The organism is Streptomyces sp. NPDC057694 (assembly GCF_042799415.1).
GTDB lineage: Bacteria > Actinomycetota > Actinomycetes > Streptomycetales > Streptomycetaceae > Streptomyces.
The window spans coordinates 1,511-59,181 of the sequence record NZ_JBHVIX010000030.1 but is presented as its reverse complement, the minus strand read 5'-3'; the positions used below and the strand labels follow the sequence as shown (position 1 = coordinate 59,181).

The 57,671-nt window shown below is 70.8% G+C and carries 47 protein-coding genes (1 of these 47 cut by a window edge); 28 read left to right on the top strand and 19 right to left on the bottom strand.

The genetic code is table 11. The annotated features are described in order from the left end of the window. Together ACFVDP_RS38510 and ppgK are read left to right on the top strand one after the other, a co-directional pair. On the top strand, positions 1-24 hold the 3' portion of the coding sequence (locus ACFVDP_RS38510) for a 4-hydroxy-3-methylbut-2-enyl diphosphate reductase (RefSeq protein WP_383500611.1). The gene continues 990 nt to the left of window position 1, outside the view; the window shows 24 of its 1,014 coding nt (coding positions 991-1,014); the start codon falls outside the window, past its left edge; its stop codon occupies positions 22-24. A 30-nt stretch (positions 25-54) separates the two neighbouring features. Then, a complete protein-coding gene (ppgK, locus tag ACFVDP_RS38505; protein ID WP_383500608.1) occupies positions 55-804 on the top strand; it encodes a polyphosphate--glucose phosphotransferase in 750 nt (249 codons plus the stop codon). A gap of 4 nt (positions 805-808) precedes the next feature. Here ppgK and ACFVDP_RS38500 read toward each other — a convergent pair whose 3' ends face one another. After that, on the bottom strand, positions 809-1,447 hold the full coding sequence (locus ACFVDP_RS38500) for a DUF6542 domain-containing protein (RefSeq protein ID WP_383500605.1): 639 nt from the start codon (positions 1,445-1,447) through the stop codon (positions 809-811). 167 nt (positions 1,448-1,614) lie between these two features. On the opposite strand from ACFVDP_RS38500, the gene ychF reads away from it, so the two are divergent. Continuing rightward, positions 1,615-2,703, top strand: a complete 1,089-nt coding sequence (ychF, locus tag ACFVDP_RS38495) for a redox-regulated ATPase YchF (protein ID WP_383500602.1) — start codon at positions 1,615-1,617, stop codon at positions 2,701-2,703. Between the two features lie 61 nt (positions 2,704-2,764). Here ychF and ACFVDP_RS38490 read toward each other — a convergent pair whose 3' ends face one another. Together ACFVDP_RS38490 and ACFVDP_RS38485 are read right to left on the bottom strand one after the other, a co-directional pair. Continuing rightward, the gene (locus ACFVDP_RS38490; RefSeq protein WP_383500599.1) at positions 2,765-3,751 is read right to left on the bottom strand and encodes a transmembrane transport protein; all 987 of its coding nucleotides are present in this window, start codon (positions 3,749-3,751) and stop codon (positions 2,765-2,767) included. Next, complete coding sequence (locus ACFVDP_RS38485) at positions 3,748-4,704, bottom strand: ABC transporter ATP-binding protein (RefSeq protein ID WP_383500597.1); 957 nt, start codon at positions 4,702-4,704, stop codon at positions 3,748-3,750. The genes ACFVDP_RS38490 and ACFVDP_RS38485 overlap by 4 nt, the downstream gene beginning before the upstream one ends. Positions 4,705-4,955: 251 nt before the next feature. On the opposite strand from ACFVDP_RS38485, the gene ACFVDP_RS38480 reads away from it, so the two are divergent. The 6 genes from ACFVDP_RS38480 (at position 4,956) to ACFVDP_RS38455 (ending at position 11,275) form a co-directional block, all read left to right on the top strand. Beyond that, entirely contained in the window at positions 4,956-6,179 is a 1,224-nt protein-coding gene (locus ACFVDP_RS38480) for a sensor histidine kinase (protein WP_383500594.1), read from the top strand. Then, the gene (locus tag ACFVDP_RS38475; RefSeq protein WP_383500591.1) at positions 6,176-6,829 is read left to right on the top strand and encodes a response regulator; all 654 of its coding nucleotides are present in this window, start codon (positions 6,176-6,178) and stop codon (positions 6,827-6,829) included. The genes ACFVDP_RS38480 and ACFVDP_RS38475 overlap by 4 nt, the downstream gene beginning before the upstream one ends. A gap of 119 nt (positions 6,830-6,948) precedes the next feature. Then, positions 6,949-7,995, top strand: a complete 1,047-nt coding sequence (locus ACFVDP_RS38470; RefSeq protein ID WP_383500588.1) for an Lrp/AsnC family transcriptional regulator — start codon at positions 6,949-6,951, stop codon at positions 7,993-7,995. A gap of 123 nt (positions 7,996-8,118) precedes the next feature. Continuing rightward, entirely contained in the window at positions 8,119-9,561 is a 1,443-nt protein-coding gene (locus ACFVDP_RS38465; RefSeq protein ID WP_383500585.1) for an amidase, read from the top strand. A gap of 29 nt (positions 9,562-9,590) precedes the next feature. Next, a complete protein-coding gene (locus ACFVDP_RS38460) occupies positions 9,591-9,842 on the top strand; it encodes a hypothetical protein (protein ID WP_383500583.1) in 252 nt (83 codons plus the stop codon). Further along, a complete protein-coding gene (locus tag ACFVDP_RS38455) occupies positions 9,839-11,275 on the top strand; it encodes a sodium:solute symporter family protein (protein WP_383500581.1) in 1,437 nt (478 codons plus the stop codon). The genes ACFVDP_RS38460 and ACFVDP_RS38455 overlap by 4 nt, the downstream gene beginning before the upstream one ends. Positions 11,276-11,397: 122 nt before the next feature. Here ACFVDP_RS38455 and ACFVDP_RS38450 read toward each other — a convergent pair whose 3' ends face one another. Both ACFVDP_RS38450 and ACFVDP_RS38445 read right to left on the bottom strand, forming a co-directional pair. After that, on the bottom strand, positions 11,398-14,025 hold the full coding sequence (locus ACFVDP_RS38450; protein ID WP_383500578.1) for a discoidin domain-containing protein: 2,628 nt from the start codon (positions 14,023-14,025) through the stop codon (positions 11,398-11,400). Between the two features lie 268 nt (positions 14,026-14,293). Continuing rightward, positions 14,294-15,412, bottom strand: a complete 1,119-nt coding sequence (locus tag ACFVDP_RS38445; RefSeq protein WP_383500575.1) for a pyridoxal-phosphate dependent enzyme — start codon at positions 15,410-15,412, stop codon at positions 14,294-14,296. A 269-nt stretch (positions 15,413-15,681) separates the two neighbouring features. Here ACFVDP_RS38445 and ACFVDP_RS38440 point away from each other — a divergent pair, with 269 nt between their 5' ends. From ACFVDP_RS38440 to ACFVDP_RS38415, 6 genes are all read left to right on the top strand, one after another. Then, positions 15,682-16,434, top strand: coding sequence for a GntR family transcriptional regulator (locus tag ACFVDP_RS38440; RefSeq protein WP_383500572.1), 753 nt, complete (start codon positions 15,682-15,684; stop codon positions 16,432-16,434). A gap of 228 nt (positions 16,435-16,662) precedes the next feature. Next, entirely contained in the window at positions 16,663-18,372 is a 1,710-nt protein-coding gene (locus ACFVDP_RS38435; RefSeq protein WP_383500569.1) for a purine-cytosine permease family protein, read from the top strand. Positions 18,373-18,591: 219 nt separating this feature from the next. Further along, positions 18,592-18,795, top strand: coding sequence for an SPOR domain-containing protein (locus ACFVDP_RS38430; protein ID WP_383500566.1), 204 nt, complete (start codon positions 18,592-18,594; stop codon positions 18,793-18,795). Positions 18,796-18,816: 21 nt separating this feature from the next. After that, the gene (locus ACFVDP_RS38425; RefSeq protein ID WP_383500562.1) at positions 18,817-19,230 is read left to right on the top strand and encodes a (deoxy)nucleoside triphosphate pyrophosphohydrolase; all 414 of its coding nucleotides are present in this window, start codon (positions 18,817-18,819) and stop codon (positions 19,228-19,230) included. Between the two features lie 793 nt (positions 19,231-20,023). Next, entirely contained in the window at positions 20,024-20,440 is a 417-nt protein-coding gene (locus ACFVDP_RS38420; RefSeq protein ID WP_383500559.1) for an ATP-binding protein, read from the top strand. A 217-nt stretch (positions 20,441-20,657) separates the two neighbouring features. Then, complete coding sequence (locus ACFVDP_RS38415) at positions 20,658-23,336, top strand: SpoIIE family protein phosphatase (RefSeq protein ID WP_383500556.1); 2,679 nt, start codon at positions 20,658-20,660, stop codon at positions 23,334-23,336. Positions 23,337-23,414: 78 nt separating this feature from the next. Here ACFVDP_RS38415 and ACFVDP_RS38410 read toward each other — a convergent pair whose 3' ends face one another. From ACFVDP_RS38410 to ACFVDP_RS38380, 7 genes are all read right to left on the bottom strand, one after another. After that, a complete protein-coding gene (locus tag ACFVDP_RS38410) occupies positions 23,415-24,128 on the bottom strand; it encodes a PspA/IM30 family protein (RefSeq protein WP_383500553.1) in 714 nt (237 codons plus the stop codon). An 88-nt stretch (positions 24,129-24,216) separates the two neighbouring features. Beyond that, the gene (locus ACFVDP_RS38405; protein ID WP_383500550.1) at positions 24,217-26,319 is read right to left on the bottom strand and encodes a TPM domain-containing protein; all 2,103 of its coding nucleotides are present in this window, start codon (positions 26,317-26,319) and stop codon (positions 24,217-24,219) included. Between the two features lie 94 nt (positions 26,320-26,413). Beyond that, positions 26,414-27,820: a glucoamylase family protein gene (locus tag ACFVDP_RS38400; protein WP_383500547.1), complete on the bottom strand. Its 1,407-nt coding sequence runs from the start codon at positions 27,818-27,820 to the stop codon at positions 26,414-26,416. A gap of 288 nt (positions 27,821-28,108) precedes the next feature. Continuing rightward, complete coding sequence (locus tag ACFVDP_RS38395; RefSeq protein WP_383500544.1) at positions 28,109-29,320, bottom strand: glycoside hydrolase family 1 protein; 1,212 nt, start codon at positions 29,318-29,320, stop codon at positions 28,109-28,111. A gap of 74 nt (positions 29,321-29,394) precedes the next feature. Further along, entirely contained in the window at positions 29,395-30,252 is an 858-nt protein-coding gene (locus tag ACFVDP_RS38390; RefSeq protein ID WP_383500541.1) for a carbohydrate ABC transporter permease, read from the bottom strand. Further along, positions 30,249-31,223 (bottom strand): carbohydrate ABC transporter permease, encoded by a 975-nt coding sequence (locus tag ACFVDP_RS38385; protein WP_383500538.1) that lies wholly within the window; start codon positions 31,221-31,223, stop codon positions 30,249-30,251. Before ACFVDP_RS38385 ends, ACFVDP_RS38390 begins: the two co-directional genes overlap by 4 nt. A gap of 76 nt (positions 31,224-31,299) precedes the next feature. Next, positions 31,300-32,544 carry a sugar ABC transporter substrate-binding protein gene (locus ACFVDP_RS38380; RefSeq protein ID WP_383500535.1) on the bottom strand — a complete coding sequence of 415 codons (1,245 nt, stop codon included), beginning with the start codon at positions 32,542-32,544 and terminating at the stop codon, positions 31,300-31,302. A 270-nt stretch (positions 32,545-32,814) separates the two neighbouring features. Between ACFVDP_RS38380 and ACFVDP_RS38375 the strand changes: the two genes are divergently transcribed. Then, on the top strand, positions 32,815-33,825 hold the full coding sequence (locus ACFVDP_RS38375) for an acetylxylan esterase (protein ID WP_383500532.1): 1,011 nt from the start codon (positions 32,815-32,817) through the stop codon (positions 33,823-33,825). 611 nt (positions 33,826-34,436) lie between these two features. On the opposite strand, the gene ACFVDP_RS38370 is transcribed toward ACFVDP_RS38375, so the two are convergent. Then, entirely contained in the window at positions 34,437-35,537 is a 1,101-nt protein-coding gene (locus tag ACFVDP_RS38370; protein WP_383500529.1) for a LacI family DNA-binding transcriptional regulator, read from the bottom strand. Positions 35,538-35,654: 117 nt separating this feature from the next. Then, a complete protein-coding gene (locus ACFVDP_RS38365; RefSeq protein ID WP_383500526.1) occupies positions 35,655-36,413 on the bottom strand; it encodes a phosphotransferase in 759 nt (252 codons plus the stop codon). Here ACFVDP_RS38365 and ACFVDP_RS38360 point away from each other — a divergent pair. Then, positions 36,412-37,323, top strand: coding sequence for a hypothetical protein (locus ACFVDP_RS38360; RefSeq protein ID WP_383500523.1), 912 nt, complete (start codon positions 36,412-36,414; stop codon positions 37,321-37,323). The genes ACFVDP_RS38365 and ACFVDP_RS38360 overlap by 2 nt on opposite strands. Before the next feature lie 30 nt (positions 37,324-37,353). Here the strand turns inward: ACFVDP_RS38360 and ACFVDP_RS38355 are convergent, their stop codons facing one another. The 4 genes from ACFVDP_RS38355 to ACFVDP_RS38340 are packed head-to-tail and all read right to left on the bottom strand — an operon-like array spanning position 37,354 to position 41,242. Beyond that, positions 37,354-38,127, bottom strand: a complete 774-nt coding sequence (locus ACFVDP_RS38355; protein WP_383500520.1) for a succinate dehydrogenase/fumarate reductase iron-sulfur subunit — start codon at positions 38,125-38,127, stop codon at positions 37,354-37,356. After that, a complete protein-coding gene (locus ACFVDP_RS38350; RefSeq protein WP_383500517.1) occupies positions 38,124-40,055 on the bottom strand; it encodes a fumarate reductase/succinate dehydrogenase flavoprotein subunit in 1,932 nt (643 codons plus the stop codon). Before ACFVDP_RS38350 ends, ACFVDP_RS38355 begins: the two co-directional genes overlap by 4 nt. A 16-nt stretch (positions 40,056-40,071) precedes the next feature. Beyond that, complete coding sequence (locus ACFVDP_RS38345; RefSeq protein WP_383500514.1) at positions 40,072-40,911, bottom strand: hypothetical protein; 840 nt, start codon at positions 40,909-40,911, stop codon at positions 40,072-40,074. 43 nt (positions 40,912-40,954) lie between these two features. Next, the gene (locus tag ACFVDP_RS38340) at positions 40,955-41,242 is read right to left on the bottom strand and encodes a hypothetical protein (RefSeq protein WP_383500751.1); all 288 of its coding nucleotides are present in this window, start codon (positions 41,240-41,242) and stop codon (positions 40,955-40,957) included. A 558-nt stretch (positions 41,243-41,800) separates the two neighbouring features. Here ACFVDP_RS38340 and ACFVDP_RS38335 point away from each other — a divergent pair. The 9 genes from ACFVDP_RS38335 to ACFVDP_RS38295 all read left to right on the top strand — a co-directional run bounded on the left by ACFVDP_RS38335 (position 41,801) and on the right by ACFVDP_RS38295 (position 54,020). Beyond that, positions 41,801-44,140 (top strand): ABC transporter family substrate-binding protein, encoded by a 2,340-nt coding sequence (locus ACFVDP_RS38335; RefSeq protein ID WP_383500511.1) that lies wholly within the window; start codon positions 41,801-41,803, stop codon positions 44,138-44,140. A 275-nt stretch (positions 44,141-44,415) separates the two neighbouring features. Beyond that, the gene (gene typA, locus ACFVDP_RS38330) at positions 44,416-46,323 is read left to right on the top strand and encodes a translational GTPase TypA (RefSeq protein WP_383500508.1); all 1,908 of its coding nucleotides are present in this window, start codon (positions 44,416-44,418) and stop codon (positions 46,321-46,323) included. A gap of 589 nt (positions 46,324-46,912) precedes the next feature. Then, the gene (locus ACFVDP_RS38325; RefSeq protein ID WP_383500505.1) at positions 46,913-48,538 is read left to right on the top strand and encodes an ABC transporter substrate-binding protein; all 1,626 of its coding nucleotides are present in this window, start codon (positions 46,913-46,915) and stop codon (positions 48,536-48,538) included. Positions 48,539-48,697: 159 nt separating this feature from the next. Then, a complete protein-coding gene (locus ACFVDP_RS38320) occupies positions 48,698-49,630 on the top strand; it encodes an ABC transporter permease (RefSeq protein WP_383500748.1) in 933 nt (310 codons plus the stop codon). Continuing rightward, positions 49,623-50,576, top strand: a complete 954-nt coding sequence (locus ACFVDP_RS38315) for an ABC transporter permease (protein WP_383500502.1) — start codon at positions 49,623-49,625, stop codon at positions 50,574-50,576. The genes ACFVDP_RS38320 and ACFVDP_RS38315 overlap by 8 nt, the downstream gene beginning before the upstream one ends. Before the next feature lie 11 nt (positions 50,577-50,587). Continuing rightward, positions 50,588-51,640, top strand: coding sequence for an ABC transporter ATP-binding protein (locus tag ACFVDP_RS38310; RefSeq protein WP_383500499.1), 1,053 nt, complete (start codon positions 50,588-50,590; stop codon positions 51,638-51,640). A gap of 1 nt (position 51,641) precedes the next feature. Then, positions 51,642-52,790, top strand: coding sequence for an ABC transporter ATP-binding protein (locus tag ACFVDP_RS38305; RefSeq protein ID WP_383500745.1), 1,149 nt, complete (start codon positions 51,642-51,644; stop codon positions 52,788-52,790). An 87-nt stretch (positions 52,791-52,877) separates the two neighbouring features. Continuing rightward, a complete protein-coding gene (locus ACFVDP_RS38300) occupies positions 52,878-53,270 on the top strand; it encodes a VOC family protein (protein ID WP_383500496.1) in 393 nt (130 codons plus the stop codon). A gap of 9 nt (positions 53,271-53,279) precedes the next feature. Then, a complete protein-coding gene (locus ACFVDP_RS38295; RefSeq protein WP_383500492.1) occupies positions 53,280-54,020 on the top strand; it encodes a transporter substrate-binding domain-containing protein in 741 nt (246 codons plus the stop codon). 22 nt (positions 54,021-54,042) lie between these two features. On the opposite strand, the gene ACFVDP_RS38290 is transcribed toward ACFVDP_RS38295, so the two are convergent. Then, entirely contained in the window at positions 54,043-54,483 is a 441-nt protein-coding gene (locus ACFVDP_RS38290; protein WP_383500489.1) for a GNAT family N-acetyltransferase, read from the bottom strand. 217 nt (positions 54,484-54,700) lie between these two features. Here ACFVDP_RS38290 and ACFVDP_RS38285 point away from each other — a divergent pair, with 217 nt between their 5' ends. Together ACFVDP_RS38285 and ACFVDP_RS38280 are read left to right on the top strand one after the other, a co-directional pair. After that, positions 54,701-55,627, top strand: coding sequence for a S41 family peptidase (locus tag ACFVDP_RS38285; RefSeq protein ID WP_383500486.1), 927 nt, complete (start codon positions 54,701-54,703; stop codon positions 55,625-55,627). Between the two features lie 286 nt (positions 55,628-55,913). Continuing rightward, positions 55,914-57,548, top strand: a complete 1,635-nt coding sequence (locus ACFVDP_RS38280) for an ABC transporter substrate-binding protein (protein ID WP_383500483.1) — start codon at positions 55,914-55,916, stop codon at positions 57,546-57,548. Positions 57,549-57,671: the final 123 nt, after the last annotated feature.

The window sequence follows — 57,671 nt, the reverse complement described above, 5'->3', positions numbered from 1 at the left end:
GCGGATTCCACTTCCGGGAAGTGACCGTGGGTCTCCCGTCGTAACGTGGAGCACATGGAGATCTTCGGTGTGGACATCGGCGGATCAGGGATCAAGGGCGCTCCGGTCGACCTGGAGCGCGGCGATCTCGCCGAGGAGCGGTTCAAGGTGCTGACCCCCCAGCCGGCCACCCCCGACGCGGTGGCCGACGGGGTCAAGCAGGTCGTCGAGAACTTCGCGGGCGGCTGCGACCGGGTCGGCATCACCTTCCCGGGCGTCGTCACCGGCGGCTCGACGATCCGGACCGCGGCCAACGTGGACAAGAGCTGGATCGACGTCGACGCGCGGGCCCTGCTGAGCGAGAAGCTCGGCGGGCTGCCCGTCACGATCCTGAACGACGCGGACGCCGCCGGGGTCGCCGAGATGCAGTTCGGCGCCGGCCGCGGCCGCAAGGGCACGGTGCTGCTGCTCACCTTCGGTACGGGCATCGGCAGCGCCCTCTTCGCCGACGGCACCCTGGTGCCCAACACCGAGCTGGGCCATCTGGAGCTGCACGGCCACGACGCCGAGAAGCGGGCCTCCACCAAGGCCCGCGAGGACGAGGACCTGACCTGGGAGCACTGGGCCAGACGCGTCACCAAGTACCTGGCCCACGTGGAGATGCTGTTCTCGCCCGAGCTGTTCATCATCGGCGGCGGCATCAGCCGCAAGGCCGACAAGTTCGTGCCGCTGATCGAGGGAATCAAGGCGGAGATCGTGCCGGCCCAGCTGCAGAACAACGCGGGGATCGTGGGCGCGGCGATGGCGGCGTCGCGCGCTTCCTGAGCGGCTAGGCGCGTCGCGGCTTGGGGGCCTTCTGCGCCTGCCTCTGCTCCGTGGGTTCCTGCTGCCCGTTGCGCCGCTGGGCCGCGGCCTTGCGCGCCATCAGCCGTACTTTGCGTACGGCGACGATGAGACCGGCGACGAGGGTGCCGCCGTAGAGCCAGCCCGCGCTCGTCGCCAGGGTCGTCACCAGGCCCGCGAGGTGCCCGCTGAGCCCGTCACCGCCGTCGCCGACGAAGAAGGCGCCCAGGGCGAACGCGATGGGCACCGCGACCGGCGCCGTCACCAGGTCCGCCTTGCGCACCCAGCCCGCGGTGAGCCCGCTGACCAGCACGAAGAACACGCCGTACACGGCCACGGCGCCGCCGAACAGCAGCCCGTCGAGGAACCCGAGCACCAGCATCGACGCCCCGCAGAACAGCCCGCTGCCCAGGCCCGTCAGCCGCGGGTCGGGGAACCTGCGGAGCGCGCGCAGCAGCGGCGGCAGCCGACGGCCCTGGCCGCCGCCCGCGCGGTAGACGGTGGCGGAATCGACGGACGGGGCGGTGGCACGCCCGTCACCGGGCTCACCCTGCGCCTGCGGGGGCAGCGGGGCCCGGCCGCGGCGCGGGCGGGATTGCGGGGGACGCGTCCTGTGTTGCTCCACAGGCCCAACATAGGTGGGCTTATAGGCGCAATACGCCGCGGGACACGCGCTTAGTTCAAGCTTGACCGTTGTTGGTTCGGGTGTTCGATACGTCGCCGGGGCGGGGGCGGCGGGGCCGTAGACTGGTGGACCGCCCCCACCCCACCTCTCGTACGGGAAGTCGCAACGTGTCGCTCACGATCGGAATCGTCGGTCTGCCCAATGTCGGCAAGTCGACCCTGTTCAACGCCCTGACCAAGAACGACGTGCTCGCGGCCAACTACCCGTTCGCCACGATCGAGCCCAACGTCGGAGTGGTGGGCGTCCCCGACACCCGCCTCACGAAGCTGGCGGAGATCTTCAGCTCCCAGAAGGTCCTCCCGGCCACGGTCGACTTCGTCGACATCGCGGGCATCGTGCGCGGCGCCTCCGAGGGTGAGGGCCTGGGCAACAAGTTCCTGGCGAACATCCGCGAGTCCGACGCGATCTGCCAGGTCATCCGCGCCTTCAAGGACGAGAACGTCGTGCACGTCGACGGCAAGGTCTCGCCCAAGGACGACATCGAGACGATCAACACCGAGCTGATCCTCGCCGACCTCCAGTCCGTCGAGAAGGCGATCCCGCGCCTCCAGAAGGAGATCCGCCTCCACAAGGAGAAGATCCCGGTCCTCGCCGCCGTCGAAGAGGCCCAGAAGCTGCTCGAAGCGGGTACCCCCCTCTTCTCTGTCGGCATCACCAAGGGCACCGAGAAGGGCCGGCTCCTCCACGAGCTGCACCTCCTCACCACCAAGCCCTTCCTCTACGTCTTCAACGTTGACGAGGACGAGCTGGTCGACGAGGAGTTCAAGGACGCCCAGCGCGCCCTGGTCGCCCCCGCCGAGGCCATCTTCCTCAACGCCAAGATCGAGTCCGAGCTCATCGAGCTCGACGACGACGAGGCCCTCGAACTCCTCCAGTCCATGGGCCAGGAGGAGCCCGGCCTCGCCACTCTCGGCCGCGTCGGCTTTGCCACCCTCGGCCTCCAGACCTACCTGACGGCCGGCCCCAAGGAATCCCGCGCCTGGACCATCCCCCAGGGCGCCACCGCCCCGGAGGCTGCCGGCGTCATCCACACCGACTTCCAGAAGGGCTTCATCAAGGCGGAGATCATCTCCTTCGCCGACCTGGTGGAGTGCGGCTCGGTCGCGGAGGCCCGCGCCAAGGGCAAGGCCCGTATGGAGGGCAAGGACTATGTGATGCAGGACGGGGACGTGGTGGAGTTCCGCTTCAACGTCTGAGCCGCATCCGCCACCAGGGCCGCCCCCTTCCGGGGCGGCCCTGACGCGTTTCAGGACCCGCTCACAGCAGGCGCCGCTGCCCCCACTGCACGACGAAGAGAACCGCCGCCGCCGTGCCCGCCAGCATGATGCCCGTGGCCAGCCACTGCATCGTGTGCATCTGGGTGACCGGGAGGTAGTCCATCGCGTAGCCGATGACGTGCTTCGACTCCAGGCAGGCGGTCTGGGCGCGGTCGTCGGACGTTCCTTCGAGGCAGGTCGTCCAGTCCAGGCGGGCGCCGGAGTCTGTGAGGAAAGAGGTGCCCTGGCCCTGTTGGATCGCCTGGGCGGGGAGTTCCGGCTGGGGGGAGTCCGGGCCGATGCCCCGATCCGTGGTGATCGTGAGGACGTGGCCCAGGTTCAGGCGGAAGCGGTCCCAGACCAGGCCGATCGCCACCACCGCGCCGAGCGTGACCGCCATCGAGACCAGGGTGCGGCGCAGGAGCAGGCCGATCGCCGCGCCCAGCGTGAAGGTGAGCAGGGCGTACGCCACCGGTACCGGGCCCGTGCCGTCGAAGAAGACGCCGCTCGTCCATTCCAGGGTGTCGTCACGGCCCCTGACCGGGCTCCACCACCAGGCGAAGGTGACGGACAGCGCCGTCGCGGACAGGGCGATCAGGACGGCCGTCAGTGCCAGCTTCGTGGTCAGCCAGCGCAGGCGGCTGACCGACTGTGAAGTCACCAGCTTCGCGGTGCCGGACTCCAGGTCCCCCGCGAAGAGCGGGGCGCCGAGGAAGACACCGGTGAGGGCGGGCACGTAGGTCAGGTAGCCGCCGATGCTGAACAACCGGCCGGAGTACTTCTCGAAGTCGGGCGGCAGCGCGCCGGACTTCGGCGCCGACGTGTTCAGGTAGTCCGTCATCTGGCCGCGCAGGACGACCATGACCAGTACGCCCACCAGCGTCAGGCCGATGAGGGTCCAGTACGCGGCGCGGTGCTGGCGCCAGACCAGCCAGACCGGGCCGCTCAGGCGGGGGGAGCGGACGTGGTCGGGGGCGAGCGTCGTCATGCCGTCACAGCCTTCTGCCGGTCGCGGGTGAGGATGTCGTGGATGTCGCCGACCCGGGCGCCGGGGGCGATCAGGGCGGGCGCGTCGGGGGAGCTGAGGTAGGCGAGCAGCAGCTGCTCCAGGGTCGGGGTGGTCGTGGAAGGGCCCGCGTGCGCGGCGAGCCGGACCAGGGCGCCCGGACGGTACTCGCCGCGGCGCTCGTCGATCACGGTGTGCGGGCCGGGGGCGTCCAGCAGGGCGTGCGCGGCGCGCAGTTCGTCCACCCCGCCCGCCAGGCGCAGGGAGCCGTGCGCGATGACGAGCAGGAAGTCGCAGACGTGCTCCAGCTCGGCGAGCATGTGTGAGGAGATCAGGACCGTCGTGCCGTTCCGGTCCGCCTCCGCCCGCAGTACGGCCATCAGCTCGCGCCGCACCAGCGGGTCCAGATCGGACATCGGCTCGTCCAGGATCAGCAGATCGGGGCGCTTGCCGAAGGCCAGGGCGAAGGCGACGCGGGTGCGCTGCCCGCCGGACAGCGTGCCGATCCGCGCCGTCATCGGCACCCGGCCCGCGGCCACGATGCCCTCGGCGACCTCCTGGTCCCAGCGCGGGTTCAGCTCCCGGCCCAGCCGCAGGGTCTCGGCCACCGTGAAGCGCCGGAACAGCGGCTTGTCCTGGGTCAGGAACGCGGTGCGCGGGACCGCCTCCGCGGACCCCGGGGCCGCGCCGAACACCCGCAGAGCGCCGTCCGTCGGCCGGATCATGTGCGTGGCCAGGCCCATCAGGGTGCTCTTGCCCGCGCCGTTGGGACCGACCAGGCCGCACACCCGCCCGGCCGGAAGCCGGAAGGAGACGTCGCGCAGCGCCCACCCCCGCCGGTACCGCTTGCCGAGTCCATGGGCCTCGATCGCCGACTCGGCGGCGGAGTGCTCGAACCCCGTACCGCTCCTGTGGTGCATCCGTGCGTGGTCCATGGGGGCGCCGGCTCCTTGTACATGTGGGGGAGGTGGGGGAGAAGCGCATGGAGCCCCGGCGCCCGATCCGGGGGCCACTAAGGTGAAGTCGGCCCGGTCAGGGACGTGGTCCGTGTGCGGGGAGCGGCGGGTGCCGCCCCGGTGGACACCACTTTTCCGCGCCGGCACCGCGCGGCGGATCGGGCGAAAGACAGATCATGCGCGGCCGGCTGTGACTTTCGGCCGGTCGGCCGGAGGGACGGGTGCGAACGATGCCGGAGACGGCGAACCGGGTGACCGGACCGCAGGATCGGCGCGCGCGGCTGCTGCCCGCCACGGCGTGGCTGCTGCCGGCCTGCGTCCTGGTCGGCCTCGTCGTACTGGACTGGGTGGGCGGCTTCTACTGGATCGAGGAGTGCGGGCCCGCCAAGATGACCGGCGCGCTGCTGGCCCTCGCCGTCGCCGTCGTCTCACCGCGGCTCGGCGACCGGGCGCTGCCCGCGGCCGCCTGCGCGGTCGGCTGCGTGTCGCTGGCCGTCTCCTTTTTGCTGTACCTGAAGATGACGGTCGGCTCGCAGGCGCTGGGGTTCGCCGAACCGGCCGCGCTGTCCTGGCTGTTGCTGAACGTCGCCCGGCGCGCGCGGCCGTCCTGGGCGGTGCCGGTCGTGCCCGTGCTGCTCGTGGCGATCGTGCTGCGGCCGGTGTCGGTCCACCTGCGGCAGTCCACCGTCATCATGGCGCTGCTCTTCGCCCTGGGGGCCGTCCTCGCGCTGGGCATCGGGCTCGGCACGCGACTGCTCCTGGTGGACCGGCGACGCCAGGCGGCCGCCCTCCGCCTCGAACAGCGCACGGAGTTCGCCCGGGACCTGCACGACTTCGTCGCCCACCACGTGACCGGCATCGTGGTCCAGGCGCAGGGCGCCCAGGCGATCGCCGGCCGGCGGCCCGAGCTGCTGCCGCCCGCGCTGCGACGGATCGAGCAGGCGGGCTCGGAGGCGCTGACCTCCATGCGGCACATGGTCGGGATGCTGCGCGACGCCGACGGCGAGGTGGCCCTCACCCCGCTGGCCGGCCTCGACGAAGTGCGTACGCTCGTCGAGGAGTTCTCGGCGGTCGGCGGGGCCCGCGCCCGGCTCGATCTGGCCGGGACCTTCGACGACCTGCCGGTGGAGGTGACGACCACCGCGCACCGGGTGGTGATGGAGGCCCTGACCAACGTACGCAAACACGCGCACGGCTGCACCGAGGTGCGGGTGGCCGTGGACCGGTCGGGAGGCCAGCTCACCGTCCGGGTCGACGACGACGGACGGCCCCGCGCGGTCTCCGGCGGCGGCTTCGGGCTGAAGGGGCTCGTCGAGCGGGTGGGCCTGGTCGGCGGCCGGGTCGAGGCGGGGCCGGTGACGGCCGGTGGCTGGGGCGTCGAGGCGACGCTCCCCGTGACGGCGACGGCGACGGCGACCGCGACGGCGGCCGTGGCGCAGGGGGCGACGGTATGACCATCCGGGTGCTGATCGCCGACGACCAGGCCATGGTCCGCGCCGGGTTCGCGATGATCCTCGCGGCGGAGGACGACATCGAGGTGGTCGCGGAGGCCAAGGACGGGGTGGACGCGGTGGAACTCGCCGCGCTGCACCGGCCCGACGTCGTCCTGATGGACATCCGGATGCCCCGCATGGACGGCCTGGAGGCGCTGCGCAGGCTGACCCGGCCGGGCACCGTGAACCCGCCGAAGGTCGTCGTGGTCACGACGTTCGACGACGACGAGTACGTGCAGCGCGCCCTCGGCGAGGGCGCCTCCGGTTTCCTGATCAAGGACTCGGGGCCCGCCCTGCTCGTCGAGGCGATCCGGGCGGCCGACTCCGGCGAGGCGCTGGTCAGCCCGGCCATCACGGTCCGGCTGCTGCGGCGCCTCAACAGCGCGCCCGCTCCCCGCGAGCCGCACGCCGCACTGTCCGCACGCGAGAACGACCTCGTCCGCCTGGTGGCGCGGGGGCTGACCAACGCGGAGATCGCCGCCGATCTCGGCATCTCCGTGGGCACCGTCAAGACCCACCTCACCAACGTCCAGGGCAAGCTGTCAGCGCGGAACCGGGTCGAGATCGCGGCCTGGGCCTGGGAGTCCGGGCTGGTCGACGGTCGCGGCTGACCACCGGGCCCGACCACCGGACCCGGCCGGCCATCGGGCGCGGCTGACCACCAGGCCCGACCATCGCCTCCGGCTGACCATCGGACGCGGCCGGTCACCCGGGTGATTAGGGTCGTCCGGTGACCTCTGAACCGAATCCGGCCGTCGAACCGCAGCAGGCCGTCGATCCGAACCCGGCCGCCCTTGCCGGCCCGCTGGACGCCCTCGACCGCCGGATCGTCGCCGCCCTCCAGATCGACGGCCGCGCCTCCTGGCGACGGATCGCCACTGCGCTCGGGGAGCCCGAGCGGAAGGTGGCGCGGCGCGGGCTGCGGCTCCTGGAGAGCGGGGCCGTGGCGGTGCGCGGGCTCGTGGTGCGGGGCGAGACGGTGATCCTGCGGATGAACTGCCGGCCCGGCGCCGTGCGCGACACCGCCGTCGCCGCGGCCCGCAGGGACGACGCCATCTTCTCGTACGTGCTCGCGGGCGCCGCCGACTGCGTGGCCGAACTCCAGTGTCCGCCGGGCGAGTTGGCGCGGCTGACGCTGGACGACGTACCCGCGCTGCCGGGACTTGTCGCGCAGCAGGTCTCCCCGGTGCTGCGCTACTTCCGCACCGTGCACGAGTGGTCGCCGGGGATCCTCGGCGACGACGAGATCGCCGCGCTCACCGGCGAGGCGGCGCGGCCGGTGGACGGGGTCGAGGTGCCGGACGTGCCGCTCGCGCCCGACGAGGAGGCCATCCTGCGCGCGCTCGCCGAGGACGGCCGCCGCACGCACGACGAACTCGCCGCCGTGGCCGGGGTGTCGGTGGCGACGGCGCGGCGCCGCGTGGAGTCGCTCACCCGGCAGGGAGTCGTCAGCATCCGGGCCGCCGTGGAGCCCGCGCTGCTCGGGCTGCCGGTCGAGGCGATGCTGTGGATCAGGACCAGGCCCGACGAGGTCGAGGAGGTGGGGCGGCTGCTCGTCGAGTCGCCGCTGGTGCGGTACGCGGCCGTGGTGATGGGGGAGCACCAGATCCTGGTCGACGTGACCCAGCCGTCGAAGCGGGCCCTGCACGCGTTCCTCACCGAGGCGGCGTGGGTGCGGCGGGCCGAGGCCGTGCAGTCCCACCTGGTGGTGCAGGCGTGGAAGCGCAGCGGGGTGCCGGCCCGTGGAGTCTCCCTGTTCCCCGTTGCGGGTGAGTGACCAGAAGTTTCAAGTGTGTGAATTGGGTGTCTGAAAAGTTCACAGGTGCAGAACTGTTGACTGAAACGATCAGTTGACCGCAGTGTGGTGGCGCACACAGTCGCCTCCCGCACGAGGATCGCCATGCCCCTGAGCCCCTTGGAAGCCGACGCGCTCTGCGCTCTGGACGCCGTCGAACTCGCCGCCCGCCTTCGGCGCCGAGAGCTGTCCGCGCGCGAGGTCGTCGCCGCCCACCTCGACCGCATCGAGCGGGTGAACCCTGCGCTCAACGCCATCGTCACGCTCGACGCCGAAGGGGCGGCGCGGGCGGCTGCGCGGGCCGACGAACGCGCCGCGTCCGGAGCCGAGTTGGGGCCGCTGCACGGGCTGCCCATCGCCTTCAAGGACACCCACCTCACCCGCGGCATGCGCACCACGCACGGCTCGCCGCTCTTCGCCGACCACGTGCCCGACGAGGACGAACTCCTCGTCCAGCGGATCGAGTCGGCCGGCGCCATCCGCGTCGGCAAGACCAACGTGCCGGAGTTCGCGGCCGGTTCGCACACCTTCAACACCGTCTTCGGCGCGACCCGCAACCCGTACGACACCACGCGCTCGGCCGGCGGCAGCAGCGGCGGCGCCGCGGCCGCGCTCGCCGCCCGGCTCACCCCGATCGCCGACGGCAGCGACATGGGCGGCTCGCTGCGCAACCCCGCCTCCTTCTGCAACGTCGTCGGGCTGCGCCCCACCCCCGGCCGCGTGCCGGCGCTGCCCTCCGGCGACGTGTGGGAGACCCTCGCCGTCGCCGGGCCCATGGGCCGCACCGTCGCCGACACCGCGCTGCTGCTGTCGGTCATGGCCGGCCCCGACCCGCGCAGCCCGCTCTCCCTGGAGGTCCCGGACCCCGCCGCGTACCGCGCCCCGCTGGAGCGCGACCTCACGGGCCTGCGGGTCGCGTACGCGCCCGACCTCGGCGGCCGGGTCCCCGTCGACCCCGAGGTGCGCGCCGTCGTCGACCGGCAGGCCGCCGTGTTCGCGGACCTGGGCTGCCGGGTGGCCGAGGACTGCCCGGACCTCGACGGCGCCGAACACGCCTTCCGTACGCTGCGTGCGCACGCCTTCCACCAGGGGTTCGGGCCGCTCCTCGACGCCCACCGCGACTCCCTCAAGTCCAGCCTCGTGCAGAACATCGAGGAGGGGGTACGGCTCACCGGCGCCGACCTCGCCCGCGCCCGCGGCGAACTGACCCGCCTCCATCTTGCCGCCGTCGACTTCTTCGGGCGGTACGACGTGCTGATCGCGCCGGTCAGCCAGGTCGTCCCGTTCGCCGTCGAGTCGGAGTACCCGGAGATCGTCGACGGGCAGCCGCAGCACACCTACCTCGACTGGATGCGCTCCGCGTACCTCGTCTCCGCCCTGGGCGCACCCGCCCTCTCCGTCCCCGCCGGGTTCACCCCGTCCGGACTTCCCGTGGGCCTTCAGATCGTGGCCGCGCCGCGTGCCGAACGGTTCGTGCTGGAGGTCGGCGCCGCCTACGAGGCCGCCACCGGACACGGCCGTCACGCGCCCGCCCCGGCATCGTCCTGAAGGTTCGACTCCCCTCAGCTGGAGCCCCGATGAGATCACCGCACGCCCTCTGGGCCGCCGTGCCCGTCCTGGCCTTTCTCAGTACGCCGTACCTGCCGTTCGTCAACGGCCCGCACCTGTGGCTCGGCATCCCGTCCGTCCTGTGCTGGTGCCTGATCTGGACGGCCGGCACGACGGCGACCCTCGCGCTGGTCGACCGGCTCAGCCCGGGCGCGGCCGACGAGGACGACGCAGAGGACATCGAGGTCACAGGCGACGCAAAGGACGGGGCGGCCGTATGAACAGCACCATGGTCATCACGGTCGTCGGCATCGTCGCCATCGCGCTGGTCGGCGTCAGCGGGCGCCGCGCACCCAGCACGGAGCTGGGGGAGTGGACCGTCGGCAAGCGCCGCTTCTCCACCTTCACCACCTGGTTCCTGCAAGCCGGTGAGTCGTTCACGACGTTCAGCTTCCTCGGGCTCGCGGGCCTGGCGTTCGGCGCCGGCGTCGCCGCGTCGTACGCCCTGTGCTACCTCGCCATCAACTTCGTCCTGCAGTACTTCACGGCCCCGCGCATGCGCCAACTCGGCCTGCGCGGCGGCTATCTGACCCAGGCGGATTTCTTCGTCGACCGCTACAAAAGCCCGCTGCTCGGCAAGGTCGTGGCCGTCGTGGGCGCGGTCTTCCTCCTGCCGTACCTGCAACTGCAGATCACCGGCCTCGGCATGATCGTGCAGCTCGCCACCGGCAGCCGCGCGGGCGGCAACTGGAGCATGGTCCTGGCCACGGCCCTCACCGTCGGCTTCGTCCTGTGGTCCGGCATCCGCGGCATCGCGCGCGTCGCCTATCTCAAGGACGCGCTGATGATCGTCGGGCTCGTGGTGCTGGTGGTGGGCGTCGCGGTGTCCGTGCACGGCGGCATCACCGGCGTCTTCGAGACCGTCCGGGACGCCCACCCGGAACTGCTGACACTCGATCAGCCCGGCTACGACTCCACATTCTTCGTCACCGCGGTCGTCATCTCCGGGATCGGCGGCGGCCTCGGCACCATGGCGCACCTGTGGCCGCCGGTGCTCGCCGCCGGCAGCGGACGCGCCCTCCGCTCGAACGCGGTCTGGCTGCCGCTCTACCAGATCGCCCTCGGCATCCCGGTGATCGTCGGCTTCGCGGGCGTCCTCCTCCTCTCCAAGGACGCGGCCCCCAACTCCGTCGCCCTCACCCTCGCCGGGCAGACCCTGCCCGGCTGGCTGGTCGGGCTCGTCGCGGTCGCGGCGGCCTCGGCGGCGATGGTGCCGTCCGCCGCCATCGTCGTCGGCATCTCCAGCCTGCTGTCCCGCAACCTGTTCAGCGCCCGCAGCGCCCGCACCCAACTCCGCACGAACCACGTGTGCGTGATCGCCGCGGCGGCCCTGGCCCTCACCCTCGGCCTCCTCCGTCCCGGCCTCCTCGCCGACCTCCTCCTGCTCACCTACGGAGGTCTCACCCAGCTCGCCCCGGCGATCGTGATGGGCCTGGCCAAGCGGGTACGGCTGGGGGCGGTGCCCGCGCTGCTCGGGATCGTGACCGGGGTGGCGGTGCTGGCCTGGCTGACGTTCGGCGGCGTCGACGTCGGCACCGTGGATACGGGGTTGATCGCGCTCGGGGTGAATGTGGTGGTGACCGTGGTCGCTCAGGTTCTGGTGGGGGTTCGGCGGGGCCGGGCCGTTGAAGCGGTGGGGGCTCGATTGGGGTGAGGGGCGGGGTCGGGGCGGGGGTCTGTCGAAGCGCCTGCCCGGCGCTGGGTGCCGCCTTGCCCACCCTGCCGCCCCTGGCGGCAGATTGCCCAAGGCGGCGGCGGGGTGCCCAAGGCGGGGGCTCAGGTGACGGTCAGTTCGGATACCGGGGATGGGGAGCGGCCCGTCTGTGTCAGGCGGACGAATTGGGCGTGTGCGCCCGCACCGAACGGCACCCAGCGCCGCCCGTCCGCCGACAGCTCCGCCCGGTACGCCCGGGTCCCGGTCACGGTGATCCGGTGCAGGGTCTTCCGGGCTCCCAGGTCGACGGTGAGGGCGGCGCCCGGGCGGGTCGGCAGCCAGGTCGTCGCCGGGTTGCCGTCGACGGCGGCGCCCGCGTACTGGCCCGGGTCCTCGGACGTCGCCTTCGCGGGGCGGCAACGGGCCAGGTCGGAGGTGGGGGTGAGGTCGGGGCGGCGGGTCGGGACGGTCAGGCCGTCGGCCGTCACCGTCTTCCGGCCGGCCGGGGTGTCCACGGCGAAGGGGCTGCCGGAGGTGAGCCGCACGGTGGTGCGGCGGGCGCCGAGCGCGATGTCGTACGTCCGGCCCCGCCAGTGCAGCCCCCTGACCGTGACGCCCTTCGCCAGCTGCGGCGGCAGCGTCGGGTCGAGCCGCACGGCTGCGCCGTCCTCCAGACGCAGCCCGGTCAGGCCGTGCGTGAAGACCTGCAGGAACCCGCCCTTGCCGGTCAGGAAGTCCTGCGCGGGCGCGCCGGCGAGCGCGTCGTCCCCGCCCGCCTTGTCGCCGCGCGCCTCCGAGAACGTACCGAACGGCTCCCGGAAGAACGGCCGCGAGGCACGCTCCAGGAACGTGTACGTCGCACAGCCCGGCTCGCCGATCGCCGCCGCGGCGGCCGCGTGCACCGAGTCGGTCATCGCGGGGCCGCCCCGGTCGGTGTGCGCCGCGTAGTAGTCGAGCGTGGCCGCCGCCGCGCCCTTCGGCATCGGCCGCCAGTCCAGCGGATACAGCAGCAGCACGGCGTCGGCCTGCTTGATGTCGCCGGCGTGCGCGAGGTCGTAACCGGCGTACTGGAGAAAGACCTTGCGGCGCGCGTCGTACGGGATCCGCAACCGGTCGGCGATCCTCGTCCAGTCGGCGCCGGGCCGCTCGCCGACGAGCCGGGCGGCCTTGGCGGCGGCGCGCAGGGAGGTCGCGGCGACCGCGTTGGTGTAGACGCCGTCGTCGACGCCGTTGCTGTACTCGTCGGGCCCCGCGACGTCCTTGATGGAGTAGGAGCTGTCCTTCTTGTTCGGCGTGACCCGCGAACTCCAGTATTCGGCAAGCCCTTTGAGCAGCGGCCAGCCCTGTCCGCGCAGCCAGGCGCGGTCCCCGGTGGCCTGGTAGTACTGCCAGGCGGCGATCGCGATGTCGCCCTGGAGGTGGTTTTGGATGACGCAGTGGGGCGGGTACCAGCTCTGGCACTCCTTCCACAGCGAACCCGAACGCGCGCTGGTCCAGGGGTACATGAGTCCCTTCACGGACGTCTTGAGCGCGTTGTCGGCGGCCGCCGTCCGGGTGCGGTAGCGGTACGCGAGGACCGGCTCGGCCAGCTCCGGGCGGGTGGCGAGCAGCGAGGGGAACATCCACGTCTCGGCGTCCCAGAACACCATGCCCGCGTACGCGTCGCTGCTCAGCCCGGCGGGCGGGATGCTGTCGCTCGCGCCCGCGCGGACGGAGGAGAGCAGTCCGTACTGGGCCGCGCGCACCTGCGCCTGAAGGTCGGGGCGGCCCTGGACCTCGATGTCCGACGACCACAACTTCCGCCAGGCGGCGATGTGTTCGTCCTTCAGCGCCTGCCAGCCCGCGGCCGCCGCACGCTGCGAGGCGCTCACCGCGGTGGCGTGCGGGGTGCGCGAGGTGAGCGAGGTGTCCACGCCGACGTACTTGACGACGTCGTAGCGGGTGCCCGCGTGGGCGTCGAAGTCCGCCGAGGTGGTGCCGCTCAGGCCGTCCGAGCGGCGGGGCTCGTGGGTGCGGCCGGGGGAGCGCAGGGTGGAGGCCACCGTGCCGGTCAGGCCGGTCCCGTCGGTACGGAAACCGACCGCGACCGTGCGCTTGCCCGCCGGGCCCGTGCCGGTGGCTTTGAGGCGGCGGGCGCCGCGGCCGTCGATCCGGTCGGTCACGGTGACCCGGCCCGACCAGTGCGGGGTGACGCGCAGCCGGACGGCGCCGACGTGGGCGCGGGCCCGGTCGGCCAGCACCTCGTACGCCAGGTCGGTGCGGCGGCCGTCCTTGTGCACCCAGGTGAGCGAGGTGGTGACGGTGCCGCAGCGCAGGTCGACGCTCTGCCGGTAACCCGTGGTGCGGCTGCCCGGCCCGTACGTCTCGCCCCGCGCGCTCACCTCGAGGGCGGTCCAGTTCGGGAGGGCGGCGAGGGCCTGGCGGTGGGCCGTGTTCTTCGGGCCGCGGGCGTAGAGGCCGGAGACGAAGGCGCCGTCGTAGCGCGGGGTGTAGAGCGGCCAGCCGGTCTTCTCGGCGGGGGTGCCGTGGGCGTAGCCGCTGCCGGTGGAGGGGACGCGGACGCCGAGGTAGCCGTTGCCGGTGTACGCCGTGTAGGGGTTGCCGGGGTCGGCGGTACGGGTGGTCAGGGTCCAGCCGGGGTCGGCGCATTCGGAGGTGTCCGGGGCGCGGGGCGGCAGGAAGGCGGCTGTCGTCAGGGCGAGGGTGAGGGGGAGGGCGGCGGTCAGGGCTCTGCGGGGGGTGGGGGTCACGGGGTCGAGCGTGCGGGGTGATGGGGGGCGGGTGTGGCATGCGCGCCGGGGGTTGGGCGGTACGGGTGGGTGGGGGCGCTCTCGGGTGCGGGTCGCGTCGTGGCTGGTCGCGCAGTTCCCCGCGCCCCTGGGTTGTCGGTCGTGCGCGGGCCGGTGGCCGCTTCTCGCGCAGTTCCCCGCGCCCCTGAGTGCGCACTTCGTGCGCAGTCTCAGGGGCGCCCCGGCGCCGGGCAGGCGCTTCGGGAGGCGCCCGCCCAGGCCCTGCCCTTTACCCGGCCAGGCCCGTTTTCAGGCCCGCTCCGCAGAGGGGGACCACCGCGGTGCGGGAGGACAGGGTCGCGCCCAAGGGGCCGTCCTCCCTGGTCGCGGCCCAGCAGGCGACCCCGGTCGACTCGACGTACAGGCCCCGCGAGGCCAGGTCCAGCTGGGCGTGCCGGAGCTGATCCTCCGTCACCGTGTGGAAGGCGCCGCCTGATTCCCGTACCGCACGCAGGATCTGCCGAGCCCGCGGCGGCCGCGTGATCGCGATGCCCTCGGCGAAGGTGTCGGCCATGGGCGTGACCCCCACCAGATCGTCCGCCCCGGCCCGCCACGCCGCCGCCAGCGGAGCCACCGCCGCGGCCTGCACCGCGTGCAGCGCGGGCCGCCGGTCGATGAGCCCGGCGGTGTGCAGCTCGGCGACGGCGAGCGCGGCGCCGAGCAGCAGCGTCCCGTTCCCGACGGGAACGACCAGCACGTCGGGCAGCCGCCCGCCCAGGTCCTCCCACAGCTCATGGACGTACGTCTTCGTGCCGTGCAGGAAGTACGGGTTGTAGACGTGACTGGCGTAGAAGACGCCGTCCTCGTCGGCGGCGGCCCGCGCAGCGCTCGCCGTCGCCTCCCGGTCGCCGTCGACCACGAGGAGCCGCGCGCCGTGCGCGCCGATCTGCTCCAGCTTCTTCGGCGACGTGCCCCGGGGGACGTAGACCGTGCAGGGCAGCCGCGCGCGGGCGCAGTACGCGGCGATCGCCGTCCCCGCGTTGCCACTGCTGTCCGCGATCACCCGCTCCGGCCGCAGCCGCGCGGCCAGGGCGGCCAGCATGACGGCGCCGCGGTCCTTGAACGACAGCGTCGGCATGAGGAAGTCCAGCTTCGCCGAGACGCCGTCGGTGAGCGGTACGAGCGGCGTGCGGCCCTCTCCGAGGGTGCAGTCCGGCACCGGGAGCGGCAGGCACTCCGCGTAGCGCCACAGCGAACCCGCGCGCCCGCTCAGGGACTTGAGGAAGGCCGGGGTCGGTGAGTAGTCGAGGTCGAGCGGGCCACCGCATGCCGGGCAGCACCAGTTGAGGGATCCGGACGGGACGCGGGTGCCGTCCAGGGGGCAGTAACAGTCGGGCAGGGCGGTCATGAGAAGAGCGTAGGCAGCCTGCCGCCTCCCGAACCGTACGCACGGCCGACTTGGGCGCCGATGTGTGAATGGCTCACTACCTGGAGAAAGTCCCTGCGTAAAGCCCTGCCCACCCGTAAGTCATCACTTCGAGTGATTCCTTGGCCTTTGCTTGCGCGTCTCAACCGACGGTTGCCAGGCTGTCGCTGTCTGTCAATGTGATGGGGGTTCCGCGGACGGCGGTCGGGGGAGACCGCTCGGGGATCCGCGGGGAACGAGGGGAACAATCAGTGTCATTCGGTGAGCAGCCGGCGTACCTGCGCGTCGCGGGTGATCTCCGCGAGAAGATCGTCAATGGCTCACTGCCGCCGCACACCCGGCTCCCTTCCCAGGCCAAGATCCGCGAGGAGTACGGGGTTTCGGACACGGTCGCCCTGGAGGCGCGCAAGGTGCTGATGGCGGAGGGCCTGGTCGAGGGCCGCTCGGGCTCGGGGACCTATGTGCGCGAGCGGCCGGTGCCGCGCCGCGTCGCCCGCTCCGGATACCGCACGGGCGCCGGGTCCACCCCCTTCCGCCAGGAGCAGTCCGACCCGTCGGCGCGCGGCACCTGGGAGTCGCGCAGCGAGCAGGCCGAGGCGGACGCCTCCCTCGCGGAGCGGCTCGCGATCCGGGCCGGCGACCGGGTGATGCGCACGGCGTACGTGTACCGGGACGCGGGGGAGACGGTGATGCTCGCCACCTCCTGGGAGCCCCTCGCGGTCACCGGCCGCACCCCGGTGATGCTGCCCGAGGAGGGCCCGCTCGGCGGCTGCGGAGTCGTCGAGCGCATGGCGGCGATCGACGTGATCGTGGACAACGTGACGGAGGAAGTGGCCGCCCGCCCCGGCCTGGCCGAGGAGCTGAGCGCGCTCGGCGGCGTGCCCGGGCATGTCGTCATCGTCATCCACCGCACCTTCTTCGCCTCGGGCAGGCCGGTCGAGACGGCCGACGTCGTGGTCCCCGCGGACCGGTACCGGATCGCCTACCACCTGCCGGTCAAATGACCCCGCCCCCGGACCTCGGCGTCCCCGTCCGCTGGCCGGACGCGCCGTCCGGGCCGCGATATCCCGAGTTAACCGGGCCCCAAATCCCGTAACCGGCAGGCAATCCCGCGCTGCAACGACTTGTCATGCACGGCTCCTACCGTCCTTCTGCGTACCCGCCGTACCGGTATACCGCTACCACCGCTACGGCCAGGCCCCGCTGACTGACGGACGAACGGGAAGCCGACCATGACCGAGACCGCACTGCCCACCGCCGACCCGGCACCGCCCGAGCCGCCGAACCGGCAGGCTCCCCAGCGCAGTTACGCCAAGCTGGCGGCCGACGAGTCCCGCGAGGACTTCTCGCTGCGCTACGCCCCGCACTCCTACCGGCGCTGGTCGCCGACCATGGTCGCCTCGACCGCGCTCGGCGGCATCGCCTACCTCGCCGACTTCGCGATCGGCGCGTCCATCGTCTTCACCTACGGATTCACCAGCGGCTTCGCCTCGATCCTGTGCGCGGCGACGATCATCTTCCTGACCGGCATCCCGATCGCCCGGGCCTGCGCCAAGTACGGCCTGGACATGGACCTGATCACGCGCGGCGCCGGGTTCGGCTACTTCGGCTCGACGCTCACGTCCCTGATCTACGCCTCGTTCACCTTCATCTTCTTCGCGCTCGAAGGCTCGATCATGGCGCAGGCGATGCACGAGGTGGTCGGCCTGCCGCTGCCCGTCGGTTACTTGCTGACGACGCTCATCGTCATCCCGATCGTGTTCCGCGGCATGGGCGCGCTCGCCAAGGTGCAGGCGTGGACGCAGCCGGTCTGGCTCATCGGTCTCGTCCTGCCCTTCGTGATCCTGGCCTTCCACTCGCCGGGCTCGTTCGGCGACTTCACCCACTTCGGCGGCACCGAGGGCGCGGGCAGCGGCTTCTCCTGGCTCGGCTTCGGGCTCGGCACCGGCGTCGCGCTCTCCCTCATCGCGCAGATCGGCGAACAGGCCGACTACCTGCGCTTCATGCCGGCCAAGACCGAGCAGAACCGCAGGCGCTGGAATCTCGCCGTGCTCGCCGCGGGACCCGGCTGGGTGATCATCGGCGCGGCCAAGCAGATCGGCGGCGCGCTGCTCGCCTTCGTCGCCCTCGAGGCCGTCGGCAAGACCCACGCGCTCGAACCGATCGCCCCGCAGGTCGAGGCACTGAAGCCGTGGCTCGGCTCGGTCGCGCTGCCCGCCGCCGCGCTGTTCGTGATCGTCTCCCAGGTCAAGATCAACGTCACGAACGCCTACAGCGGCTCGCTTTCCTGGTCGAACTTCTTCTCCCGCGTCACCCACCGGCACCCCGGCCGCGTCTGGTACATCTTCCTCAACCTCGCCATCGCGCTGACGCTGATGGAGATGAACATGTTCGCCGCGCTGAACAAACTGCTCGGCTTCTACTCGAACGTGGGCATCGCCTGGATCGCGGCCGTCGCCGCCGACCTCGTCATCAACAAGAGGGTGGGCTGGAGCCCGAAATACATCGAGTTCAAGCGGGCCTACCTCTATGCGGTGAACCCGGCGGGCTTCGGCTCGATGGTGATCGCCTCGACCGTTTCCATCCTGGCCTTCTTCGGCCTCTTCGGGGAGTACGCGGAGGCCTTCTCCACCTTCATCGCCGCAGGGCTCGCCCTGACCCTGTGCCCGCTGATCGCCTGGGCCACGAAGGGGAAGTACTACCTGGCCCGGCCGAACCCGGTGAACGGCCCGGACGTCCCGGTCGCGGACATCACCGCCACCCACACCTGTGGCGTCTGCGAAACGGCGTACGAACTCCCCGACATCGCCGACTGCCCGGTGCAGTCCGGGCCGATCTGCTCGCTGTGCTGCTCGCTGGACGCGGAGTGCGGTGACGTGTGCACGAAGAAGCCGTCGGGGGAGCCCGTTCTGATGCCGATGCCCATGGTGCGGGAGAACTGAACGGTACTGCTGGGATTCAGGGGGCGCATTTATGCAAATGCGCCCCCTTGGCGTGTGTCGGGGATGGCTTGTTGCGTATCTCTTTGTGCCAACACGTATCCGCTCCGTGAAGGTCAGGCGTAGGCTCGGGCATATGCGGATTGTGGTTTCCTCAGGACGCTTAGGGGGCGGAGCACGATGCGAGCCGGGGTCGGGCCGATCAGGGAGGGGCGGCGCACGATGAACGACGGCACGACGACACTTCCGTGGCTCGTGATACGCCAGGACGACAATGGCAACCGCTACCGCGTGGGCCGCTACGCGACGAGGGCGGAGGCCCAGCGCATCGCCGACAGTCTCGATGCCCACGGCCACAAACAGCTCTACTGGGTCGAGCGCCTGGCGGAGAACACCACCTCGGTGCGGAACGGGACGTTGCGCTGACGGGGCCTTAGGCTCCGCCGCATGACTGATCAGATCGAACCGGCCGTCGTGGTGGTCGCCGCCGCTCTGTACGACGCCGATGGCCGGTTGCTGGCCGCGCGGCGCAGTGCGCCTGCTGAGCTTGCCGGGCGGTGGGAGTTGCCCGGCGGCAAGGTCGAGCCGGGGGAGGCCCAGGAGCATGCGCTGGTCCGCGAACTCCGGGAGGAGCTGGGCGTCGAGGCCGTGCCCGTGTCCCGGGTTCCGGGTGAATGGGTGCTGAAGCCCGGCTACGTCCTCCGTGTCTGGCGCTGCGCCCTGGATTCGGGTACGCCGGCCCCTCTTGAGGACCACGACGAACTCCGCTGGCTCGCCCCCGCCGACCTCTGGACCGTGAACTGGCTGGACCAGGACGTCCCCGCCGTAGCGGCGGCCGCCCACGATTTCGCCCGCCGCTAGCGTCGCGGCTGGCCGCGCAGTGGGTTGTCGGTCGGGTGCGGGCCGGTGGCCGCTTCTCGCGCAGTTCCCCGCGCCCCTGAGATGCGCACTTCGTGCGCCATCTCATCAGAGGCGGCGCGCCCGCCGCCTCCACGGGAGAGGCGCACGCCCCTGTCTCGTGGAGGCGCGCGAGTGGAGGCGCGCGCAGCGCAGCCTCCGGGGGGAGGCGGCGCGAAGCGCCTGCCTCAGGGGCGCGGGGAACGGCGCGAGAAGCGGCCACCGGCCGTCAGCCGACGGTCAACCCTTCAGGGGCGCGGGGAACGGCGCGGGAAGAGGCCACCGGCCGTCAGTCGACAACGCTCCCAGGGGCGCGGGGAACGGCGCGAGAAGAGGCCACCGGCCGTCAGCCGACCAACAACCCAGGGGCGCGGGGAACGGCGCGAGAAGCGGCCACCGGCCGTCAGCCGACGGTCAACCCTTCAGGGGCGCGGGGAACTGCGCGGGAAGAGGCCACCGGCCGTCAGTCGACAACGCTCCCAGGGGCGCGGGGAACGGCGCGAGAAGAGGCCACCGGCCGGCAGACGAACCACAACCCATCAGGGGCGCGGGGAACTGCGCGACCAGCCCCCACCGGCCCGCACTCGACCGACAACCCGAGAAGGAGCGCGGGGAACCCACGAAGACCCCCCACCCCGGCGGAGCCCTACGCCGTACGTACCACCTCGCGACCCTTTCCGCGATAACACCCCACCCCGTCCGGGTATATCCCGATTAACCCTATGAAACCGGACAGAACTCCTCGCGGGTCAGGGAAGTGATCGGTGTGCTCCACACCCAGGGCGATGCCGCCGAGTGGGCCTTCCCCGCCGACCCCATGGCCGTCCGCAAAGCCCGCGCAGCAGTCCGTGGGCAACTGTCCGCCTGGAACCTCGACGAGCTGTGCGACATCACGATCCTGCTGGTCAGCGAGCTGGTCACCAACTCGCTGCGGCACGCCTCGGGTCCCATCGGAGTCCGCCTGGTCCGCCCGGAGGGTGCGCACGGCGCCCTGCTGGTCGAGGTCTCGGACCCGCTGCCCGACCCGCCCAGGGCCCGCGCGGCCGCTCCCGACGACGAGGGCGGCCGCGGTCTGCAACTGGTGGCATGCGCCTCCCGGCGCTGGGGTACCAGGCCCGGCGGTGCGGACACCGGCGGCAAGACGGTGTGGTTCGAGCTGGCTCTGCCCGGCTGAACACGTACGGGTGGACGCACCCCGGTTAAGTGGGTCGCACCTGGTTAAGAGACGGGAATGTGGAACTCGAGTGGAGAACGCGGTGTGTGGACGCACCTGCACTCTGGGTACGGAAACAGTCGGTCCCGACGGGCCAAAAAGGGTCGGGACCGTGGTGTGATCGTGAACACCGTGTCGTGCGGCTCCGTAGTGCTGGATACTGCGGGCAGCCGCCCCGGTGACCGGTGCCGGACGCGGTGAGCTGGAGGGGACGGTTCGCGTGAGCGAGATACCAGCGAAGGCCGGGGCGTCTGACGGCGCCTCGGACGCGGCGTCGACGCCGGATGCGGGCCGGACGCCGCTGGAGCGGACGCAAGCGGAAATCGGGCCGATCGCCGACATCTGGCAGACGAGCCCGCCCGGGTCGATCTACGACTACATCAAGGTCGCCTCGTTCTCGATCGGCCCCGACGGGCTGATCGACCAGTGGAGCCTGCGGGCCGCGCAGATCTTCGGCGTATCGGCCGAGGACGCCGTCGGCAAGGACCCCGTCGAGGCGTTCGTCCCGCCCGAGCTGCGCGATCGCGGCCGCCGCAAGATGGCGGAGATCCTGGACGGCCGGGAGTGGACCGGCGTCGTCCCGTTCCGGGCGTCCGGCGAAAGGCCGGGTGATGCCGGAGAGCCGTACGGTACGGCCGAGGTCTATGTGATGCCCTCGACCACCGAGTCCGGCGAGCGTGCCGCGGTCTGCATCGTCGTGGACGTGCAGACCCTGCGGAGCATCGAGACGGACCTCGCCGCCTCGCAGTCGATTTTCGGTCAATCTCCCTTCGGCTTCCTGCTGTTCGACACCGACCTCAAGGTGCAGCGGGCCAACCGCACGTTCACCTCCGTCTTCGGCGGCCGCAGCGACGACCACCGCGGCCGCACCGTCCACGACTATCTGCCGCGCCACGAGGCCGACCGGGTGCAGGGCGCACTGCGCCGGGTCCTGGAGACCGGTGACGCCGTCACCGACATGCAGCTCGTCGGCCCCACCCCGGACTCGTCCGAGCGCCGCCACTGGTCCATCAACCTGTACCGCGTACACACCGGTTCGGGCCGGACCATCGGCATCGCCGGGCTCGCCAGCGACGTCACCCGGCGGCACGCCGCCGCCCGCGAGGCAGCGCACGCCCGGCGCAATCTGGCCCTCCTGAACGAGGCGGGCGCCCGCATAGGCAACTCCCTCGACCTGGAGACGACCTCCCGCGAACTCCTCGACGTGGTCGTGCCCGGCTTCTGCGACCTGGCCTCCGTCGACCTCTACCAAGGCCTGCTCTCCGGCGACGAGACGGCACTGGCCAACCACCGGCTCGCCGACGGCAGCGCCGAGCTGCGCCGGGTCGCCGCCGCGAGCGCCGTGGCCGACGTGCCCTTCCTCGACCTGGGCGGCGAAGAGCCGGTCAGCGTCGGTGCCGTGCATCGCTTCGCGTTCAACTCGGCCTGCGCGGACGCCCTGCGCACCGCCCGCCCGCAGACCCTGCCCGCGCAGCCCGGCGGCCTCGTCCAGTCGACGCTCGCCGTGCCGATGGTCGCGCACGACACCGTCGTCGGCCTCGTGCAGTTCTCCCGCACCAAGGGCAGCGAGCCGTTCAACGAGCGGGACCGGGATCTCGCCATGGAGCTGGCCTCGCGCGCCGCGGTCTGTATCGACAACGCCCGGCTGTACCGGCGCGAGCACGAGCGCGCGCTGATACTGCAACGGTCCCTGCTTCCGCCGGACAACCCGGAGGCGTCCGGGCTCGACATCGCCTGCCGCTATCTGCCGGGCAACGCGGCGACCGAGGTCGGCGGCGACTGGTTCGACGTCATCGAACTCCCCGGCCACCGCACGGCGCTGGTCGTCGGCGACGTGATGGGCCGCGGCCTGCGCGCCGCCGTCGCCATGGGCGAACTGCGCACCGCCGTGCGCACCCTGGCCCTGCTCGACCTCGAACCGGCCGAGGTGCTCAGCGCGCTCGACGAGATCGCCCGCGGCCTCGGCACCCCCGGCGGCGTCCAGCAGGCCACCCGCGCCGCCCGCAGCGCCAACCAGGGCGGCGAGGACCTCTCCGAGGTGTACCTCGCCACCTGCGTCTACGCGGTCTACGACGCCGTCACCCGCCGCTGCACGTTCGCCAACGCCGGCCACCTCCCGCCGGTGCTGGTCGAACCCGGCGAGGGCGCGCTGATGCTCGACGTACCGCCGGGCATGCCGCTCGGTGTCGGCGGCGAGCCGTTCGAGGAGGTGGAGGTCGAACTCCCCGACGGCGGGCTGCTGGCGCTCTACACGGACGGTCTGGTCGAATCGCGTGACCACCCGCTCGACGAGGGCCTGTCCGCGTTCCGGGCCGCCCTGGACGATCCCTCACCGGCGCTGGAGGACGTCTGTGACCACGTCCTCACCACCCTCGACACCCACCACGGCGAGGACGACATCGCCCTGCTGATGGCCCGCATCCAGGGCCTGCCGGCCGAGAACGTCGGCGACTGGACGCTGCCGCGCGAGCCGAAGTCCGTCGGCCGGGCCCGTGAGCTGGCCCGCGCCCAGCTGCTCGCCTGGGATCTCGAGGCCCTCGTCGACACCACCGAGCTGCTGGTCAGCGAGCTGGTCACCAACGCCCTGCGGTACGGCGAGGGCGAGATCAGGCTCCGGCTGCTGCTCGACCGCTCGCTGGTCTGCGAGGTGTGGGACGCCGGTCTCGTGCAGCCGCGCAGGCGGCGCGCCCGGGACACCGACGAGGGCGGCCGCGGCCTCCAGCTCGTCGGCCTGCTGAGCGCGGCCTGGGGTTCGCGGCGCACCCCGCGCGGCAAGACGGTCTGGTTCGAACTCCCGCTCCCGGACGGCAACGCGGGGCTGACCGACCCGACGGAGGCCCTGCTCAGCCTGTTCTGAGCGGCCCGGCTCAGGACCCGCTCGGCTTGTTCCGAGCGCCCGGCTCAGGATCCGCTCGGCTTGTTCCGAGCGCCCGGCTCAGGACCCGCTCTTCAGCGCGGCGAGCCGGGCCTCGATCTCGGCCGCGTCGCCGAGCGTGTCGAGCTGCTCGAACTGGGCGTCGAGGGACGACTCGGCCAGTTCCTGCTTGCCGAGCGCCTTCGCCTCCTCGCGCCGCACCTTGTCCTCGAAGCGGCCCAGCTCGCTGGTGGGGTCGAGGACATCGATGTTCTTCGCCGCGTCCAGCATCTGGTTCTGCGCCTGGGCGGTCTTGGCGCGGGCCACCAACTGGTCGCGCTTCGACTGCAGTTCGGTCAGCTTGGTCTTCATCTGGTCGAGCCCGGCCTTGAGCTTGCCGACCACCTCGGTCTGCGCGGCGATCGTCGGCTCGGCGTCCTTCGCCTCCTTCTCGGACTGCAACTGCCGGCCCAGCGCGACCTTCGCGAGGTTGTCGAACCGGTCGGCGTCCGCCGCGGTCCCGGCCGCCCGCAGCTCGTCCGCCTTCTTGCTGGCCGCGAGCGCCTTGCCGCCCCACTCGGCGGCGGCGTCCACGTCGTCCTTGTGGTCCTGCTCCAGCATCCGCAGATTGCCGATGGTGGTGGCCACCGCCTCCTCGGCCTCCGCGATGTTGTTCGTGTAGTCGCGGATCAGCTGGTCGATCATCTTCTGCGGATCCTCCGCGCCGTCGAGCAGCGCGTTGATGTTCGCCTTCGCGAGCTGCGCGACCCGGCCGAGGATGGTCTGCTTCGTCATGGTCAAGTCCTCACGTACTAGGGGGAGCAGGTGGAACAGGTGGAACAGGGGGGGACAGGGAGGGGAACAGGTGGGTGGGTGAACGGGGTCAGAAACGCCCGCCGCCGCCCCGGCGACCGCGCGTCCCCCCTCCGCCGAAGCTGCCGGGCCCGCCCGCGCCGCCGAAGCCGCCACCGCCTCCGCCGAACCCGCCACCGCCCCCGCCGCGTCCGCCGTTCAGCAGCCCGCCGAGGATGATCCCGCCGAGCACCGCGCCGCCCATGCCGCTGCCGCCGCGCCCGCCGCCGCCCCCGCCCCCGTAGGGATTGCCGTAGCCGCGCACGTCCTGCTCGGCGAGGGACTGCGCCTGCCGGGCCAGGGCGTCGGCCTGCTGCGCCTCGGTCAGTGCGGCGGCCGGGTCGCTCTCCTGGCCGGCCTGTGCGACTCCCAGGCGCCGCTCGGCCTCCGCGAGCCGGGTGCGGGCCTCGCTGCCGACGGCGCCGCGGTGGGTCGTGATGAAGTCCGCCGCCGCTCCCGTGCTGCTGCGTGCGGCGAGCAGGGCCTGGCCGAGCAGGGAGCGGGCGCGCGCCGTGCCCGCATCCCGCTCGCGGGCCGCCACCAGCGCCTCGTCGAGCGCCGTGTCCGCCTCCTCGACCCGGCGCAGCGCGTCGATCGGGTCGTACGGTCCTGCCGCCAGCTCCGCACGCACCTGGCCGACGACGGACTCGACCCGGGCGATGCGGCCGCGCAGATCGGCGGTGGAGACGCCCTGCCCGGTGCCCTCCAGGAGGCCGCGCGCGTCCGCGAGGTCGGTGTCGGACTCGGTGAGCGCGGCGGGCAGCTTCTCGTCGGCCTCTGCCAGCTCACCGGCGAGGCGGTCGATCGCGGTGACGAACGTGCCCGCCTGGTCGACGGCGCCCTCGGCGGCCCGCAGATGGACGACGCCCTTGCCCGCGTCGCCCGCGTCGACGTTGCCGCGGGCCTGGTTCAGCTGGGTGGTGGCGAACACGAGCCGGTCCTTGGCCTGCTCGACATGGCCCGTGACGCTCTGGAGCGCGGACGCCGCGTACTTGCCGCCGAGGGCGGTCATGGTCTCCTGCGCGCCGGTGGTGCGGGCCGCCAGTTCGCGGAAGGCCCGCTCGGCGTGGGCGAGCGCCTCGGGGGCGTTCTGCTCCAGGGCGCGCAGCCGGTCGAAGTCCGCGGACTGGGCGTCGAGCCCGCGCCCCGCCCCGGTGCACCGGCTGATGATCTCCTCCAGCATCCGCCGCTTCGTCGCGTCGTCCTCGGGGAACGCGTCGTCGAGCTGCTGGCGCAGTTTGAAGGCGGCGGTCAGCTCGGCCTGCGCCGCGGCGAGCGCCGCCTGGAACTCCTTGACCGCGTCCTCGCCGAACTGCGCGGTGGCGAAGCCCAGCTCCTCGGTGCTGGTGCGCACCGCGTCGTCGGTCTCGACCAGCAGCAGCCTGGCCTGCTTGTCCAGCTCGGGCAGCGGCGTCTGCGGCGTCCGTGGCGTCTTGCCCCAACCCTGTGCGCCGCCGCCGGACGGGCGGCCGGTGCTCCCGCGCCGCTTGCGGCGGGTGTACGCGTACGCGACCACGGCGCCGGCCCCGCCGACGGCGATGACGGGCAGCACCAGGTCACCGGCGCCGCTGCCGCCGGAGTCGCCCGCGCCCGGGTCGGCGGCGCCGGGGGTGATCGTCGGGGTGGGCACGGGCCGGCCCGCGACGACGGCGCCGATGCCGTTCGCGGCGCCCACGGCGGCCCCCGCCCAGTCGTTCTTGCGCAGCGCCGGTTCCACGCCCGTCTGCGCGATGTCCTGGATCTGGGCGTCGGTGAGCCGGGAGTCCTGGTCGACGGAGAACGCGTACTGCCGGTCGTGCGTGGCGACGGCCAGCAGGACGTCGTTGAGGCCGAGACCGTTCTTGTCGGCCGTGGTGTCGGCCCAGCTCTGCGCGGAGCGGCCGGAGAAGTCGCGCACGTAGACGACGAAGAGCTGGATGCCGCGCGCGTCGTCGAGGTCGGCGAGCGCGTCGGCGGCCGCGTCCTCGCGGTCCCCGAGGGCGTTCACCTTGTCGGTGAGCTGTCCGGTGCGGGAGAGGGTGACCGGGTCGTCGGCGTGGCCGGGGGACGCGGGCAGCAGCAGCCAGGCCAGACAGAGCAGCACGGCTGCGGCCGTCCGCGCGGCTATCGGGCGCGGGGAAGCGGCGGGCGTCACGTTTGGGAGCGTATGTCCGTGAAGAAGGTGCCGCGACCGGGGCGCCCCCACAGCACCCTCACGGTCGCGGCACCCGTCTGTGGGGCCGGGCGGTTCAGACCGAGAACCGCTCCTTGGCCAGCAGCGGCCGCACCCGCGCCGCGAAGCCGCCGGTGCGGAACGGGCGCTGGAGCAGGCCGGGCCGCAGTTGCTGGGCGAGCGCGGCGGCGATCATGCCCTGGTCGAGCGCGAGCACGAAGTCGCTGATCCGGCCGGTCGTGACGTCCACCGAGTCGCGGAAGCCGTACGTCTCGTCGTACGCGCCGAAGTCCGCGTCCAGCGCCTTCAGGTTCGCGACGGCCTCCCGGCGGGCGTACGGCAGCGCGAGGAAGGAGGCGTGCGGGGTGACGACCCCGAGCGAGTGGTAGCCGTCCTCCTGCATGCCGAGCGCGTCGACGCCGTACTCGCGGTAGCCGCCCTCGGGGATGTTCGCCGGGGAGAACCCCCAGTAGCCGTACCCCGCCTCTTCGAGCCCGTGCTCGATCTGGCCGCGCACATAGCGGCCGTGCGTGACGCCCCAGGAACCCGGCGACCACTCCGGCTCGGGCACGAACAGCGGGACCATCAGCGCCTCGAACATCGAGCCGCCCCAGGTCGGCACGAACGTGCGGCCCCGGTAGGTGTAGTGGCCCTGCCAGACGCGGACGCCGTCCATGGCCACGTACGAACCCTCCGGCTCCTGCTCCTGGCCGCTGCCCGGCAGCAGGGTCCGGAAGAGGTGCCAGTAGTGGTCGGCGGGCAGGCTGCCGTCGGCGATGCCGAGGTAACTGGCCATCCTCGGCTCGGTGTTGAGGGCGCCGTAGTGGTGGCCCGTCGGCTCGCCCTTGCCCGGCTTGTCGGGCCAGAAGCCGCCGCGCAGCTGGCCGGGGCCCGCCACCGGGTCGGCCGGGTCGTACGGCGTGTAGTAGTACGACCAGTCGGCGCCGGCCAGCAGCCTCGCGACGCGCGGGCCGAGCGCGGGGGCGGCGTCGGCCGCGATCCGCAGCCCGGTCACCAGCCAGGCGTTGTCGACCGAGGACAGGAACGGGCGGACCGTCTCGCCGGTCGCCGGCCAGCTCGTCAGCACGCTGCCGTCATGGGCGTCGTACCAGTTGAACCAGAACCCGTGCGCCCGCTCCAGACGTTCGACGGCCGCGACCGTCCGCGTCAGCCGGCGCTCCATCTCGCCCCGGGTGATCACCCCGAGCCCGCCCGCGGCGGCCGTCGCCCACAGCCCGCAGCCGATGTTCGTCGGCGAGGTCTGCACGGACGGCACCGGCCGGCCGGGACCGCTGACGTCGATCTTGTCGGCGGTGAGCCCGAGGTCGGTCGTCATCGCCTCGATCGAGCGGTACGTCGAACGGAACCAGGTGCGCAGGCGTGCCGGGTCGACGGCGGCGGAGGCACTCGCGGCCGGGGCGGCGCCCAGCGTGAGCGCGGCGCCACCGGCGCCGGCGGCCATGAGGAACGTACGGCGATCCATGAAGGTCCTTCTCCCGGGAGATCCGAACGGGCAGCTGTGGAAGGGAAGTTCGTGGTGCTCGTGAAAGGAGGCGGGAGCCGGCGCCGATCAGGTACGGGCCGGCCCCCGCCGTGGTGGACCCGCGAGGTCAGGTTCCGCGGGTCCTCGGGACCGGGACAGCGGGGGTCAGGGTCCGCGGTCCCGTGTGTCACGGGCGGCCCAGGGGGGGGCGGGTCGCCCGTGACGGTTCGGGAGGTGGGCGGCGGCGACGCAGGGGTTCGAGCCGCCGCCCACCGGCAGGGGGGTGTGTCAGACGCGCGGCAGGGCGCGCTCGCGGCCCAGGCCGCCCAGCCAGTGCGCGGCCGGCTTCGGGGTGCGGGCGAAGGTCTCGCCGTCCCAGCCGATGAGGCCGAACGTCGCCTTGTAGGTGCCCCACTCGTAGTTGTCGAGCGCGCTCCAGGCGAGGTAGCCGCGGACGTCGATGCCGTCCTCGATGCAGGCCGCGACCGCGTCCAGCGCGCCCGCGTAGTAGTCGATGCGGCGCTGCTCGTCGCCGGTCGCGATGCCGTTCTCGGTCACGACGATCGGGGTGTCCGGGCCGATCAGCTCGGCCGTGTGCCGGATCGCGTGGCCGACGGCCTCCGGGTAGTACTCCCACGACGTCAGGGTGCGCTCGGCGTCGGCCGGGGCCGGGATCGGGCCGTCCGCGCCGATCTTCGTCCGGGTGTAGGACTGCACGCCGATCCAGTCGTCGCCGCGCGCCGCCTCGATGAAGATGTCCTCACGGGGGTGGCGGTAGGCGGCGGTGACGTCCTCGGCGCCCGGCTCGGCCTGGTAGACCTGGTTGGCGATGGTCCAGCCGACCTTGATCTCCGGCTTGATCGAGCGCACGGCCTTCACCGCGGCGTGGTGCGCGGCGATGACGGCGTGCGTCGTCTCCTCGTCGGGGAAGGGCAGCCCGGCGGGCGGGAAGCCCTGGTCACCGCGCTTGGCGAGACCGGCCATCACGGCGATCATGTTCGGCTCGTTGATGGTGCAGACGTGCTCGACGCCCTCGGCGATGATCGGCGCGCACTCCTCGACGTACCGCGCGAACAGCTCGACGGCGCCCTCGGCGGTGAAGCCGCCCAGGTCCTCGAACCACTGCGGGATCGTGAAGTGGTGCAGCGTGACGTTGGGCCGCAGACCGCGGGCGATCGCGCCGTCCACCATGCGCCGGTAGTGGGCTATCTCGGCGCGCGAGAAGTAGCCGCGGACCGGCTCGATGCGGGCCCACTCGACGCTGAACCGGTAGTCGCTGAAGCCGAGTTCGGCGAGCAGGTCCATGTCCTGCTCCCAGCGGTGGTAGCTGTCGCAGGCGTCCAGGCTCGGTTCCTGGATCCCGGCCGCCGGGTCGTGCTCCTTGCGCCACCAGTCGCTGTTGACGTTGTTGCCCTCGATCTGGTGGGCGGCGGTCGAGGCGCCCCACAGGAACCCGTCGGGGAAGGGGAGCGTGCGCGTCGGGGCAGGGGTGAGCGTCATGGTGATGATGCCTGTCTTTCTACGTGCGTACGTGCGTGTGGGGGCCGGGGCGTACCGGGGCGGGCCCGAGGGGCCTACTTCATGCCGGCGGTGGCGATGCCCTGGGTGAAGTGGCGCTGGAGGACCGCGAAGACGACCAGGACCGGAAGCACGACGAGCAGCGAGCCCGCCATCAGCATTCCGTTGCCGCCGCCGACCGTGCGGTTCGGGTCGTTGGCGAAGGTCGCGAGGGCCACCGGGAGCGTGTACTTGTCGGGGTCGTTGGTCGCGATCAGCGGCCAGATGAAGTTGTTCCACGACCCGAGGAACGTGAAGATCGTCAGCGTCGCGAGGGCGGGCTTGACCAGCGGAAGGACGATCCGCCAGAAGATGTACCACTCGCCGGCGCCGTCCATCCGGGCCGCTTCGAGCAGCTCGTCCGGGATCGACTGCATGAACTGCCGCATCAGGAAGACGCCGAACGCGCCCGCCGCGAAGGGCAGCACCAGGCCCGCGTAGGTGTCCAGCAGGTTCAGCTGGTTGATCAGCACGAACAGCGGCAGGACCATCAGGTTCGCCGGGACCATCAGGGCGGCGAGCACGACGCCGAAGACCTTCGAGCGGCCGCTGAAGTTCAGCTTGGCCAGCGCGTAGCCGAGCATCGAGCAGAACAGCAGGTTGCATACGGTCACGAGCACGGCGACGATCACCGAGTTCAGGAAGTACCGCGGCATGTCGAGCTGGTCGAGCAGGTCGGTGAAGTTCTTCAGCGTCCACTCGGTGGGGATCCAGACCGGCGGGCTCGCGGTCAGGTCCTTCTTGGTCTTGAAGGCGCTCAGCGCCATCCACAGGAACGGCGCGGCCATCACCAGCAGACCGAGCGAGGCGACGACGTAGAGCAGCGGCTTGCGGCCTCGGCCTGCGGGCCGGCGGGCGGGGGTGACGGCGCTCATTTCGTGTTGTCCTTCATCAGTCGCAGCTGCAGCACCGTGATGCCCATGATCACCACGAACAGGACGTACGCCATGGCGCTCGCGTAGCCCATGTTGAAGAACCGGAAGCCCTGGAAGTACATGTCGAGCGACACGGTCATCGTGGAGTCGGAGGGGCCGCCCTGGGTCATCACGAACGGCTCCTCGAACACGTTGAGGTAACCGATCGTCGTGATGACCGTGGCGTACAGGAGCGTCGGGCGCAGCAGCGGCACCGTGATCCTGCGCAGCTCCTGCCAGGCGCTCGCCCCGTCGAGCCGGGCGGCCTCGCGGACCTCGGCCGGGATGGCCTGGAGTCCGGCGATCATGAGGACCATCACCGTGCCGAGGTTGCGCCACACCGCCATCACGATCAGCGACGGCATGGCCCAGGTCTCCGAGCCGAGGAAGTCCGGCGCGGTGAAGCCGAGTTCGTCACCGAGCCCGGCGATCAGCCCGTCCGAAGGGTCGAGCACGAACCGCCACACGATGGCCACGGCGACGATCGTCGTGACCACCGGCGCGTAGAAACCCACCCGGAAGAAGGTGCGGGCCCGGTCGATGCCGTTGTTGAGCAGCACCGCGATCAGCAGCCCGAGCCCGATGGTCAGCGGCACCCCGACGACCACGAAGTACGCGGTGTTGAACATCGCGCGCAGGAACTGGTCGTCGCTGAACAGCTTGGTGTAGTTCTCCAGGCCGACGAAGTTCGCGTCCATCGGCTTGCGGACGTTGCGCTGCCCGAAGTCGGTGAAGCTCATGACGAGCGTCGCCACGATCGGGAAGAGCATGAAGACGCCGAACAGCGCGAGGAACGGGGTGGAGAACAGCCAGCCGGCCAGGTTCTGCTTCCCCATCGGGCGCTTCTTGCGCCGGCCCGCGCCCTGCGGGGGCTCGCCGCCCGGGGCCTTGCCGGCCCCGGAGCGCGCGGGGGTGGGTGTCGTGGTGGACATGGTCCGCCCTTCGGACTTCCTCCGGCGTGCGCCTGCGACCGCCGGAGGGTGGGGGTTTCATTCGTGAGGCGGGTCGTTACTTCTGGACGAGGCTCTCGATCTCGCCCTGCGCCTTGTCGAGGGCGGCCTTCGGGGAGGCCTTGCCCTGGGCGGCGTCCTCGATCGCGGTGTCGATCTTCGAGGTGATCTCGGACCACTTGGGCTGGGCCGGCGAGACCTGCGCCGACTCCATCTGCTTCTTCCAGACCTTCATGTTCGGGTCGGTGGCCAGCTCACCGGAGGACCAGGCGGTCATGTTCGCCGGGAGGTCCTTGGTGCGCTGGTACCAGTCGGCCTGACCCTTGGTGCCGGTCAGGTACTTCACGAGCTCCTTGGCGGCGGCCTTGTGCTCGCTGTCCGCGGAGATCGTCAGGGCCGAGCCGCCGGCCATGGAGGCGGAGGTCTTGTCGGTCGGTACGTTGGCGATGGCCCACTTGCCCTTGAGGTCGGGGTAGTTGTCGTCCAGCAGACCCATGTGCCAGGGGCCGCCGAAGAACATCGCGACGTCGCCGGTGTTGAAGTCCTTGGTCACGTCGTAGCCGGGGCGCACCGACTTCGCCGCGAGGCCCTTCTTGAAGTAACTGGTGTAGTTCTCCAGGGCCTTGACGGCCGCCGGGCTGTTGGCGACGGTCTCGCCGTCCTTGGTGACGATCTCGCCGCCGGCCGAGTACAGGAACTGGTAGAAGCTCTGCACCGAGTCCAGGCCGTTGGGCTGGATCGACAGGCCGTACTTCGAACCGGCCTTCTGGTACTTCTCGGCGGCGGTCTTCAGCTCGGCCATGGTGGCCGGGGCCTTGTCGATCCCGGCCTTCTTCGCGAGGTCGGTGCGGTAGTAGAGCACGCGGGTGTCGACGTACCACGGCACGCCGTAGGTCTTGCCGTCGTACTCGCCCTGCTCCCAGCCCGCCGGGAAGTAGTCCTTCTCCTGGAAGGTCTTGGTGTCGACCGGTTCCAGGGCGCCCATGTCCGCGAACTCGGTCATGTAGCTGCCGCCCATCTGCATCACGTCGGGCAGCTTGTTGGCGGCCGCGGCGGCGACGAGCTTCTGGTGGGCGACGTCCCAGCCGATCGGGGTCACCTTCACCGTGATGTTCGGGTTGGCCTTCTCGTAGACCTTGGCGACGTCGGCGAGCTTCTCGCCCTCGGTGCCCATGGCCCAGACGGTCAGCGTCTGCTTCGCGTCGGCCGCGACCGAGTCGCCGCCGGAGCCGCCGCAGGCGGTGAGGGTGAGCGCGGACGCCAGGCTTACGGCGATCGCGGCAGTGGTTGCGCGGCGGTTCATGGACGGCTCCTCCTTGAGCGGACCGTGGAATGTATGCGCTGTCTGTAAGCGCATACATCACTCTGTGGCAGCCGCCTCGGATGTGGCAAGAGGGGTCTTGGTCACACTCCCGTAACGGGACGGAAAGCCGGGGTCCCGCCGGGCGCTGCCGGACACGGCCGCGGTGCTCGCCGTGCAGGGCGAGCGTAAAACAGACATTCCGTTTTGAGCCGGACCACCTCGGAAGAATTGGCCTGTACCGGGTGTGATCTCTGCCCTAGGGTCGCGGCCATGACAGTCTTCACGCACGATTTCCCGTTCGATCCGACGTACGGCTACACCCTCGCCGACCTGCGCGGTGTCTCCGCTCCCGGCGGTGCCCCGGCCGACTTCGACGCCTTCTGGCGGGGCCGGTACGAGGCTGCTGCCGCGGTGCCGACCCGGCCGGAGATCGGCCCGCTCGTGGAGGAGCGCGACGGCTTCCGCATCTTCGAGGTGACCTACACGTCGGTGGGCGATGTGCGGCTCGGCGGCTGGCTCGCGCTGCCCGCGGAGGGCCCGGCCGAGCACGGCTTCGTCATCGGGCACGGGTACGGGGGCCGCGACGGGGCGGGCCCGGACGTGCCGCTGCCGCTGCCCCGGTCGGCGGCGATCCTGCCGTGCGTGCGCGGGATGGTGGAGCGCGGGCTCGTCGACGGGGTGCCGTCGGTCTCCGCCGAGCATGTATTGCACGGGATCGCTTCGCGGGAGACGTACGTGATCGGGGAGTGCGTCGCCGATCTGTGGTGCGCGGCGTCGGCGCTGCTCGAACTCGTCCCGGAACTGCGGGAGTCGGTGGCCGCGGGCCAGGGCCTCGGCTACCTCGGGGAGAGCTTCGGCGGCGGCCTGGGCGCGCTGGCCCTGCCCTGGGACGACCGGTTCGCGGCGGGGGAGCTGACGGTGCCGACGTTCGGGAACCATCCGCTGCGGCTGACGCTGGACTGCGCGGGCAGCGGGGCGGCGGTCCGCCGATACCACGCCGAGCACCCCGAAGTCGTCGACGTGCTCGGGTACTTCGACGCGGCGACGGCGGCGACCCGCCTGACGAAGCCGGTCCTGGTCGCGGCCGCGCTCTTCGACCCGTCTGTGCCGCCGCCGGGGCAGTTCGCGGTGTACAACGCGCTGGGTGAGGGTGAGGGTGAGGGTGGGGCCGGGGAGCTGCTGGTGCTGGAGGCGGGGCACTTCGAGTGGGAGGGGGAGGCGGCGGCGCGGGTTGAACTGGCTCGCGCCAAGGGGGAGTTCTTCGGGCGGGTGCTCAAGTGAGGTGCGGGGAGATTTAGTTCGGGTGACGTGCTCGTCCGTGGCTCTCGTGGTGGCTGGTGCCGCCGTTCCCCGCGCCCCTGAAGGATCTGCGTCTGCCCCACGGGGTTCGTTGCGATCTGCGGGCCGGTGGCCTCTTCTCGCGCAGTTCCCCGCGCCCCTGAGGCATGCGCTGCGCGCAGCCTCTCCTTGAGGCTGCGCTTCGCGCGCCTCTGATGAGGGCGGGGACGGGCCCCTTGTCGAGGGTGGGTGGCGCGCCTCTGATGGAGAGAGTGCACGAAGTGCGCATCTCCAGGGGCGCGGGGAACGGCGCGAGCAACCACGGCGAGACCGGCACCCGACGTGGGAGCGGGCGGAGCCCGCCTTTGGGGGCGCGGGGAACGGCGCGAGAAGCGGCCACCGGCGGTCAGTCGACCGACAACCCAGGGGCGCGGGGAACGGCGCGAGAAGCGGCCACCGGCGGTCAGTCGACCGACAACCCAGGGGCGCGGGGAACGGCGCGAGAAGCGGCCACCGGCCCGCAGCCGAAGAACGGCGCAGGGGCGCGGGGAACTGCGCGACCGGCCACACGCGACCCGCGCTCGAACGACGACCCTCCGAGCGGCCCCGCCCGACTACACCCCGCCCGGCGTCCTACCCCCACCACACCCGCAACTCTCCCGCCGAGTGGGCGAAACCGGCAGCATCATCGACACGGGCTCCTTGTTCTGCTGCCCGGTGAGCCGGCGCACCAGAAGCTCCACCGCCTCCTCGCCCATCCGCCGCATCGGCTGCCGCACGGTGGTGAGCGTCGGCCGGACCAGGCGGCTCAGCGCGATCCCGTCGAACCCGGTGACAGCGATGTCATCCGGGACGCGCACACCCCGGCGCTCCAGCGTGTGCAGCGCGCCGACCGCCATCTGGTCGTTGGCGAACACCAGCGCCTCGGGCCGCGGCCCCGGCCGGTCCAGGAGGGCGTCGGTGGCCCGCGCTCCCTCGGCCTGCGTCATCATGGCGACCCGCAGGTCGGGGGCGTCGGACACCGGTACTCCGGCGGCCCGGCACGCCTCGGCATGGCCCCGGAAACGCGCGGCGACGTCGGGTGACTCCTCGGCGCCGATGTAGGCGAGGCGGCGCAGGCCGTGGTCCTCGATGAGGTGCCGGGTCAGTTCGCGCTGGCCGTCGGTGTTGGCGGTCTCGATGTGGTCCAGGTGATCGAGGTCGTCCGACTCGCGGGGCCCGGCCAGCATCACCACCGGCTGGCGCCGCGAGATGACGTCCAGGTCCTCGGTCGGCACCGTGCGGGCCAGCACCGCGAACCCGTCCACCCGCCCCGCCACCTTCGCCAGCTGGCTCTCCGGCCCGCCCTTGAGCGACGCGGCGATCAGCAGCGCGTACCCGTGCCGGCGCGCGGCGCGCTCCATGCCGCGGATGATCTGGTCGGAGTAGAGCATCGCGGCGTCGTCGTCCGGCTCGTCACCGGCCCCCGTCTCGGCCTCGGACTCGGCGTCCGGGTCCGAGTAGTCGGGAAAGCACAGGCCGAGAACGCCGGTGGAGCGGCTGGCGAGCCCGCGGGCGTTGCCACTGGGTACGTAGCCGAGCTCGCGGGCGCTGGCCAGGACCCGCTCGCGGGTCTGGGCGCGGACCGAGTCGGGGTTGCGGTAGACCCGGGAGACGGTGGCGATGGAGACCCCGGACCGCTCGGCGACGTCGTACACCGTGGGGGCTGTGTTCATTGGGTAGTCCCCCGAGTGCGTGGAGTGACGGAAAGCGTAAATGAAAGCGCATTCACCCTAGGCCGCGAGTGGCCGACGGGGCAAGACTCGCCGTCGCGCGTGCAGGCCCGGCGCCGCTCAGCGCGCGGTGGCGTCCGCCCGGACCAGATCCACCGCCACCCCGAGCCGCCGCTTCTCCGCCGGGCCCAGCGTCGGGTTCGCGGTGCGCCGGGAGCGGGCCTCGTCGAGGGCGCCGACGAGACCCGGCGGCGGGTCGGTGAGCAGGGCGGCGAGGGCCACCCGGACCGGCGCGGCCTCGGGCCGGCCGGGGTCCACGGCGACCTCCGCGAGGATCAGCGCCGACATCGCCCAGTCCAGAGCGGGCGCCCCCTCCTCGGCATTGGCCCAGTCGATGACGACGGGGCCGCGCGGGGTGCGGATGACGTTCTCCGGGTGCAGGTCGAGATGGAGGACATGCCCGCCGGGGCGCGGCGGCAACGCGTGCAACTGGCGCAGCAGCTGCGCGAGTTCATGCCCACCGTCGACGGGGGAGAGGCCGCCGCGCAGTATCCCCTCCGCCTGGGTCGGCCCGTCGAGACGCTCGATGACCAGGTCGCCCAGGGGCAGGCCGGTGACGGCACGGACATGCGGCGCCGGATAGCCGTGCTCGTGCACGTACGTCATGAACGCGGCCTCGCGCAGGGTGTCCCACCCCTCGCGGTGCCGGCGCAGCACCCACAGGTCGTCGAGCGCGTAGACGTCGGCGGTGCGGCCGGAGCCGAGAAGGGGGAGCCCGGACGGCTTCAACTCGCCTATGCCGGGGGCAATTTCATCGAACGAGTGAACCGCGTTGAACTCCCCGCCCTGCCGTTCACCCTGCCCATAGGTTCCGGTCATGGTCACAGCGTCCCACGAAGCCTCGCACCGGATCTTCCAGGAGCGCCCGGAGATCCTCGCCCCCGTCTTCGGGCTGCTCGGTGTGCCGATACCCGCGAAGGCGAAGGTCGAGGTCCTCACCCCGGACCTCACGGAGGTCCGGCCGATCGAGCGGCGGGTGGACAGCCTGCTGCGGATCGAACCGTCGGAGGGCGCGAGCTTCCTGCTCGCCGTCGAGGCGCAGTCGAAGCGCGACGACCGGAAGGGAGACTCCTGGCCCTACTACATCGCCTATCTGCGGACGAAGTACCGGCTTCCGGTCCTTCTGCTGGTCATCTGCCGGGACCGTCCCACGGCCGCCTGGGCCGCGGGGCCCTTCATCTGCGGCGTCGACGGGTGGACCGCGCAGACCACCCACCCCCTCGTCCTCGGTCCCGACAACGTGCCGGTGATCACCGATGCGTCGGTGGCCGCCAGGGATCTCGCGATGGCGACGTTCTCGGCGCTGACACACGCCCATAGTCGGGACGTTCCGGCCATACTGGATGCACTGGCCCGCGCTCTGAGGGCGACCGACGACAAGACCGCCCAGTACTACATCGAACTGCTGGACATCGGCCTCGGGGACACCTCGGCCGGAGCGACATGGAGAGAGACGATGAGCGTCATCACCTATTTCCCGGGCCGGGGCAGCTTCCGTGAGGAGGCCTATCTCGAGGGCAAGGCTGAGGGCAAGGTCGAAGGCGAGGTCGCCGGGCTGGTCGAAGCCGTAGCCCGGGTTCTCGACCGGCGGGGAGTCGCGCTGACCGACGCCCAGCGTGAGCGCATCCTGGCCTGCGCCGAGCTCGACGTGCTCCACCAGTGGCTGGACCTGGCGGTGTGTGTGACGGACGCGGACGCTCTCTTCGGCGAGGGCGACACCCAGGACTGAGGCCCCGTCCCCGGATCCGGCGACGGCGCGCTACGAAGACCGCCGCCGGATCTTGTTCCCCAGCCACACCACCGGATCGTACTTACGGTCAACTGCCCGCTCCTTCAAGGGAATCAGCGCGTTGTCCGTGATGTGGATGCCCTCGGGGCAGACCTCCGTGCAGCACTTGGTGATGTTGCAGTAGCCGAGGCCGTGTTCGTCCTGGGCGGTGGCCTTGCGGTCGAGGCCGGAGGCGGATGCGGCGTCCAGTGGGTGCATGTCGAGTTCGGCGACGCGCATCAGGAAGCGCGGGCCCGCGAACGCCGCCTTGTTCTCCTCGTGGTCGCGCACCACATGGCAGGTGTCCTGGCACAGGAAGCACTCGATGCACTTGCGGAATTCCTGCGAGCGGTCCACGTCCTCCTGCATCATCCGGTACTCGCCCGGCCCGAGATCCTGCGGCGGCACGAACGCCGGGACCTCGCGTGCCTTCGCGTAGTTGAAGCCGACGTCGGTGACCAGGTCACGCACGACCGGGAAGGCGCGCAGCGGCGTCACCGTGATGGTGTCGGCGGGGTCGAAGACCGACATGCGGGTCATGCACATCAGGCGGGGGCGGCCGTTGACCTCCGCCGAGCACGAACCGCACTTGCCCGCCTTGCAGTTCCAGCGGACCGCCAGGTCGGGGGCCTGGGTCGCCTGGAGCCGGTGGATGATGTCGAGGACGACCTCGCCCTCGTTCACCTCGACCTCGAAGTCCTCCAGGCCGCCGCCACCGGTGTCCCCGCGCCACACCTTGAAGTGCGCGTCATAGGCGTCGCTCACTCGAACAGCTCCTCTTCGGCCAGGTACTTGACCAGCTCCTCCTTCTCGAAGAGGGCCAGCAGGTCGGGGCGGATGGGTTCGGTCTCCTCGCGTACGAGGCTGATCTGGCCGCGCACCGGGTCGGTCGCCGCCAACCCGCCGGTCGGGTCCCGGAGTTGGCAGAGCAGGTTCACCCGGCGCCAGGCCCGGTCCATCGCCCCGTGGTCCTCGCGGGTGTGACCGCCGCGCGACTCCGTGCGTTCCAGCGCGGCGCGCGCCACGCACTCGCTGACCAGGAGCATGTTGCGCAGGTCGAGCGCGAGGTGCCAGCCCGGATTGAACTGCCGGTGCCCCTCGACGCCCGCCCGCCGGGCCCGCAGCCGCAGATCGGCGAGCTTGCGCAGCGCCTGCTCCATCTCGCCCTCGCGGCGGATGATGCCGACCAGGTCGTTCATCGTCCGCTGGAGTTCCTGGTGGAGCGTGTACGGGTTCTCGGGGACCGCGCCGTCCTCGGGACCCTCGGCGGAGAAGGGGCGCAGCGCCTCGGCCGCCGCCGTGTCGATCTGGAGGTCGACGACCGACGGGCGGGCGGTGAGCCCGGTGGCGTACGCGGCCGCGTGCAGTCCGGCCCGTCGGCCGAAGACCAGCAGGTCGGAGAGCGAGTTGCCGCCGAGCCGGTTCGAGCCGTGCATACCGCCCGCGACCTCACCTGCCGCGTACAGACCGGGCACGCCGCGCGCCGCCGCCGTGTCGGAGTCGACGGCGATGCCGCCCATCACGTAGTGGCAGGTCGGGCCGACCTCCATCGGCTCGGCCGTGATGTCGACGTCCGCCAGCTCCTTGAACTGGTGGTACATGGACGGCAGTCGGCGCCGGATGACGTCGGCGGGCATCCGGGTGGAGACGTCGAGGAAGACACCGCCGTGCGGGGAGCTGCGGCCCGCCTTCACCTCCGCGTTGATGGCGCGCGCCACCTCGTCGCGGGGCAGGAGCTCGGGCGGGCGGCGGTTGTGGTCGGGGTCGTCGTACCAGCGGTCGCCCTCGGCCTCGGACTCCGCGTACTTCTCCTTGAAGACGTCCGGGATGTAGTCGAACATGAACCGCTTGCCGTCGGAGTTCCGCAGCACTCCGCCGTCGCCGCGCACCGACTCCGTGACGAGGATGCCCTTCACCGACGGGGGCCAGACCATGCCCGTCGGGTGGAACTGCACGAACTCCATGTTGAGCAGCGGCGCGCCCGCGAGCAGTGCGAGCGCGTGGCCGTCGCCCGTGTACTCCCACGAGTTCGACGTCACCTTGAAGGACTTGCCGATGCCGCCGGTCGCCAGGACCACGCCCGGGGCTTCGAGGACGAAGAAGCGGCCGCTCTCCCGCTCGTAGCAGAAGGTGCCGGACACCCGGCCCCGGTCGTCCTTCAACACCCTGGTGACAGTGCACTCCTGAAAGACCTTCAGGCGCGACTCGTAGTCCCCGGTCTCCTTGTAGTCCTCCTGCTGGAGCTGGACGATCTTCTGCTGGAGGGTGCGGATCAGCTCCAGGCCCGTACGGTCGCCGACGTGGGCCAGGCGCGGGTACTCGTGGCCGCCGAAGTTGCGCTGCGAGATCCGGCCGTCCTTCGTCCGGTCGAAGAGAGCGCCCCAGGTCTCCAGCTCCCAGACGCGGTCGGGGGCCTCCTGCGCGTGCAGCTCCGCCATCCGCCACTGGTTGAGGAACTTGCCGCCGCGCATCGTGTCGCGGAAGTGGACCTTCCAGTCGTCCCCGGAGTTCACATTGCCCATGGCGGCCGCGATGCCGCCCTCCGCCATCACCGTGTGGGCCTTGCCGAACAGGGACTTGCAGATCACGGCCGTACGCGCGCCGCGCTCCCGCGCCTCGATGGCGGCGCGGAGCCCCGCGCCGCCGGCGCCCACCACGACAACATCCCACTGCTGCCGCTCCACAACAGACATCACAGGGCCCCAACCATTAGAAGAACCTCGGATCGTCGAAGGCGCCCGAGGCGACCAGGTACACGTAGAAGTCGGCGAGCGCGACGCTCACCAACGACGCCCAGGCGAGCAGCATGTGACGGGCGTTCAGCTTTCCGACCCAGCCCCACAGGCGGTAGCGCACAGGGTGTTTGGAGAAGTGCTTGAGCCGGCCGCCCACGATGTGCCGGCACGAGTGGCAGGAGATCGTGTACGCCCAGATCAGCGTGATGTTGAGCAGGAAGACCAGGGTGCCCAGACCCATGTGGCCCCATGCGTAGTGCTCGTCGCGGAAGGACAGGACGGTGTCGTACGTCAGGATGCAGGCGACGAGTACGGCCGCGTAGAAGAAGTACCGGTGGATGTTCTGCAGGATCAGGGGGAAGCGCGTCTCGCCGGAGTACTTCTTGTGCGGCTCGGCCACCGCGCAGGCCGGGGGCGACGCCCAGAAGCCGCGGTAGTAGGCCTTGCGGTAGTAGTAGCAGGTCAGCCGGAAACCCAGCGGGAAGATCAGGATGAGCAGGGCCGGTGACAGGCCCCACCAGCCCCCGAAGAGCTCCCAGTTGGGGCCGTGGCGCATCGGCGCGCAGTTCTCCGACAGGCACGGCGAGTAGAACGGGGACACGTACGGGGCCGCGTAGTAGTGCGCGTTCGAGAAGGCGCGCCACGTCGAGTAGACGATGAAGGCGAGCAGGCCCGCGGCGGTCGCCGCCGGGGCCAGCCACCAGCGGTCGGTGCGCAGGTGGGACGCGGCGATCGCGGCACGGGTCCGGCCGCGGACGCCGGTGCCGCTCTCGGTATGGGGTTCGGTACTGGAGGGTTGGGTGCCGGTGGCCAACGAAGCCTCCGCTCGAAGGGTCAAGGACGTGACCGGGGATGCGTCAGGGGGCGTGCCTGTCCCGTGCGCCGAGTCCCTCGTCGTCCGAATCCGTCCACAAAGAGCTGTCGTACGGGGTGTCGGGGATCGGGACGAGGTCCGGGCGGCGGGGTGCGGTGTCCGTGGCCGCCGCCTCGCGCAGCAGGGCCAGGCTCTCGCGCAGATGGTCGGCGTCGGCCCGTACGCGGCGGATGTCCGGACCCCCGCCGAGCTGGGGTTCCAGGCGGCCGACGGCGCGCGTGAGGTCGTCCAGGCAGCGGGTGGCTGCCGCCAGATCGTCGGTCAGGGACATGATGTGCCTCGCTTCCGCTGGTGCGGCGGAGATGCTCATGCGCCTGCGAGTGTCGCGCGTCACATCGCCGTTTGTGAAGGGAGCGGGGCGGATTGGCGGGGCACGGCCCGGTGTGCGCCCCCTTGACGCGCCGGTCCGGCGCCCCTGGGTTGTCGTTCGCCCGCGGCCCGGTGGGGGCTTCTCGCGCAGTTCCCCGCGCCCCTGAGATGCGCACTTCGTGCGCCATCTCATCAGTGGTGCGCCCCCGCCTCCCAGGGGAGGCTGCGCGAAGCGCATGCCTCAGGGGCGCGGGGAACTGCGCGAGAAGCGGCCACCGGCCGGTGGGTGGCGACGGACCCCCCCCGTGGGGCAGACGCGGATCTTTCAGGGGCGCGGGGAACTGCGCGCTCAGCCACGACGAAAGCCGCGCCCGGCCACCGCCCCATTGGTCCGCCCGGGGGGTTCCGGGGGGCCAAACCCGTGTCGCCGCCCCCTAAGAGGTCCCGGCCCGGATAGATGTGATCAACCGCATATACCGCCAAAAGTGATCAACCGGCCCGTACCGGAGGTAGCTCCGAGATGCACCAGACCCCCAGGCGCCCAGGCGCAGCCCTGCGCTCGGCCGCGTTCCTCGTGAGCGGCGCGCTCGCCGTGACCGCCCTCGCCGGGTGCGCCGCGGACGACGAGGCGGGCAAGCCCTCCGCCGGGCAGGACATCGCCCCCGCAGCCCGCGACCAGATCAAGGACGGCGGCACCCTGCACTGGGCCGTCGACAATCTGCCGCAGACCCTGAACTCCTTCCAGGCCGACGCCGACGCCAGCACGTCCCGGGTCACCGGCGCCGTCCTGCCGTCGATGTTCCGCCTCGACGAACAGGGCCGCCCGAAGGCCGACCCCGACTACCTGGAGAAGGCCGAGGTCATCGAGACCGAGCCCAAGCAGGTCGTGCTGTACAAGCTGAACCAGCAGGCGGTCTGGAGCGACGGCCGTGAGATCGGCGCCCCCGACTTCGCCGCCCAGTGGCGCGCCCTGTCCGGCAAGGACTCCGCGTACTGGACGGCGCACAACGCCGGCTACGACCGCATCGAGAAGGTCGAGCGCGGGGCGAACGACCTGGAGGTCCGGGTCACGTTCGCCAAGCCGTACGCGGACTGGAAGGCCCTGTTCTCGCCGCTGTACCCCAAGGACGTCATGGGGACCCCGGACCACTTCAACGACGGGGCGCGGCGCAAGCTGGCCAACACGGCGGGCCCGTTCGCCATCGACTCGATCGACCGCGACGCCAAGACGGTCTCCCTCAAGCGCAACCCGCGCTGGTGGGGCAGCCCCGCCAAGCTCGACAAGCTCGTGCTCAGCGCCGTCCCGCGCGGCAAGCGGGCCGCGGCCCTCGCCGCGGGCGACCTCGACCTCGCCGACCTGGACTCGGGCGGCGCCGACCGCGTCGCCTTCGCCGGCCGCGACAAGGGCACGGCGGGCCCGCTCGCCCACGGCCCCGGCGCCGACCTCACCCCGGGCCGGGCGCTGCGCTCCTGGGCGATCGTGCACGGGGACGACGAGGACGCCGCCGAGGAGGAGATCGCGGCGCGCGCGAAGACCCGTAAGGCCGTGAAGAAGTACGCGAAGGAGCAGCAGAACCTGAGCGGCTTCGTCGTCCGCAAGTCGCTGGAACCGGCCTACACGCAGCTCGCGCTGAACGGCACCGAGGGCCCCCTCGCCGACGAGCGCGTCCGCCGCGCCGTCGCCCGCGCCATCGACCGCACCAAGCTCGCCGAGGCCGTCCTCAAGCCGCTGGGCCTGCCCTCCGGCACCGTCGACAACCACCTCGCGCTGGCCGGCCAGGAGGCGTACGCCGACAACAGCGGCGCCCTCGGCGACCAGGACACCGCCCAGGCCCGGGCGCTGCTCGCGGAGGCGGGCTGGGTGCCCGGCGGGCCGCTGGAGAAGAAGGACAAGGAGGAGAAGGCCAAGGAGAAGACGGCCGGCTCCGAGAACCAGGCCAAGGACTCCGACGCGGACACGGACTCCGAGGACGCCGACGACGGTACGTACATCGTCGGCGAGGACGACCAGAAGCCCGGCGCCGACGCACCCCTGCTCCTGGGCCCCGGCCCGCTCGCCGCCGCCCAGCACACCGCCCTGCTGCACCAGGCCGACGCGGTGAAGGTGCGCAAGGCCGACAAGGAGAAGGGCAAGCACTCCAAGTCCAAGCACGCCAAGCACGCGAAGAAGCACAAGAGCGACCACGCCGCCGAGGGGCTCGGCAAGGACGCGAAGACGTACGTGAACCAGGGCGGCGCCCCCGGCGCGTACGCGCCCAAGGGCACGGCCGCCCCGGCCGGCGCCGCCGCGGGCCCCCTCGCCAAGGACGGCAAGCCGCTCACCCTGCGCTTCGTCCTGCCCTCCGGGGCGGGCTCCGAGCAGCTGCGCACGGTTGCCGACCGGATCACGCAGATGCTGGAGAAGATCGGTGTGCGCACGGACATCATGAAGGTGGACGACGAGAGATACTTCAAGGACCACATCGCGTCCGGCCAGTACGATCTCGCCCTCTACTCGTGGCCCGCGTCCGCCTACCCGGCCACCGACGCCCGCCCCATCTACGCCAAGCCGGTCCCGGCCGCCGACGGATCGCTCACCGTCGAGCAGAACTACACCCGGGTCGGCACCGACCAGATCGACCAGCTCTTCGACGAGGCGATCGGCGAGCTGGACGCGGGGGAGGAGCGCTCCCTGGTGAAGCAGGCCGACGCCCGTATCTGGGCGGCCGCCGGCTCCATCCCGCTCTATCAGCGCCCCGAGCTGGTCGCGGCCCGCACGAACGTGGTCAACGCCGGCGCCTTCGGCTTCCAGGAGCCGCACTACGAGAACATCGGCTACCTGAAGGCGGGCGCGAAGCCGTCGGCGAGCCCGTCCTCCTGACCTGCGGCCTTGCCCGCGACAGCGGGCGAGCCTCAGATCGAGCTCAAGTCCCTTGCCCCCGGGTCCGCCCGCGGGGCAAGGTTCGTTCTAACCCGTTGACCTGCTGTTTTTCCTCACCACAGGGCTCGCCCCCCACACCTCACCGAGCCCCCGCAAGCCCCCTACCCGTCGAGCCACGTACGATGGGGTGAGGCCGTGGCGTGTCCAGCCCGGCAGGGCGCGCGTATCACTGATGTACGCGCAGCCGTCCACTCACTCCGGGAGTACGCCGCAATATGGCCACGCGCCACGACATCCGAAACGTCGCCATCGTCGCCCACGTCGACCACGGCAAGACGACCATCGTCGACGCCATGCTCAAGCAGGCCGGCTCGTTCGCAGCTCACGCCGCCGAGTCCCTCGACGATCGCATGATGGACTCGAATGACCTGGAGCGTGAGAAGGGCATCACGATCCTCGCCAAGAACACGGCGGTCAAGTACCACCCGAAGGATGGCGGCGACGTCATCACGATCAACATCATCGACACCCCGGGCCACGCCGACTTCGGTGGCGAGGTCGAGCGCGGTCTGTCGATGGTCGACGCGGTGGTCCTGCTCGTGGACGCCTCCGAGGGCCCGCTGCCGCAGACCCGCTTCGTGCTGCGCAAGGCGCTCCAGCAGCGCCTCCCCGTCATCCTGTGCATCAACAAGACGGACCGCCCCGACTCGCGGATCGACGAGGTCGTCAACGAGACGTACGACCTCTTCCTCGACCTGGACGCGGACGAGGAGCAGATCGAGTTCCCGATCGTCTACGCGTGTGGCCGTGACGGCATCGCGTCGCTGACCAAGCCGGCCGACGGCACGGTCCCCGCGGACTCCACCAACCTGGAGCCGTTCTTCTCCACGATCCTGGAGTCCGTCCCGGCCCCGACGTACGACGAGTCGGCCCCGCTCCAGGCGCACGTCACGAACCTGGACGCCGACAACTTCCTCGGCCGCATCGCGCTGCTCCGTGTCGAGCAGGGCGAGCTGCGCAAGGGCCAGACGGTCGCGTGGATCAAGCGTGACGGGTCGATCTCGAACGTCCGCATCACCGAGCTGCTGATGACCGAGGCGCTCACCCGCAAGCCCGCCGAGGTCGCCGGTCCCGGCGACATCTGCGCCGTCGCCGGTATCCCCGACATCATGATCGGCGAGACCCTGGCCGACCCGGAGAACCCGATCGCGCTGCCGCTGATCACGGTCGACCAGCCGGCCATCTCCATGACCATCGGTACGAACACCTCGCCGCTCGTCGGCCGCGGTGGCACCGGCAAGGGCGCGCAGGCGAAGTCCGCGGTCAAGGACCGCAAGGTCACCGCCCGCCAGGTCAAGGACCGTCTGGACCGCGAGCTGATCGGTAACGTGTCGCTGCGTGTCCTCGACACCGAGCGTCCCGACGCCTGGGAGGTCCAGGGCCGCGGTGAGCTCGCGCTCGCCATCCTGGTCGAGCAGATGCGCCGCGAGGGCTTCGAGCTGACCATCGGCAAGCCGCAGGTCGTCACCAAGGAGGTCGACGGCAAGACGCACGAGCCCGTCGAGCGCCTCACGGTCGACGTCCCCGAGGAGCACATGGGCGCCGTCACGCAGCTCATGGGCGTCCGCAAGGGCCGCATGGACAACATGTCGAACCACGGCTCCGGCTGGGTCCGCATGGAGTTCGTGGTCCCGTCCCGCGGCCTCATCGGCTTCCGTACGGAGTTCCTGACGAACACCCGAGGTACGGGTATCGCCCACTCCATCCACGAGGGCCACGAGCCCTGGTTCGGCACGCTGACGACCCGTAACAACGGCTCGCTCGTCGCGGACCGCGCCGGCGCCGTCACCGGGTTCGCGATGACGAACCTCCAGGAGCGCGGCGTGCTGTTCACCGACCCCGGCACCGAGGTGTACGAGGGCATGATCGTCGGCGAGAACTCGCGCGCCGACGACATGGACGTGAACATCACCAAGGAGAAGAAGCTCACCAACATGCGCTCCGCCTCCGCCGACTCCTTCGAGGCGATCGTCCCGCCGCGCAAGCTCTCCCTGGAGCAGTCCCTGGAGTTCTGCCGCGACGACGAGTGCGTCGAGGTGACCCCGGAGGCCGTCCGCATCCGCAAGGTCGTCCTGGACCAGAAGGAGCGCGGCCGCTCGGCCTCGCGCGCCAAGCACGGCTGAAACTGACGCTTCGGCGGCTCTGAGGGCCGGTCTCCCGCTTCGGGAGGCCGGCCCTCGGTCTTTGTCCGCGGGGAGCCGGGCAAGTACGGTCTACGGCGCGCCTGTTGGACGCGTCGGCGGGAAGCACTCCCGCGGCCGACGCCTTCCCGCTAATCTGCCGTCTGTCTACGCGCGGTGAGAGTGGCGCGTTCACGCGGGGTAGAGGCACCGTTCGCGATGCGTGACCGGCGAGTGCCAAGTCCGTTTCCGGCGCAAGCCATTAATAGCTGCGCTCTGTCCGCTATGCGGAGACCTTCGGTCGATAGATATGTAACAAGTCCGTTTCGCGGTGCTCTATCTAGGATCAGTTTGTCCGTATTTTAGGAGATGTACGTGACAGGTGTGATCGAACCGAGACCTCAAGACGGTGGTCGCGACCGTCCCGGTGGCTAATAGTTGAGCGCATAGAGCTCGGGTCAATGGGTCACGCGCTGTGGGGAGCGCCGACTCACGAGCACACTGGGGCACTTCATGCGCGTCGTCAGGGGTGGCGACGTCATGTCTTGCGTGCCCCTTCTGATGAACAAGTGGACTCATGAGGAGGAACCCCATGCGTGGTGCCAAGAGCGCCAAGTGGGTGGCGGGCGCGGCGATCATCGCTCTGGCCGCGACCGCGTGCGGTGGCAGCGACAACGACGGCGACAAGGGAAGCGCGGGCGCCGTCGACCCGAACGGCACGTTCTCCGTCGAGACGGGCGAGCCGCAGAACCCTCTGCAGCCCGCCAACACCATGGAGTCCAACGGCAGCATCGTTCTCAGCACGCTGTTCTCGCAGCTGGTGGACTACGACGCCAAGGGCAACATCACCATGGTGAACGCCCAGTCGGTGGACACCAAGGACAACAAGACCTTCACGGTCAAGCTGAAGCAGGGCTGGAAGTTCCACGACGGCACCCCGGTGACCGCCGAGTCCTACGTCAAGGCGTGGAACTGGGCCGCCAAGCCCGAGAACAAGCAGACCAACAGCTTCTGGTTCTCGGACATCAAGGGCTACGACGACGTCGCGCCGGCCAAGGGCAAGGCGAAGGCCGACTCGATGTCCGGCCTGAAGGTCGTCGACGACAACACCTTCACCATCGAGCTGTCGAAGGCGATGCCGTACTTCGTCTACAAGCTCGGCTACGAGGTCTTCTCGCCGCTCCCCGAGTCGTTCTACAAGGACCCGAAGGCGGCCGGTCAGAAGCCGGTCGGCAACGGCCCCTACAAGTTCGTCTCCTGGCAGCACAAGAAGGAGATCAAGGTCACCAAGTTCGACGGCTACACCGGCCCGAACAAGGCGAAGAACGGTGGTGTGACGTTCAAGAACTACACCAACCTGGAAACCGCCTACGACGACCTGAAGTCGGGCAACGTCGACGTCCTGCGTCAGCTCGCCCCGCGTGACCTCCCGGTCTACAAGCAGGACCTGGGCGACCGTGCCGTCGACCAGTCCTACTCGGCGATCCAGACCATAGCCGTGGCCTACTACACCAAGCAGTGGAAGGACATCGACCCCAAGGTCATCCAGGGCCTGTCGATGGCCATCGACCGCGACACCATCACCAAGACGGTCCTCCAGGGCACCCGTGAGCCGGCCACCGGCTGGGTCGCCAAGGGCGTGCTCGGCTACCAGCCGGACGCCGCGGGCGACGTCACCAAGTACGACCCGGCGAAGGCCAAGGCCCTCATCAAGGAGGGTGGCGGCGTCCCGGGCAACAAGATCTCCATCCAGTACAACGCGGACGGTGGTCACAAGGAGTGGGTGGACGCCGTCTGCGGCTCCATCAAGAAGGCTGTCGGCGTGACCTGCGTCGGCGACTCGAAGGCCGACTTCCAGGCGGACACCAACGCGCGTGACGCCCACGAGGTCAAGTCGCTGTACCGCTCCGGCTGGGTGCTCGACTACCCCTTCAACGCCAACTTCATCCGTGACCTGTTCGGCACCAAGTCCGACGGTAACCAGGGTGGGTTCAGCAACAAGAAGGTCGACGAGCTGATCTCCGACGCCGACAGCGCCGCGACGCTGGAGGAGTCCGAGAAGAAGTACCAGGAAGTCGAGAAGCAGCTGGTCAACTACATGCCGACCATCCCGCTCTGGTACTACAAGGTCAACGCGGGCTACTCGGAGCGGGTCTCCGGCGTCAAGTACGCGCAGGACGGCGACCCGATCCTGGACGGCGTCCAGGTCCACAAGTAGTAACCGCTGACAGCGCGCGCATCCGCTGCCCCCGGCACACCTGGGGGCAGCGGTGCGAAGCGGGCCGGACTGGCCGGGGGGCCTTTTTCACCGTACGCACCGTGAGTTCGGTGTGCGTACGGCGAAAAGGGCCCCTGCTGCGATTGACATGGAGGCATGATGGGGCGCTACGTCGCACGACGACTGCTCCAGATGATCCCGGTGTTCATCGGGACGACTCTGCTCATTTTTCTCATGGTGTACGCACTGCCCGGTGACCCGGTCCGTGGTCTCTTCGGCGACAAGGCGGGCAGCCCGCAGGTCATCGCGTCGCTGCGCCATGAATACGGGCTGGACCAGCCCGTGCTGGTCCAGTACTGGCACTACATGCGGGACATGATCCTGCACTTCGACTTCGGCACCCAGATCGCTTCCGGGCGCCCGGTGACCGACGTCCTCGGCGACGCGTTCCCGGTGACCCTCCGGCTCGCGGCGCTGGCCTTCGCCATCGAAGCGGTGCTCGGTATCGTCCTCGGTGTCATCGCGGGCATGCGGGCCGGACGGCTGGCCGACACGGTCGTGCTGTTCCTGACGCTGCTGCTGATCTCGGTGCCCGTGTTCGTGCTCGGGTTCATCGCCAAGACGGTCTTCGCGTTCCAGCTCGGCTGGATGGCGCCGAACGTCAACGACTCGACGAACTGGGGCCAGTTGCTGACCCCGGCCATCGTGCTGGCGGCGGCCTCGCTCGCGTACGTGGCGCGCCTGACCCGTACCTCGGTGGCGGAGAACCTCCGCTCCGACTACATGCGTACCGCGATCGCCAAGGGCCTGCCCAGGCAGCGCGTCATCGGCGTCCACCTGATGCGCAACTCGCTCATCCCCGTCGTCACCTTCCTCGGCACCGACCTCGGTGCCCTCATGGGCGGTGCCGTCGTGACGGAGGGCCTGTTCAACATCAAGGGTGTCGGTGGCACCATTTACGAAGCGCTGCAGCGCCGGGAAGGGACCACGCTGGTCGGACTGGTGACCATCCTGGTCCTCGTCTATCTCGTCACCAGCCTGATCGTCGACCTGCTCTACGCGGTCCTGGACCCGAGGATTCGCTATGTCTGATCTGACCAAGTCCGCGGCCGCACCGGCCGAGGCCGCCGCAGGCGGCCAGCTGCCCGAGCCCCAGGTGAAGGTGGAGAAGCGCGAGAAGTCGCGCAGCCTGTGGAGCGACGCGTGGCGCGACCTGCGCACCAACTGGATCTTCATGGTCTCGGCCGTGCTGATCCTGCTGCTCCTGGTGATATCCGCCTTCCCCGGACTGTTCACCTCGGTGGACCCGGACGCCCGTGACCTGGCCGGCCACTACCTGGCCAAGCCGCAGCTCGGCAAGGTGTTCTCCGAGGGCTGGCTCGGCTACGACGCCCAGGGCCAGAGCGTGTACGCCCGCATGATCTACGGCACCCGGGCCTCCGTCATGGTCGGCCTCGGCACCACGGTCGCGGTCACGGTCTTCGGCGGTCTCGTCGGCCTGCTCGCCGGTTACTTCGGCGGCTGGATGGACGCGCTCCTGTCGCGCCTCACCGACATGTTCATGGGAATCCCCTTCCTGCTCGGCGCGATGGTCATGCTGAACGCCTTCCAGGAGCGCACCATCCTCGTCGTCATCGGCGCCCTGGCCTTCCTCGGCTGGACGCAGACGGCGCGCGTCATGCGCGGTTCCGTGATCACGGTGAAGCAGGCGGACTACGTGCTGGCGGCCAGAGCACTGGGCGCGGGCACCAAGCGCATCCTCTTCAAGCACATCCTCCCGAACGCGATCGCCCCGGTGATCGTCGTCGCGACGATCTCGCTCGGTGTCTACATCGCCGCCGAGGCCACCCTGTCCTTCCTCGGACTCGGCCTCACCAGCGGCGTCTCGTGGGGTGCCGACATCTCGGCGGGCGGCAACTCGATCCGCGTGGCGCAGCACATCATCGTGTTCCCGTCGATCCTGCTCAGCATCGCCGTCCTGTCGTTCATCATGCTCGGCGAAGCGGTCCGCAACGCCCTCGACCCGAAGATGCGCTGAGGGAGGCGTACGTGACCATCATCGACAACCCCTCACTGGTCCCGACCCCGCGTGGCAGCGACGACGCTCCGCTGCTCGAAGTCCGCGACCTGCACGTCGAGTTCCACACCCGCGACGGCATCGTCCGTGCCGTCAACGGCGTCAACTACAGCGTGCAGTCCGGCGAGACGCTCGCCGTCCTCGGCGAGTCCGGCTCCGGCAAGTCCGTGACCGCGCAGGCGATCATGGGCATCCTGGACATGCCGCCCGGCAAGATCCCGCAGGGCGAGATCCTGTACCGCGGCCAGGACATGCTGAAGATGTCCGCCGACGAGCGACGCAAGGTGCGCGGCGCGAAGATCGCCATGATCTTCCAGGACGCGCTCTCGTCCCTCAACCCGGTGCTGACCGTCGGCTACCAGCTCGGCGAGATGTTCCGGGTCCACCAGGGCCTGAGCAAGAAGGACGCCAAGGCGAAGTCCATCGAGCTGATGGACCGGGTGCGCATCCCCGCTGCCAGGGAGCGGGTCAACGACTACCCGCACCAGTTCTCCGGCGGTATGCGCCAGCGCATCATGATCGCCATGGCGCTCGCCCTGGAGCCCGACCTGATCATCGCGGACGAGCCCACCACGGCGCTCGACGTGACGGTCCAGGCCCAGGTCATGGACCTGCTCGCGGAGTTGCAGCGCGAGTACAACATGGGCCTGATCCTCATCACGCACGACCTGGGCGTGGTCGCGGACGTCGCCGACAAGATCGCCGTGATGTACGCGGGCCGCATCGTCGAGCAGGCCCCGGTCCACGAGCTGTACAAGCGCCCCGCGCACCCGTACACCCGTGGCCTCCTGGACTCGATCCCGCGCCTGGACCAGAAGGGCCAGGAGCTCTACGCGATCCAGGGCCTGCCGCCCAACCTCCTGAAGGTGCCGTCGGGTTGCGCGTTCAACCCGCGCTGCCCCAAGGCACAGGACATCTGCCGCACCGACGTCCCGACGCTCGTCGAGGTGACGGAGCGGGACGGCGGCGCGCTGCCCGGTCGGCGCAGCGCCTGCCACTTCTGGAAGGAGACGCTCCATGGCTGACATGAGCAAGGACAACGCCGAGAACGCAGCCGTGGACGCCACCCCGAACGTCACGGACGTCGAGGTCGTCGACGCGGCCAGCGAGGACGCGGCGGTCGCGGCGCTCGACAAGACCGTCGAGCACGGCGAGCCGATTCTCCAGGTGCGCAACCTGAAGAAGCACTTCCCGCTGACGCAGGGCATCCTCTTCAAGAAGCAGATCGGCGCGGTCAAGGCCGTCGACGGCGTCTCCTTCGACCTGTACCAGGGCGAGACCCTGGGCATCGTGGGCGAGTCCGGCTGCGGCAAGTCCACGGTCGCCAAGCTCCTGATGACGCTGGAGACGGCGACGGCCGGCGAGGTCTTCTACAAGGGCCAGGACATCACCAAGCTGTCCGGCCGCGCCCTGAAGGCCGTCCGCCGCAACATCCAGATGGTGTTCCAGGACCCGTACACCTCGCTGAACCCGCGCATGACGGTCGGCGACATCATCGGGGAGACGTTCGAGATCCACCCGGAGGTGGCGCCGAAGGGCGACCGCCGCCGCAAGGTCCAGGACCTCCTGGACGTGGTGGGCCTCAACCCGGAGTACATCAACCGCTACCCGCACCAGTTCTCCGGCGGTCAGCGCCAGCGCATCGGCATCGCCCGCGGCCTGGCCCTCAACCCCGAGATCATCATCTGCGACGAGCCGGTCTCCGCCCTGGACGTCTCCGTCCAGGCCCAGGTCATCAACCTGATGGAGAAGCTGCAGGACGAGTTCAACCTCTCCTACATCTTCATCGCGCACGACCTGTCGATCGTCCGGCACATCTCGGACCGGGTCGGGGTCATGTACCTCGGCAAGATGGCCGAGATCGGCACGGACACGCAGATCTACGACCACCCGACGCACCCGTACACGCAGGCGCTGCTGTCCGCGGTGCCCGTGCCGGACCCGGACGCGCGTGAGGGCCGCGAGCGCATCATCCTCACGGGAGACGTGCCGTCGCCGGCCAACCCGCCGTCGGGCTGCCGCTTCCGCACCCGTTGCTGGAAGGCGCAGGACAAGTGCGCCGAGGAGGTCCCGCTCCTGGCGATCCCCGAGCGGTTCGCGGGCTCGGCCTCCCCGGTCGCCCACGAGTCGGCGTGTCACTTCGCGGAGGAGAAGGACGTGGTCCACGCGGCGTGAGCCGTGCTGTTCCGTGAGAGCCGGTCACCGGGGTCCGCCCCGGTGACCGGCTCTTCTCCGTACCGGACAGAAGAAGGAGCTCCACTCATGCCCGTCGGCACCCTCCAGTGCACGGTCCTCGACTGCCCCGACCCGCACCGCCTCGCGACCTTCTACCGGGCGCTGTTCGGCGGCGAGGTCGACCGTCCCGACGGCCGCTGGGCGTGCGGCGCCGACTGGGCGACGCTGCACATCGACGCGACCCGCGTCCTGTGCTTCCAGCGAGTGACCCCGTACACGCCCCCGTCCTGGCCGGACCCGGCGCGCCCGCCCCACTTCCACCTGGACGTCCAGGTGAGCGACCTGGACGAGGCGCAGACCGAGGTTGTGCGCGAGGGAGCGACCCTCCTCGACGCGGAGACCGGGGGCCGGACTTGGCGGGTGTTCGCAGATCCGGCGGGCCATCCGTTCTGCCTTGTGCGGCATCGCAGCCCTTCTTAGTCTCGCCGTATGACGATCACCGCCGTCGCCCGCGACCTCGCCCCCACCGGCACGCTCCGTGCCTCCGTCAACCTCGGCAACCCGGTCCTCGCGCAGGGCAGTCCCGACGCGCCCGCCGGGGTCACCGTCGACCTGGCCCGCGAGATCGCGGCGCGGCTCGGGGTTCCGGTGGAGTTCCAGTGCTTCGACGCCGCCCGCAAGTCCTACGAGGCGATGGCCACCGGCGCCGCGGACCTGTGCTTCCTCGCCGTCGATCCGGCGCGCGAGGCGGAGGTGGCCTTCACCGCGCCGTACGTGCACATCGAGGGCGTGTACGCGGTCCCGGCCGACTCCGCGCTGCGCACGGCCGCCGACGTGGACCGCGCCGGAGTGCGTGTCGGGGTCAAGCAGGGCTCCGCCTACGACCTGTTCCTGACGCGGACCCTGAGCGAGGCGACCGTGGTGCGGGGCAGCGACGGCGTGGACGCCTTCCACGCCGAGAAGCTGGAGGTCGCCGCGGGCATCCGCCAGCCGCTGACCGCCCACGTCACAGCCCGCCCCGAACTCCGCTTGCTGGAACCGGCGTTCATGACCATCCGGCAGGCCGTCGGCACGACCCGGGACCGCGCCGAGCCGACGGTCCGCTTCCTGCGCGAGACGGTGGCCGAACTGACGGCATCGGGCTTCGTGGCACAGGCGCTGAACCGCTCGGGCCAGAACCCGGACCTCACGGCGCCCACACCCGACAAGACGTCGGCAGACGTCGGCTGAGGGCCATTGCTGCCGGTCCCGGTCAGGAGAGCCGGAGATCGATCCAGGGGATCGTCTCCCCGGGCAGCAGATATTGCTCGGTCTCCACGAAGCCGTGCTTCAGGGCGAATCGAAGTCCGTCCTGGTTCGAGGACAGGATCACGGTCTCGATCACTTCGGCTCCCAGCTCGCGGGCATGGTCGAGCCCGTGGACGTAGAGCTCCTCGCCGAACCCTCGCCTGCGGTGAGGGGCGAGCACGCGGGCGATGACGGTAGCCGTCAGCGTCTCGTCCGTGGGCGGGCGGACCGTGCTGCAGCCCACGAGATCGTCACCCCGGTAGGCGACCTGGAGGTGGTTGCGCCGGGAGCGTTCCCGTACGTCGTCCAGGGACAGCGCGTGGGTGGGGATGACCACGTTGTGGACGTGCTGCCAGTCTCTGAGGGTGGCGTCGCTGTCCGGCTGCTGGATACGAAGATCAGGCATCGGAGCAGCAAACCCGAGGGCCTCGCGGACGTCAACCGCGAAGTGCCGCGCCCCTTCAGCGGATGATCACACAACGCTAGTGTTGCCTGCTGTGGCGGGACACCGGGGACGGCTGGGGCGGGGACGTTCCCGGAGTGCGCCGATGTGTGCGGTGCTGGCCGGGGTTGTCCTCGCGGCGACGGGATGCACGAGTGGCGCACAGGACTCGGCCGACGACATGACCCCCGCGGCACGGACGTACCTGTCGAAGGCGCTGAGCATCATGGAGAAGCGCTCCTTGCTCCGCCGTCAGGTCGACTGGTCCGACCTCCGCGGCAAAGCGTTCGCGCAGGCTCGCGGGGCGCGGAAGCCCGCGGACACCTACAGGGCGATCGAGTCGGCGCTGGGAGCTCTGGGGGACCGGCACAGCACCTTCTGGGACCCGGCTCGGGCCAAGGAGGCCATGGGCGCACCGGCGTCCTCCTTCGACGGGCTGGAGGGCCGCCCGCTGAAGAACGGCGTCGGATACGTCTCCCTGCCCGGGGTGAGCGGTTCGTCGAAGACGTACGACGCCTACATGCGGCAGGGCAGGGACGCCGTGTCGAAGGCGAACGGTGCGGGGGCCTGCGGCTGGGTGGTCGATCTGAGGCCGGAGAGCGGTGGCGGCATGTGGCCGGTGCTCGCCGTCGCGGCGCCGATCCTGGGTGACGGCACGGTGGGCATGTTCGTCGATGCGGACGGCAAAAGGTCCACATGGAAGATCAAGGACGGCGTTCCGTTCCTGGACGGCACAGCGCAGGGCGGCGCCGCCACCCGCCCCCTGGGCGACGGCAGACTGCCGGTGGCCGTGCTCACCGGCAAGCGGACGGCCAGTGCCGGTGAGGCGGTCGCGGTGGCCTTTCGCGGACGGCAGGACACGCGATTCTTCGGGGAACCGACGAACGGCCTTCCCACAGGGAACGACGCGCACCGTCTCTCCGACGGAGCCATGCTCATCCTCACCGAGGTCAAGGACGCGGATCGCACGGGCCGCATCTATGACGAGGCGATTCCGCCGGACGAAGAGGTCATCAAGGATCCCCGGCCGTCGGCACGCCAGGAGGACGCCGTCCTGGACGCGGCCCATAGCTGGCTGCTCAAGCAGGATGCGTGCCGCCAAGGGTGAACCGCTTGCGGCCGCCTGATGGGCGTGGGCCCCGATCGGCAGGGCAGTAGCCGAAGTTGCCGGTGGGCGCTGACGGGCCCGTGCGGCGCCCCCTTTTTTTAGGACCCTGTCGTGCGGTCCGACATGCGGATACCCGTGTCTCGCCATGTGTGCACCGCGAGGCGGGCATACGGGCGACGGGAGAGAGGGGGCGTCCACCGGCTGGCTGTACACGGAGTGCGTTATGTGCCGTATGACCTGATATTTGGGCGTACGTGTCACGTGACCGGTAAAGAGGAGGCACTCCATGCGTGGAGCCACGCACGCCAAGTGGGCGGCTGGTGCAGTCGCCGTAGCCCTCGCGGCGACGGCCTGTGGTGGGGGCGGCGGCGACAGCGGTGGCGGCGGTGACGGCTCCGGGATCGTGCGCTCCTCCTGGGGGGACCCGCAGAACCCGCTGGAGCCCGCCAACACCAACGAGGTGCAGGGCGGCAAGGTCCTGGACATGATCTTCCGGGGTCTGAAGCGGTACGACCCGAAGACCGGCGAGGCCAAGGACATGCTCGCCGAGAAGATCGACACGTCCGACTCGCAGAACTTCACGATCACCGTGAAGAAGGGCTGGACGTTCTCCAACGGCGAGAAGGTCACCGCCAAGTCCTTCGTCGACGCCTGGAACTACGGCGCGAGCCTGAAGAACAACCAGAAGAACGCCTACTTCTTCGGGCAGATCGACGGCTACGACAAGGTGCACCCGGACTCCGGCTCGCAGAGCGCGGACACCCTCTCCGGCCTCAAGGTCACCGGCGACTACACCTTCACGGCCAAGCTGAACCAGAAGTTCTCCACGTGGCCCGACACCCTCGGCTACGCGGCCTTCGCCCCGCTGCCCAAGATGTTCTTCGACAACCACGACGAGTACATCAAGCAGCCCATCGGCAACGGCCCGTACACCGTGAAGTCGTACCAAAAGGGCTCGCAGATGTCCCTGCGCAAGTGGGACAAGTACCCGGGCGACGACAAGGCCCAGAACTCGGGCGTGGACCTCAAGGTCTACACCGACAACAACACGGCCTACACCGACCTGACGGCCGGCAACCTCGACCTCGTCGACGACGTGCCCGCGGCCCAGCTCGCGAACGTGAAGAGCGACCTCGACGGCCGGTACATCAACACCCCCGCCGGCATCATCCAGACGCTCGCCTTCCCGTTCTACGACTCCGACTGGAACAAGGCGGACAGCGACAAGGTCCGCAAGGGCCTGTCGATGGCGATCAACCGCAAGCAGATCACCGACTCGATCTTCCAGAAGACCCGCACCCCCGCCACCGACTGGACCTCGCCGGTCCTCGGCGAGGAGGGCGGGTACAAGGCGGGGCTGTGCGGTGAGTTCTGCGACTACAACCCCACCGAGGCCAAGAAGCTGGTCAAGGAGGGTGGCGGCATCCCCGGCGGCCAGGTGCAGATCGGCTACAACGCCGACACCGGCAGCCACAAGGAGTGGGTCGACGCCGTCTGCAACTCGATCAACAACGCCCTCGGCAACGACAAGGCGTGCGTCGGCAGCCCCACCGGCACCTTCGCCGACTTCCGCAACAAGATCACCGACAAGAAGATGACGGGCCCGTTCCGCGCCGGCTGGCAGATGGACTACCCGCTCATCCAGAACTTCCTTCAGCCGCTGTACTACACCGACGCCTCGTCCAACGACGGCCACTGGTCCAACAAGGAGTTCGACTCCCTCGTGGACAAGGCCAACGCCGAGTCCGACCAGGCCCAGGCGGTGAAGATCTTCCAGCAGGCCCAGGAGGTCGTCCGGGACAACATGGCGGCCATCCCGCTCTGGTACCAGAACGGCAGCGCCGGCTACTCGGACAAGGTCTCCAACGTCGCGCTGAACCCGTTCAGCGTCCCGGTCTACAACGAGATCAAGGTCAACTGACGCCAGGGGAGCGGGGGGCCCCCACAACCAAGCGGCCCCCCCCCCCCCCCCCCCCCCCCAAAAAAAAACAAAAACCCCCCTAGGAGGTGTTTTTTTCCTCCTCCTCCTCCCCCGAACCCCCTC

Coding starts and splice junctions, on each gene's coding strand:
- ppgK (WP_383500608.1), top strand. CDS start 55: ATGGAGATCTTCGGTGTGGACATCGGCGGATCAGGGATCAAGGGCGCT.
- ACFVDP_RS38490 (WP_383500599.1), bottom strand. CDS start 3,751: ATGACGACGCTCGCCCCCGACCACGTCCGCTCCCCCCGCCTGAGCGGC.
- ACFVDP_RS38485 (WP_383500597.1), bottom strand. CDS start 4,704: ATGGACCACGCACGGATGCACCACAGGAGCGGTACGGGGTTCGAGCAC.
- ACFVDP_RS38480 (WP_383500594.1), top strand. CDS start 4,956: ATGCCGGAGACGGCGAACCGGGTGACCGGACCGCAGGATCGGCGCGCG.
- ACFVDP_RS38475 (WP_383500591.1), top strand. CDS start 6,176: ATGACCATCCGGGTGCTGATCGCCGACGACCAGGCCATGGTCCGCGCC.
- ACFVDP_RS38465 (WP_383500585.1), top strand. CDS start 8,119: ATGCCCCTGAGCCCCTTGGAAGCCGACGCGCTCTGCGCTCTGGACGCC.
- ACFVDP_RS38460 (WP_383500583.1), top strand. CDS start 9,591: ATGAGATCACCGCACGCCCTCTGGGCCGCCGTGCCCGTCCTGGCCTTT.
- ACFVDP_RS38455 (WP_383500581.1), top strand. CDS start 9,839: ATGAACAGCACCATGGTCATCACGGTCGTCGGCATCGTCGCCATCGCG.
- ACFVDP_RS38445 (WP_383500575.1), bottom strand. CDS start 15,412: ATGACCGCCCTGCCCGACTGTTACTGCCCCCTGGACGGCACCCGCGTC.
- ACFVDP_RS38435 (WP_383500569.1), top strand. CDS start 16,663: ATGACCGAGACCGCACTGCCCACCGCCGACCCGGCACCGCCCGAGCCG.
- ACFVDP_RS38430 (WP_383500566.1), top strand. CDS start 18,592: ATGAACGACGGCACGACGACACTTCCGTGGCTCGTGATACGCCAGGAC.
- ACFVDP_RS38425 (WP_383500562.1), top strand. CDS start 18,817: ATGACTGATCAGATCGAACCGGCCGTCGTGGTGGTCGCCGCCGCTCTG.
- ACFVDP_RS38410 (WP_383500553.1), bottom strand. CDS start 24,128: ATGACGAAGCAGACCATCCTCGGCCGGGTCGCGCAGCTCGCGAAGGCG.
- ACFVDP_RS38400 (WP_383500547.1), bottom strand. CDS start 27,820: ATGGATCGCCGTACGTTCCTCATGGCCGCCGGCGCCGGTGGCGCCGCG.
- ACFVDP_RS38395 (WP_383500544.1), bottom strand. CDS start 29,320: ATGACGCTCACCCCTGCCCCGACGCGCACGCTCCCCTTCCCCGACGGG.
- ACFVDP_RS38390 (WP_383500541.1), bottom strand. CDS start 30,252: ATGAGCGCCGTCACCCCCGCCCGCCGGCCCGCAGGCCGAGGCCGCAAG.
- ACFVDP_RS38385 (WP_383500538.1), bottom strand. CDS start 31,223: ATGTCCACCACGACACCCACCCCCGCGCGCTCCGGGGCCGGCAAGGCC.
- ACFVDP_RS38380 (WP_383500535.1), bottom strand. CDS start 32,544: ATGAACCGCCGCGCAACCACTGCCGCGATCGCCGTAAGCCTGGCGTCC.
- ACFVDP_RS38375 (WP_383500532.1), top strand. CDS start 32,815: ATGACAGTCTTCACGCACGATTTCCCGTTCGATCCGACGTACGGCTAC.
- ACFVDP_RS38370 (WP_383500529.1), bottom strand. CDS start 35,537: ATGAACACAGCCCCCACGGTGTACGACGTCGCCGAGCGGTCCGGGGTC.
- ACFVDP_RS38360 (WP_383500523.1), top strand. CDS start 36,412: ATGGTCACAGCGTCCCACGAAGCCTCGCACCGGATCTTCCAGGAGCGC.
- ACFVDP_RS38365 (WP_383500526.1), bottom strand. CDS start 36,413: ATGACCGGAACCTATGGGCAGGGTGAACGGCAGGGCGGGGAGTTCAAC.
- ACFVDP_RS38350 (WP_383500517.1), bottom strand. CDS start 40,055: ATGTCTGTTGTGGAGCGGCAGCAGTGGGATGTTGTCGTGGTGGGCGCC.
- ACFVDP_RS38340 (WP_383500751.1), bottom strand. CDS start 41,242: ATGTCCCTGACCGACGATCTGGCGGCAGCCACCCGCTGCCTGGACGAC.
- ACFVDP_RS38335 (WP_383500511.1), top strand. CDS start 41,801: ATGCACCAGACCCCCAGGCGCCCAGGCGCAGCCCTGCGCTCGGCCGCG.
- typA (WP_383500508.1), top strand. CDS start 44,416: ATGGCCACGCGCCACGACATCCGAAACGTCGCCATCGTCGCCCACGTC.
- ACFVDP_RS38325 (WP_383500505.1), top strand. CDS start 46,913: ATGCGTGGTGCCAAGAGCGCCAAGTGGGTGGCGGGCGCGGCGATCATC.
- ACFVDP_RS38320 (WP_383500748.1), top strand. CDS start 48,698: ATGGGGCGCTACGTCGCACGACGACTGCTCCAGATGATCCCGGTGTTC.
- ACFVDP_RS38315 (WP_383500502.1), top strand. CDS start 49,623: ATGTCTGATCTGACCAAGTCCGCGGCCGCACCGGCCGAGGCCGCCGCA.
- ACFVDP_RS38305 (WP_383500745.1), top strand. CDS start 51,642: ATGAGCAAGGACAACGCCGAGAACGCAGCCGTGGACGCCACCCCGAAC.
- ACFVDP_RS38300 (WP_383500496.1), top strand. CDS start 52,878: ATGCCCGTCGGCACCCTCCAGTGCACGGTCCTCGACTGCCCCGACCCG.
- ACFVDP_RS38295 (WP_383500492.1), top strand. CDS start 53,280: ATGACGATCACCGCCGTCGCCCGCGACCTCGCCCCCACCGGCACGCTC.
- ACFVDP_RS38290 (WP_383500489.1), bottom strand. CDS start 54,483: ATGCCTGATCTTCGTATCCAGCAGCCGGACAGCGACGCCACCCTCAGA.
- ACFVDP_RS38285 (WP_383500486.1), top strand. CDS start 54,701: ATGACCCCCGCGGCACGGACGTACCTGTCGAAGGCGCTGAGCATCATG.
- ACFVDP_RS38280 (WP_383500483.1), top strand. CDS start 55,914: ATGCGTGGAGCCACGCACGCCAAGTGGGCGGCTGGTGCAGTCGCCGTA.